The following is a 57671-nucleotide window of genomic DNA, read 5'->3' as shown; positions in this document are numbered from 1 at the left end:
AGCACCGCGCTGACCGCCGCTCAGGTATTTGGGGTTCAGCGTTTGTGCCGCTATTATGCCGCTCGTCTGGCGCCGCTACCCGGCCCTGATGCCTCAAGAGAGAGCAATCAACGGCTGGCGCAAATTACGCAATACGCTCGTCAGCTTGCCGGCTCCCCCTCCGTTATCAATACGCGGGCCCGCGAACAACTTGCAGAGGTGGGATTAACCACCCGGGATACCGTACTCATCAATCAGATCATTGGGTTTATCGGTTTTCAGGCGCGGGTAGCGGCGATATTTCAGGCGTTTTGTCGTCTACCCGTGCGCGAACTGCCCGGCCAGGAGATGCAGCGCTTTGCCAGGGCCGCGCGGTTTCAAAACCCCCAGACGACATGGCAGCCCGCCGCCAGTCTGGTAGAATATCCTCCCGCCCATACCAAAGTTCAGCGGCAATATTCGTCTTCACAATGCCAAATGATGGCACCGGTACTCATCTGCGATCCGTCTTCATTCGCGTTACTCGAACGCATACTGACCAGCACATTACACACTGCGTCGCCCCCCTCTTTACTTCCACTTATCACGCTCCTCACATCACGTATCAACGGCAGCGCCGCCTGCTTTAACGAACAGGCAACCCAACCTGGCGCGTGGCGTCGCGCTGTCATCACGTTACGCCAGGAAGACGACGACATCGCTCGTTGGGAACTTGAGCCTGCGCTGACACAGGCGATACAATGGCTCACCAGAGCGCCCGATCGCTTTAGCGCCGCGCATTTTTTCCCGCTACTCACCAGGGGTGTTTCATCGGAGCAGGCCATTAACATGTTAGGCTGGTGCGGCGTGTGCGGATGGTTAAATCGTTTAAAAATCGCGTTGGGCGAAACCTATTAACTCATCCATTACAGAAAGAGCGCTTGCTGCGCCAGGCAGAATCGCGTAAAACTGTCAGCCGCTCTTTTGGCTACGAAAATAGACGAATATGTTTCAGGACAACCCGCTGCTAGCGCAGCTTAAACAGCAACTGCATTCCCAGACGCCGCGCGCTGAAGGGGTCGTAAAAGCCACGGAAAAAGGCTTTGGCTTCCTTGAGGTTGACGCGCAAAAAAGCTATTTCATTCCTCCGCCGCAGATGAAAAAAGTGATGCATGGCGATCGTATCGTCGCGGTCATCCACACGGAAAAAGAACGGGAGTCTGCCGAGCCGGAAGAACTGATCGAACCGTTCCTGACGCGCTTTGTGGGAAAAGTTCAGGGTAAAAATGACCGCCTGTCCATCGTGCCGGATCATCCGTTGCTGAAAGACGCGATTCCCTGCCGCGCCGCGCGCGGCGTTCAGCATGAGTTCAAAGAAGGTGACTGGGCGGTTGCCGAAATGCGCCGCCATCCGCTTAAAGGCGACCGTTCGTTTTACGCCGATTTAACGCAGTACATCACCTTTGCCGACGATCACTTTGTTCCCTGGTGGGTTACGCTTGCCCGCCACAACCTGGAAAAAGAAGCACCGAACGGCGTAGCGACGGAGATGCTGGACGAAGGGCTGGAGCGCCAGGATCTTACCGCGCTGAATTTCGTCACTATCGATAGCGCCAGCACTGAAGATATGGATGACGCGCTTTATGCTGAGGAATTAGCAGACGGCAGACTCCAGCTTACGGTGGCTATCGCCGATCCTACCGCCTGGATTGCCGAAGGCAGTAAGCTGGATAACGCCGCGAAAATTCGCGCCTTCACCAACTACCTGCCGGGCTTCAATATTCCTATGCTGCCGCGTGAGCTGTCTGACGATCTGTGCTCACTGCGCGCCAACGAAGTGCGTCCGGCGCTCGCCTGTCGCATGATAATCGCCGCAGACGGCACCATTGACGATGATATCGCCTTTTTTGCGGCCATCATCGAATCGAAGGCCAAGCTGGCGTACGACAATGTCTCCGACTGGCTGGAAAATAACGGCACCTGGCAGCCGGATAACGAAGGCATTGCCCAGCAGATTCGTCTGTTGCACCGTATTTGTCTAAGCCGCAGTGAGTGGCGTCATCATCATGCGTTAGTCTTTAAAGACCGCCCGGATTACCGCTTTGTGCTTGGCGAAAAAGGCGAAGTACTGGATATTGTGGCGGAACCGCGCCGTATCGCTAACCGTATCGTAGAAGAGTCGATGATCGCCGCTAACCTTTGCGCCGCGCGCGTACTGCGCGATAAGCTCGGTTTCGGTATTTACAACGTACATACGGGCTTCGATCCCGCGAATGCCGACGCGCTGGCCGCACTGCTGAAAACGCATGGTCTTCATGTCGATGCCGAAGAGGTGCTGACGCTGGAAGGCTTCTGTAAACTGCGTCGCGAACTGGATGCGCAGCCCTCCGGTTTCCTTGACAGCCGCATTCGTCGCTTCCAGTCTTTTGCGGAAATCAGTACCGAGCCGGGGCCGCATTTCGGTCTTGGTCTTGAGGCTTACGCCACCTGGACCTCTCCCATCCGTAAGTATGGCGATATGATTAACCATCGCCTGCTGAAAGCGGTCATCAAGGGGGAAGCTATTGCGCGTCCGCAGGAAGATATCACCCAGCAAATGGCGGAACGCCGTCGCCTGAACCGTATGGCGGAGCGCGATGTCGGCGACTGGTTATATGCACGCTTCCTTAACGATAAGGCGGGGACAAATACCCGTTTCGCGGCAGAAATTATTGACGTCAGCCGCGGTGGTATGCGTGTGCGACTGGTCGATAACGGCGCTATCGCCTTTATCCCTGCCCCGTTCCTGCACGCCGTTCGCGATGAACTGGTATGCAGCCAAGAAAACGGTACGGTACAGATTAAAGGTGAGACGGTTTATAAAGTGACGGATGTCATTGATGTCACTATTGCGGAAGTTCGCATGGAAACCCGCAGCATTATTGCCCGACCGGCAGCGTAACCACGCTTAGCTCGCTCAACGGCCTTTGCTGAGAAGGCAAAGGCCGTTTCTTTTCTTCTTCTCCCTTCCGTCATGCTCTGCGTTTAATCTTATTCAAGCGCCCCATTTCTTGTTATTTTTAGCTGGCGACTATGCTTTTTCCAGAATCTGGATTACATATGAATACATAGATAAAACAATACGTTCAGCCATAATTACCCTTATTTATAACATGGCTAACCTTTCTTTTCGGGCACCTGGCGCTTAAATGGGATGGTATGCATGATGAAACAGATTCAGGAACAAACGGCGCTAAGTCCCCTTCACTCTCACTGGCGTCTGGCTGATAACCGCAACGTGCTGTATCTCTCCCCGACAGGTGAAACGGATACAGAAAAAACGGTCGAGCTATCGCCGGAGCAAGCCGGGCGTATCCGGGAAATAACGGCGATTACGTCCAGTCTGCTGATAACGTTGTTGATAGAAAAACAGGTTACCGTAGTACACCTGGTAGGCCGTAAGATTAATAACCGTGAATGGGCTGGCAGCCTGGCAACCTGGCCTGATACGCCTGCCGTCGCGCCAACGCAGGCGCAGGAGCTCTCTTTTGCCGAGCAAATCGTATCAGAAGCCAACTCAGTCATTGCGATACTGGATAGTCAGGGAAAAATCTGTCGATTTAATCAGTCATGCGAAGAGTACACGGGCTTAAAAGAGCGAGATGTAATTGGTCAAAGCGTCTTTAAATTATTTATGAGTCGCCGGGAGGCGGTTGCCTCCCGGCACTACATTGAGAATTTTTTTCGCAATGGCAATGCCTATGAAATCGAACGCTGGATAAAGACCCGTAAAGGCCAACGCCTGTTCTTATTTCGTAATAAATTCGTCCATAACGGCAGCGGAAAAAACGAAATTTTCCTGATCTGCGCAGGCACGGATATCACCGAAGAAAGGCGGGCTCAGGAGCGTTTACGCATACTGGCGAATACAGACACCGTCACCGGCCTGCCCAATCGCAATGCTATTCATGAATTTATTAATCATGCTATTGCCTCGGCTGGCGAGTCGCAGGTGGGTATCGTTTATCTCGATCTGGATAATTTCAAGAAAATTAATGACGCCTATGGGCATATGTTTGGCGATCAGCTCTTACAGGCCGTTTCGCTGGCGCTGTTGAGTTGTCTGGAGGAAGATCAATTGCTGGCCAGACTGGGGGGAGATGAATTCATTGTTCTCGCTGCCCATACGTCTCAGGCCGCGCTGGAAGCAGTAGCCTCACGAATCCTTACCCGTCTGCGGCAACCGTTTCGTATTGGACTCATTGAAGTTTACACGGGATGCGCTATTGGCATTTCGTTGGCCCCCCGGCACGGACAGGACAGCGAAAGTCTCATTCGCACTGCCGACACCGCAATGTATAACGCCAAAGAAGGCGGCCGCGGTCAGTTCTGCGTTTTTTCGCCGGAAATGAATCAGCGCGTATTTGACTACCACTGGCTGGATACAAACCTGCGAAAAGCGCTGGAAAACGACCAGTTACTTATTCACTATCAGCCCAAAATTACCTGGCGCGGCGAAGTACGTAGCCTGGAAGCACTGGTACGCTGGCAATCGCCGGAACGCGGATTAATTCCGCCGCTGGAGTTCATCTCATACGCCGAAGAGTCAGGACTCATCGTCCCGCTGGGCCGCTGGGTGATTCTGGATGTGGTTCGCCAGATTGCGAAATGGCGCGATAAGGGGATTAACTTGCGCGTAGCCGTTAACTTTTCGGCGCGACAACTGGCCGACCAGACGCTTTTTACTGCGCTTAAACAGGCTTTGTACGATCTGAATTTTGAGTATTGCCCGATCGATGTCGAGCTAACGGAAAGCTGCCTGATCGAAAACGACACGCTGGCGCTATCGGTTATCCAGCAATTTAGTCAGCTCGGCGCTCAGATTCATCTGGATGATTTTGGCACCGGGTATTCTTCGCTTTCTCAACTCGCCCGGTTCCCTATTGATGCCGTTAAACTGGATCAGGCTTTCGTCAGAGATATCCATAAGCAACCGCTGTCGCAATCTCTGGTTCGGGCGATTGTCGCGGTGGCTCAGGCGCTAAATTTACAAGTGATTGCCGAAGGCGTAGAAAATGCTAAAGAAGATGCCTTCCTGACAAAAAACGGCGTCAATGAACGACAGGGCTTTTTATTCGCCAAACCTATGCCCGCCGTTTCTTTTGAACGCTGGTACAAACGTTATCAGACGAAAAAAATGCGTTAATGGCGACGATAATAGGGAGAACAGCCTGTGCAGACAGGCATAGCCCTATTTTTCCCTTCTCTTTTCAGATTAATTTCTGCATCATGAATTGAAACCTTTTCTGACATTAAGGATGACAAACATGTCTGATATCGAAGCACAACGAATTGCCGCACGCATTGATACCGTGCTGGATATCCTTGTTGCTGGCGATTACCACTCGGCCATCAATAACCTTGAAATATTGAGAGCAGAGCTGTTAGATCAGGTTAAAGACGGTATCTCGCCATCCCAGGCTCCCGGGTCGCCCTGGGAAATCTGATAGCGATTATTTGTCCGGGATGGCCGTTAGCCCTTCCCGGCTCTCTGACTGTCTGTTGACTCCTCTTAACGAATAAAATTAATACTATGAACTCCCGACAACAATCAATTTTGCAAATGGTGGTTGATAAAGGCCAGATGAGCGTTGCTGAACTGGCGAAAATTACCGGCGTATCTGAAGTCACGATTCGTCAGGATCTGAATACCCTGGAAAAGCAGAGCTATTTACGCCGTGCGCACGGTTTCGCCGTTTCGCTTGAGAGCGATGACGTAGAGACTCGCATGATGACGAACTACACGCTAAAACGCCGACTGGCGGAGTTCGCCGCCTCGCTGGTCAGTCCAGGGGAATCCGTTTTTATTGAAAATGGCAGCAGCAATGCGCTATTGGCCCGGACGTTGGCGGAACAAAAAGATGTCACGATCATCACCGTGAGCAGTTATATCGCGCACCTGCTCAAAGAAACTCCTTGCGAAGTCATTCTCCTCGGTGGAATCTATCAGAAAAAAAGTGAAAGCATGGTAGGGCCGTTGACGCGACAGTTTATCCATCAAGTGCATTTCAGCAAAGCATTTATCGGTATTGATGGCTGGCAGGCTGATACCGGTTTTACCGGACGCGACATGATGCGATCGGATGTGGTTAACGCTGTTCTGGAAAAAGGCTCAGAAGCGATTGTCCTCACCGACAGCTCCAAATTTGGCTGTGTGCATCCCTATCCCCTGGGCCCGCTCTCTCGCTTTCATCGTGTCATTACGGATTCCAAAATTTCCGCCAGCGATCAAATGCAGTTAGAACATGCGGGGCTGCTAGTCAATGTTATTGGCTCATCCGTTTAAAATATTTCCTGATGGTTTGCCCTATGGCAAATCATCCTCTCTCTAAGACTTTTCTGACATCCCAATTAAGACTATTTACCTGTTGTAACGAGCGTAACGTCGTAAAATTAATATTAGCGAAATAACAGGAAGTGACTATCACCTGCGTGATATACCCCTGCGCAATCAGGTTTTACGGAAAATCTCTTAACAGGTTTTATTTTAACTATAGTTATAGTGAGCTTAATTCCGTGAATCGTTAATTCAGGAGAGAGTATTATGTTTATGACGAGCAAAAAAATGGCCGCTGCTGTGCTGGCAATCACCGTAGCAATGTCTCTGAGCGCCTGCTCAAACTGGTCCAAGCGCGATCGCAACACGGCTATTGGCGCAGGTGCGGGGGCGTTAGGCGGCGCAGTGTTAACGGACGGCAGTACATTAGGCACCCTGGGCGGCGCGGCGGTCGGCGGCGTGATTGGTCACCAGGTTGGAAAATAATCCAGACGTTTAAATATTGAACGGCTCAAAATAATACGTTTATTCTTTTCAGGTCTGGATTACAAAAATAGACAAAGTTGACTTTTACGCCACGGTAATTTACAACCGTGGCGTTTTCATTAGCCGCCAGCTAATTTTACTTTCATTCCTTTAGCTTCCAGCAATGATTTTATCAAGTCGCGTTTATCACCCTGAATTTCAATAATCCCTTCTTTTACTGCCCCGCCACAGCCGCATTTTTTCTTCAGTTCAGCCGCCAGTTTGGTTAATTCCGCATCATTCATCTCGATACCGGTAATCAAACATACGCCTTTACCCTTACGGCCACTGGTTTGACGCTGAATGCGAACGATACCATCCCCTTTGGGACGAACCGGCGCCGTTTTAGGTTCTTCAATGCGCCCCGTCTGTGTTGAATAAACCAGACGACTATTGGAATCGCTCATTATGCCTCCCGTTTCAGTGACGCGTTAATATCCTTCAGCGTTTGCGCCGGATCTACCGATTGCGTAACCGGGCGGCCAATCACCATATAGTCGACGCCGGCGGATAATGCCTGTTCGGGCGTCATAATGCGTCGCTGGTCGCCTGCCTCGCTGCCTGCGGGCCGAATGCCCGGCGTCACCAGCTTAAATGCAGCGCCAAAGGCCTGTTTAAATCTGACCGCTTCCTGAGCGGAACAGACCACGCCATCCAGCCCGCATTGCTGCGTCAGGCGCGCCAGCCGCTCCGCATGTTCCGCCGGTGACAACGTCACGCCCAGATCGCGCAGATCGCAGGTTTCCATACTGGTCAACACGGTCACGGCAATGAGCAACGGCGCATCTTTACCGAATGGCGCCAGCGCGTCGCGCGCTGCGGCCATCATTCTCGCCCCGCCAGACGCGTGAACGTTTACCATCCAGACGCCCAGGTCTGCCGCTGCGGCGACTGCCCGGGCCGTGGTGTTGGGAATATCATGAAATTTTAGATCAAGAAAGACATCAAACCCACGCTGCTGGAGATCCCGAACGAGCTGTGGACCAAACAGCGTGAACATCTCTTTGCCTACTTTTAAGCGACAATCGCGAGGATCGATTTTATCGACAAACGCCAGGGCTTTATCGCGTTCATGGTAATCCAACGCCACAACGACAGGCGATTCAGTAATAGCGCAGGAAGAAGATGAAGCAGTAAACGTCATGACCAGACCTTCTTGATGATGGGCACCGGAAGTGGCGCAAATTGGATAAACGGCGTGCATTCTACCTGCGGCGCAGGGAAATTAACAGGTTCGATTGACAACCTGATAAGCCTTGGTCGCCGATGCCAGCGTTGTTTTTAGTTTTACATCATTAAGTATGTTGTAACTAAAGTGAAGCTTTTTTTATATACTACTGCCCATCAAGTCCGCGAATAGGTTTAATGGTCGACCATGCCCGGCAGGACGGACAGTGCCAGTACAAGGTATAGGCGGTAAAACCGCATTTCTGACAACGATACCGCGGTTTACTGCGCACCTGCTCGCCAACCATATCACGCAGTACCATCAGGCTTTCTTTCGCTCGCCCTTCTTCCGCCTCGTTGAGATGGTAATCCATCAGCTTATGGAACACCCGCATGGTAGGATGTCGCTGTAGCTGACGTGTGATATAGACTTGAGCTGCGTCACTACCTTCACGCGCTTCCAGAATATCGGCAAGCATTAACTCAGCGCCAGCACCGGTATTCTCCTCAACGGCGCGACGTAAAAACTCCGCCCACTCGGCATTTTTACCGAGCTGTTGATAACAGGTTTGCAGCATCTCCAGCGTTTCGCTGACCAGCTCTTTATCCTGAACGATCACACGTTGCAGGCTTTCGACCGCTTTGGCGTAATCCCCTCTCGCCATATAAACGCGCCCCATCATGATAGACACCCGGGCGCTATTTTTATCTGCGGCGGCACCTTTTTTCAGCAACGCCATCGCGCGATCCATGTCGTCGTTGCCCATTTGCTGTAACGCTAACTCACAGTAAAAATGGGCGATTTCGATACGCTGTTTATCTTTGCCCAGTTTCACCAGCCGTTCTGCTACTTCGATCGCCTTTTGCCAGTCGCTGGTTAGCTGATAGATTTGCAAGAGCTGCTGTAACGCGCCTACGCGAAATTCCGTTTCGTCGGTAAGTTGGTTAAACATATCTTCCGCGCGGTCATATAAACCGGCGGCCATATAGTCGCGCCCCAGTTGCTGAACAGCCAGTAAACGCTGTTCATAGGTCAATGAAGCGCTTTCCATGAGCGTTTGATGAATACGAATGGCGCGATCGACTTCGCCTCGTGAGCGAAACAGATTACCGAGAGTGAGATGAGCCTCAACGGTGCCGGTATCCTCTTTAAGCATATCGAGGAACAGATCCACCGCTTTATCTTGTTGGTTACTCAGCAGGAAGTTAACCCCTGCGACATAATCGCGCGACAGGCGGTTAGCTTCATCCTGTTTTGTTTGTTGCGCACTTCTGCGACCCATATACCACCCATAGGCAGCGGCTACAGGCAACAGCAGAAATAACAACTCCAACATAAATGATTATTCCTTTACAACCGACGAATCGGCAGGGACCGCAACGTCGGTTGCTGGCGAAAGCTTGTTTTCCAGTCGTTTAATTTTACGTTCAGCACGGGCAAGGGAAACGCGGACCCGCAGCCAGAACAGGCCGCAAATCAGCCAGCCAATCGCAAAACCGACGGCGAACAACACAGCAAGCAACGTGGAGATACGATACTCCCCTCGCGCCAGCAGGTAGTTAAACGTCACCTGTTGATCATTCTGCGCGCCCAGCGTCACCGAAATAACAAAAATCGCCAATACCAGTAAGAAAATGAGTAAATATTTCACATTACTTCCCGTTATGTGGTTTGCGCGAATAAATCGTGTCCAACTTACCGCATCCAGCCTTCTAAATTACCATTTTCCCGCCTCGCGCGAAATGGAAATGCGCCCGCCATCAGATGATTTAAGGGCAATAGTCAGAAAATCAACCGTTGTCAGCTTTCCTGCTCGCGTTCAGCAATTTCTTGCGCTTCTTCACGAGGCGGCATAAGCGGCCCGCAAATTCGCTGCGCCAGCCAGGTCGCCAGGGTAACTAATAGCCAGGAGATGAGCGTGGCGACCACTAAATCTCGCGGCCAGTGCATTCCCAGAAGTAAACGGCTGCCCATTACGCCGGTCGCCCAGACTAACAAAAACGCGATGGTGAAAGTCCGTCTGCGCGGCCATAACAGACCCACGGCCAAAAGCGCCCAGCTCGCTGCAAACATGGTGTGTCCGGAGGGAAACGCAAAACCCGTCTCTTTTTGCCAGTGCTGACGCAGGAAAACGGGGATGTTCTGTTGCCCGGCCAACTGCTCTTTCACTAAATGTCCGCGTTCTGTACGCTTTAAAGTGTAGAACTCATCGACGGGAATATGGTGCGTTTTTTCAAGCCAGACCACAAATGGCCGCGGCTCCTGTACGCGCTCCTTTACCCATGACTTCACGCCCTGCCCGACGATAATCGCCCCACCGAGAATCGCAAACAGCATAATGGCGGCGCGCAGGCGAAATCGCAGGCACCATAAGAACCATCCACAAAGAATTACATGCGTGATAACGCCCCAGGGTTTGGTCACGGTTTCCGTTATCCAGAATAGCGTTTTTAGCCACCAGACCTGATGTCCTGGCTGCCACTGCCAGCCTGATACCCATACGGCAAGCGGCATGATAAGCAACAGGGCGGCGCCTGCCGCGGTGCGCTTCGCAATTGAAAGCATGGATGCTCCTTTTATAAGTAAGTATCACAATCATAACTGAAAATTCTCGCCGGACTGGAAAATTGACAAATTTGTGCCATTCCTGAGCAATTACGTGGTAGTGATTAGGTGATGACCGCCGCCTTATGGCAAAATAGCGGGATACAATCCAACAGGCGACGACACCGCAGGCGTCAGCATAATCTGGAGAAATACATGCAGCTTAAACGTGTGGCAGAAGCCAAACTGCCAACCCCATTGGGTGACTTTCTGATGGTGGGATTTGAAGAACTGGCAACCGGACACGACCATGCCGCGCTGGTTTTTGGCGATATTTCAGGTAAAACGCCGGTACTGGCTCGCGTTCATTCCGAATGTCTTACCGGGGACGCGCTTTTTAGTCTGCGCTGTGACTGTGGTTTTCAACTGGAAGCCGCGCTGACGCATATTGCGGAAGAAGGACGCGGTATTCTGATTTACCACCGTCAGGAAGGCCGCAATATCGGCCTGCTTAATAAAATTCGCGCTTATGCGTTACAGGATCAAGGCTATGACACGGTGGAGGCCAATCATCAGCTCGGCTTTGCCGCCGATGAGCGTGATTTCACCCTGTGCGCGGATATGTTCAAATTACTCGGCGTGGATGAAGTTCGCCTGCTGACCAATAATCCGAAGAAAGTCGAAATACTGACCGAGGCGGGAATTAATATCGTGGAACGCGTTCCGCTCATTGTGGGTCGTAATCCAAATAATGAGCATTATCTCGATACTAAAGCCGCCAAAATGGGCCACCTGCTAAGCAAGTAAGCCACCGGTATTAAAGCGCGGGCCTGCCTGTTTACGGCAGGCCCGATAAACGGCTTTAGTTCAGCATATTTCTAATGACATAGTGCAATATGCCGTCATTCTGGTAGTAAGTCAGCTCGGTGGCGGTATCAATGCGACAGCGACAAGGTACCGTTTCTTTGCTGCCGTCCGATCTCGTTAACGTCACCGGAATGGTCGCGCCAGGGCGCAGGTTTTGCAGATCCGCGATATCAATCACCTCTTCCCCGGTCAGTCCCAGCGTTTTACGCGTTACGCCCTGTGGAAACTCCAGCGGCAGGATCCCCATCCCAATCAGGTTTGAGCGGTGGATACGTTCGAACGACTCGGCGATCACCACGCGGATACCTAACAGCCGCGGACCTTTTGCCGCCCAGTCACGGCTCGATCCCGACCCATACTCTTTCCCGGCAATCACCGCCAGCGGCGTTTTTTCCTGCTGGTAGAGCATCGCGGCATCATAAATCGACATCGCTTCCGTACCCGGCAAATGCCGCGTCATCCCACCTTCGACGCCGGGCAGCATTTCGTTGCGAATACGAATATTGGCGAACGTACCGCGCATCATCACTTCATGGTTGCCGCGTCGTGATCCATAAGAGTTAAAATCCTTCCGCTCAACGCCGTGGTTTTGCAGATAGCGTCCGGCGGGACTGTCCGGCTTGATACTGCCGGCCGGAGAAATATGGTCGGTCGTTACCGAATCCCCCAGCATCGCCAGGATACGCGCGCCGTGGATATCTTTGACTGGCGCAGGCTGGGCCTGCATTTCATCAAAGAAAGGCGACAGGCGAATATAGGTTGAATCCGACTGCCAGCCGTAGGTATCGGACGATTCAACCTGAATCGATTTCCATTCTTCCGTGCCCTCAAACACTTCCGCATACTCTTTACGGAACATATCCGATGATACCAGTTCAACGGCGCGGGCAATTTCCTGCGCCGAAGGCCAGATATCCTTCAGGTATACCGGATCGCCTTTACGATCATACCCCAGCGGGTCTGTCGCGAGGTTAATATTCATGTTTCCGGCCAGCGCATACGCGACCACCAGCGGCGGCGACGCCAGCCAGTTCGTTTTCACCAGCGGATGGATACGCCCTTCAAAATTTCGGTTACCGGAAAGCACGGCCCCTACCGTCAGATCGCCTTTTTTAATCGCGGTCTCAATAGGCTCCGGCAACGGACCGGAGTTCCCGATACAGGTCGTACAGCCATAACCGACCAGGTTAAAACCGAGTTCATCCAGATAAGGCGTAAGTTTGGCCTGCGCCAGATAGTCAGATACCACTTTTGACCCCGGCGCCAGAGAAGCCTTGACCCACGGTTGACGCTTCAACCCCAGCGTTACTGCTTTTTTCGCCAGTAATCCCGCCGCCATCAGCACGCTGGGATTCGAGGTATTCGTGCAGGAGGTGATGGCGGCAATGACGACAGCGCCATCCGGAAGCTGATATGGCTGTCCGTTCATCGTATAGTCAACCGGCTGGCGATCTCTTTGCGCGGTATTCAGCTCCAGCTCGGCGCTGGCGGCAAAGGCTTTCGGCACATCGCCTAACGCCACGCGATCCTGTGGGCGTTTCGGCCCGGCCAGGCTGGCCTCGACATCGCCCATATCCAGTTCCAGAGTACTGGTAAATACCGGTTCGTCTCCGGGATTGCGCCACATTCCCTGCGCCTTCGCGTAGGCTTCAACCAGCTCGACCAGATCGTCGCTACGCCCGCTTAATCGCATATATTCCAGGGTGATGGCGTCAATGGGGAAAAAACCACAGGTGGCGCCATATTCCGGCGACATATTAGCGATGGTCGCGCGATCCGCCAACGGCAGCGAATCCAGACCATCACCATAAAATTCAACAAACTTACCCACGACGCCATGCTTACGCAGCATTTGCGTGACGGTTAGCACCAGGTCAGTGGCGGTGATCCCCTCCCGAAGTTTACCGGTTAACTTAAAGCCGACGACATCCGGGATAAGCATCGACACGGGCTGACCAAGCATCGCCGCTTCCGCTTCGATACCGCCCACGCCCCACCCCAATACGCCCAGACCATTAATCATGGTCGTATGGGAGTCAGTCCCCACCAGCGAGTCCGGGTAAGCAATCCACTCCCCGTCCTGTAATTCGCTCCAGACGGCTTTACCCAGGTATTCCAGGTTAACCTGATGGCAAATGCCGGTTCCGGGTGGCACCACGCTGAAACGACTGAATGCTTGCTTTCCCCATTTCAGGAACATATAACGCTCATGGTTACGTTCCATTTCCAGCCGCACGTTTTCTTCAAACGCATCGTCATCGCCGAAATGATCGACCGTCACAGAGTGGTCAATAACCAGATCAACCGGCGATAACGGGTTCACTTTCGACGTATCGCCGCCGAGGCGTTTAACGGCTTCACGCATCGCCGCCAGGTCGACAACGGCAGGCACGCCGGTAAAGTCCTGCATCAGGACACGGGCGGGCCGCCAGGCAATTTCACGATCGGCATGGGCATTTTTAAGCCAACCGGCCAGCGCCTGAATATCTTCATCAGTCACAGATTCGCCGTCCTGCCAGCGCAACAGGTTTTCCAGTAACACTTTAAGTGATTTGGGCAAACGGGCGATATCGCCCAGGGATTTGGCAGCCAGCGGCAGACTGTAGTAATGATACGTTTTATCTTTGGCCTGCAATGTATCCTTACTGGCTTCTCGTAGGGTTGACGACATAGCTCCTCCTTAAATGACAGGGTTGCGTTACCCTGATTCTCCACAGGGTTGTATTAAAGATAACACAAACAAAATGTAACGTTTTGATAACAACCCAAATTGCTAAAAGAGGAGAAACCTAACAGGCGAGGAGCGAAGATGAAAAAGCCCGATAAATAGCGCATTATCGGGCTTTGACGAGATTAGACGGCAATCCAGATTAACTCGGCCCAGAACAGTAGCGATAATATAAACGCGCCAGTCCATGACCAATACTTTATATTTGACGTTAACATAGGCGACACCAACTGTGTTTAATCAATACTGAGAGGCGCTCAGCACACGGTTGCTGCGGTGTAATAAGACAGCGTTAATAAAACAGTAACGCCAATAAAAAGACGAATATTATTTTTGTGACACCTCGTCAGCAAAAGCATCAATAAATGCCCGCTGCTGCGGTGTGAGCGTCCAGTGTTGCGGAACAGACCGGAAAACGGTCGTATCCGGGGTGTTATCATCGTCACAAGATTGAATCGGGGGCGCGACCACGCGCTCGCGTTCCGACGTAATGCTCACTTAGCCCCACCAATGCCAGATAACAAGCGCTACCACTACCCAGAACAACGCAGAACCCACAAAAACCGCCAGCCATGCTTTACGTTTGAGCTCAGGGTCGCGGCGCGGTTCCTGGTTTACAGAAGGCATTACTAACCTCATGCTATCGGTATCACTTATCATTTCAGCACCAAACAATCGGTACAATTAATCATCAGATGAGACAAATCCTAAATAAACTTTAGTCAAAAATCCAGTCAATTTACGAATCGTTGCCAGTGAATAAATCAATCTTTTGACTCAAGATAACTATTTGGAAAAAGAAACTGGCGGGACGGGTAATTCAACACTATTTTGCTGATCATTACCCGTAATACTTTGAGGGATATTGCAAAAAGCGGCTTTGTCTGCCATGCCACTACGACACAAACCGACGGTGCTATTACTTTTCAGGCAGCTTTATATCCTGAAACATCGCTTCAATTTCTTCATTAGAACGCAACGCCACCGCCGTATCCACCACATCACGCGTCAGATGCGGCGCAAAACGCTGGATAAAATCGTACATATAGCTGCGTAAAAAAGTACTACGGCGAAAACCAATTTTTGTGGTGCTGTGGCTAAAAATATCGTGCGCGTCAATCCGCACTAAATCAGGATCGGCAAGCGGATCGACCGCCATGCTGGCAATGACGCCAACGCCCAGCCCCAACCTGACATACGTTTTAATCACATCCGCATCGGTTGCTGTAAAGACGATCCGCGGCGTTAACCCTGCGCGATTAAAAGCGGTATCCAGTTCGGAACGCCCGGTAAAGCCGAAGGTATACGTCACCAGCGGATACTTCGCCAGCGCTTCAATCGTTACGGAAGACGTTGCCGCCAATGGATGATCCGGCGTCACCACTATCGAACGGTTCCAGTGATAGCATGGCAACATCACCAGATCGTCATATAAATGCAGCGCTTCCGTGGCAATCGCGAAATCGGCGTTCCCTTTCGATACCGCTTCCGCAATCTGCGTTGGCGACCCTTGGTGCATATGCAGCGAAACGCGCGGGTAACGCTCGATGAAGCCTTTAATCACGCCTGGCAATGCGTAACGCGCCTGAGTATGGGTAGTGGCAATATAGAGCGAGCCTTTATCCGGCCAGGTGTGCTCGCCGGCGACCGACTTAATGGCATCGACTTTGGAAAGCACCTCACGCGCAATACGAATAATCTCCTGTCCTGCGGGCGTCACCTGAGTCAGATGCTTACCGCTGCGGGCGAAAATCTGGATGCCAAGCTCATCTTCCAGCATCCTAACCTGCTTGCTGATCCCCGGCTGGGAAGTATACAACCCCTCAGCGGTAGAGGAGACGTTAAGGTTATGATTAACCACTTCAACAATGTAACGAAGCTGCTGCAATTTCATAATACATCATCCAGATTAGCGCCATCAGGCCATCGTTTATCTGCAGACTTAATCGGGCTGCTAATACGATTTAATAATAAAAAAGGTGTTAACTATAACCACTATATCATTTATATCTGAACTGTATAGCCAGCGCGATAAAATAATAAGGCCGCTATACCCAAAATAATTCGAGTGCTTAAAGGCGGCAAGAGAGTGAGTCCCCAGGAGCATAAGGTGACTGGGATGAGCGACAAATCTGCCGGGAGCAGATTTGAACGTCGCGTGCGACGGCCCGTCAGGACGAGGCCCATGGATGGGCCGAGTAATCCGTAGCCAACACATAAGCCACTTTAAATATGAAGGGTATATAAAAAAGGGCCGCTTACGCGGCCCGCTTGACTATAGTGACGACAGGCAGGGGTTATTTCTTGCCTTCAACCCACTTGCCGTCGACGAAGAACGCTGACCATCCCGTCGCCTTCCCGTCTTTTTCCGCCGCAACGTACTGCTGTTTTGTTTTGCGGCTAAAGCGAACAACGGTTTTATTGCCTTCCGGATCCTGCTGCGGCGCATCCGCCAGATAACGCAGTTTTTCCGGCAGGCGATCGCGGAACCGGCATAGCTCCTCGACTAATGGCGCGCGCGTTTCGCGTGATTTCGGGAACGTATTGGCCGCCAGGAATATCCCTGCGGCACCATCGCGCAGCACAAAGTACGCGTCCGATTTTTCACACGGCAGTTCCGGCAATGGAACAGGATCTTCCTTCGGCGGCGCAACTTCGCCGTTACGCAAGATCTTACGGGTATTTTTACATTCGTCGTTAGTACAGGCCATGTACTTACCAAAACGCCCCATTTTCAGGTGCATTTCGGAACCACATTTCTCACACTCAACGATCGGGCCGTCATACCCTTTGATGCGGAACTCGCCTTCTTCAATCTCGTAGCCGTCACAGGTCGGGTTATTACCACACACATGCAATTTACGCTTCGGATCGATCAGATAGCTGTCCATCGCCGTACCGCACTTCTGACAGCGACGTTTGGCGCGAAGGGCGTTGGTTTCGGCGTCGTCGCCTTCCAGCACGTTCAGAACTTCATTTTCCGGCACCAGGTTAATGGTCGTTTTACAACGCTCTTTCGGCGAAAGCGCATAACCTGAACATCCAAGGAAAACCCCCGTACTGGCAGTACGAATTCCCATTTTACGGCCACAGGTTGGACAGTCGATGCTGGTCAGCACCATCTGGTTAGGACGCATCCCCCCTTCTTCCGGATCTTTCTCGGCTTTATCGAGCTGCTGAGTAAAATCGCTGAAGAAGTTATCCAGCACCGCTTTCCACTCGGCCTGGTGATTTGCAACCTGATCCAGACTATCTTCCATCTGCGCGGTAAAATCGTAGTTCATCAATTCGCGGAAGTTTTCTTCCAGCCGATCGGTGACGATTTCACCCATTTTTTCCGCATAGAAGCGACGGTTTTCAACGCGAACATAGCCGCGATCCTGAATGGTCGAGATAATCGACGCATAGGTAGACGGACGACCAATACCGCGCTTCTCAAGCTCTTTAACCAGAGAAGCCTCGCTAAACCGGGCTGGCGGTTTAGTAAAGTGCTGAGCAGGCGTCAATTCAACTAGCGTCAGCGCATCGCCCTTATTCACGGCAGGCAATGTGCGATCTTCATCGCCTTTACGCAGCGCCGGCATCACTTTTGTCCAGCCGTCAAAGCGCAAAATACGCCCACGCGCTTTCAGACGGAATTCGCCTGCGCCAACGGTAAGCGTAGTAGAGTCATATTGCGCTGGCGTCATCTGACAGGCGACAAACTGACGCCAAATTAGTTGATACAACTTCTGCGCGTCAGCCTCCATGTCTTTCAGCGACTCCGCCATGACAGCAACGTCGGAAGGACGGATCGCTTCGTGCGCTTCCTGAGAGTTTTCTTTGCTGGCGTACTGGTTCGGGTTATCCGGCAGGTATTTCTTGCCGAAATTATCGCCAATATAACCACGCACCATGTTGACCGCATCCTGACTCAGGTTGGTGGAGTCTGTACGCATATAGGTGATGTAGCCCGCCTCATACAGACGCTGCGCCATCATCATGGTTTTCTTCACGCCAAAGCCCAGCCGGGTGCTGGCCGCCTGTTGTAGCGTGGAGGTGATAAACGGCGCGCCAGGTTTGCTGCTGGTCGGTTTGTCTTCACGCTCCAGTACGCTATAGCGCGCTTTTTCCAACAAGCTGACGGCGGCAAGCGTCTGCTCGCGATTTACCGGCCGGAATGGCTTGTCGTTCTGATGCGTGACCTGTAGCGGTAGCGCCTCGCCAGACGGCGTCGTCGTATTAGCGTCAATTTCCCAGAACTCTTCCGGAACAAACGCTTTAATCTCGCGCTCGCGCTCAACGACCAGACGGACCGCGACAGACTGAACGCGACCTGCCGACAAACCACGGGCGATCTTTTTCCACAGCAGCGGCGAGACCATATAGCCTACCACGCGGTCCATAAAGCGGCGCGCTTGCTGGGCGTTGACCCTGTTAATATTCAGCTCGCCCGGCTGTTCAAACGCCTGGCGAATGGCATTTTTGGTTATTTCGTTAAAGACTACGCGACTGTAGCGCGCGTCATCGCCGCCGATCACTTCCCGCAGGTGCCATGCAATGGCTTCCCCTTCGCGGTCAAGGTCGGTTGCGAGATAGATGTGGTCGGCTTTTTCCGCCAACTGTTTCAGTTCAGAGACGACCTTCTCTTTACCGGGCAGCACTTCATAGTGCGCATCCCAGTTGTGCCACGGATCAACCCCCATACGGTTGACGAGAGCGCCACGTTCATCCTTTTTGGGCTTTTTAGCCGTTTTGGTGGAGGTAGAGTCGGCGCTCTTTTTAGCTGCTGAGCCACTGGTCGGCAAATCACGGATATGACCCACGCTGGATTTCACCACGTAGCCATTACCCAGATACTTGTTGATCGTTTTGGCTTTTGCCGGGGACTCAACGATGACAAGAGCTTTACCCATATTCACCTTTACCTAAGTTGATTCTTCCAGGAATGCGTCGCATGTTGATTCACCTTCCACTGGCGACGAGACAACGATATATGGTCTCTGCGTCTGCGGATATCAACCCCTTGTACTGGCTTTGTGTACGAAATGTAACCCTCAGGTGACTGAGTTAACAGGCTTTTTTGCACACACGCGCTATAGCACGACGGAATTTTGGTCGAATGTCAAGCAATTCTGTTGCCAGATTGACGAAAGCGTCACACTGTACCTGATAAAATTCGATACGCAACTTTATTAGCATGCAAAAACAAATCTTGCCAGTGAACGCAACATGACAAATCCATCAATTTCCTGTGAGAATATTTGCCCATCAGAAGTGCTCAGCGTAGACTAATCTCCTTGTTTAAGGAGTAAAAAATGCATAAAGAGACGCAACCTATCGATCGCGAAACACTGTTGCTTGAAGCCAACAAAATTATTCGGGAACATGAAGACACGATGGCAGGTATTGTCGCCACCGGCGTAACGCAGAGAAATGGCGTGCTGGTTTTCAGCGGCGATTACTTTTTAGACGAGCAAGGGTTACCGACCCCTAAAAGCACCGCGGTGTTTAACATGTTTAAACACCTGGCGCATGTGCTGTCTGAGAAGTATCACCTGGTTGATTAATCCATGCCGGATGGCACTGAATGCCATCCGGCAATAGCGGTTTACATCAACGGCTTTTGTCCACGCTGCCACCAGCGCAGCAGCAGCCGATCCGCGCTTTCCGCCGCGCTGCCGGTAACACGATCGATCAGTTTTTTACGCTGCATATAGCGCACATTCAGCACCTCGCGCCCTTCCATCAGGCCGAGAATAACCTCATCGCTGGTGTTAATCTCATCAACCAGCCCCTTCTCCAGCGCCTGCTGACCGTACCAGTGTTCGCCCGTGGCGACCTGTTCAATGTCCAGAGCCGGACGCATCCGTTGCACAAACTCTTTGAACAGATGGTGCGTTTCGTTGAGATCTTCACGAAACTTCTGCCGCCCTTCTTCCGTATTCTCGCCTAACAATGTCAGGGTACGTTTGTACTGCCCTGCGGTATGCAGTTCAATATCAATGTCTTTACTTTTGAGAAAGCGGTTAAAGTTCGGAATTTGCGCGACAACACCAATTGACCCCACAATAGCGAACGGCGCCGCAATAATTTTTTCCGCCACGCAGGCCATCATGTAGCCTCCGCTTGCCGCGACTTTATCCACCGTCACGGTCAGCGGAATATTTTTATCGCGCAGGCGCTGCAATTGCGATGCCGCCAGGCCATAGCCATGCACAACGCCGCCGGGGCTTTCCAGACGCACAACCGCCCGATCGCCGGGTTTCGCCACTGCCAGCACCGCCGTGACCTCTTCGCGTAACGCATTAACTTCGTGAGCGTCCATACTGCCTTTGAAATCTATCACCCATACGCGCGGTTTGTCCGATGTCGCAATGTCCCCCAGCTTCGCTTTCGCTTTGGCGGCTTTCGCCTCCTGCTTATGCTTTTTTTTCTGCGCTTTATGCCACAGTTTTTGCTGATGGCCATCCATCAACGCCGCAGCAAGGTCATCCTTCATCTCCTGATACTGCTCGCTCAAATTGGTCACGCGCAGCTCGCCGCGCTGACGTTTGCGTTGCGTAGCATTCACGATCAGCAACACAATGACGGCAATGGCCACCACAACGGTGACGATTTTTGCCAAAAATAAGCCATATTCAGACAACAATTCCACGACTCCCACCTTGATTAAATAACGCGACTTGCGCTCAGTGTACAACAGGCATCGAAGCCAGTCTCTCTTCATCCGTATGCCTGTTGAGGAAGAAAAAGTATGACAAGACGTTCATTTTACGGCGTTATCGCCCCTGTCTGATTGAAAAAAAAGGCGCTTTCAGGCATAAACCCGAAAAGTTAACGCGAAGATAAGACAACCTGGCAGGACGGTGTACCACGCCGTTGAGGAGTAGCCATGCATTACCAACCGAAACAAGATCTATTGCAAAACCGCATTATTCTGGTCACTGGCGCCAGCGATGGCATTGGGCGGGAAGCCGCGCTCACGTATGCGCGTTACGGCGCAACGGTGATTCTGCTGGGACGCAACGAAGAGAAACTGCGTCGGGTCGCGCAGCACATTGCTAACGAGCAACATGTTCAACCACAGTGGTTTACGCTCGATCTGCTGACCTGCACCGCTGAAGAGTGCCGGCAAGTGGCCGACCGCATCGCCGCGCACTATCCCCGCCTGGATGGCGTCCTGCATAATGCCGGGTTACTGGGAGAAATCGGTCCAATGAGCGAACAAGATCCGCAGATCTGGCAGGATGTCATGCAGGTAAACGTTAACGCTACCTTTATGCTCACCCAGGCGCTGTTACCGTTATTATTGAAGTCCGATGCCGGCTCGCTGGTCTTTACGTCATCAAGCGTTGGCCGTCAGGGGCGCGCCAACTGGGGCGCCTATGCCACCTCGAAGTTTGCTACTGAAGGAATGATGCAGGTGCTGGCGGACGAATACCAGAACCGTTCTCTGCGTGTTAACTGCATTAACCCGGGCGGCACGCGCACCAGTATGCGCGCCAGCGCCTTTCCGACGGAAGATCCACAGAAATTAAAAACGCCTGCCGATATTATGCCGCTTTACCTGTGGCTTATGGGCGACGACAGTCGCCGTAAAACCGGTATGACCTTTGACGCCCAACCGGGCCGTAAACCAGGAATCGCCCAATGAGTGATGAACGTTATCAGCAGCGCCAGCAGAAGGTAAAAGATCGGGTTGACGCCCGCGTCGCCCAGGCACAGGAAGAGCGCGGTATTATTATCGTGTTTACTGGCAATGGTAAGGGCAAAACCACGGCGGCTTTCGGGACTGCCGCCCGCGCCGTAGGACACGGTAAAAGCGTAGGCGTGGTGCAATTTATTAAGGGCACCTGGCCCAACGGCGAGCGTAATCTGCTGGAACCGCATGGCGTCGAATTTCAGGTGATGGCAACGGGATTTACCTGGGAGACGCAAAATCGCGAGGCAGACACCGCAGCATGTATGGCCGTTTGGCAGCATGGGAAACGGATGCTGGCCGATCCGCTGCTTGATATGGTGGTCCTGGATGAGCTGACCTATATGGTGGCGTATGACTATTTGCCGCTGGAAGAGGTCATAAGCGCGCTAAACGCGCGCCCTGGTCACCAGACGGTGATTATTACAGGTCGCGGCTGTCATCGGGATATTCTTGATCTTGCGGATACCGTCAGCGAACTGCGTCCGGTTAAACATGCTTTCGACGCGGGCGTAAAAGCCCAGATGGGAATTGATTATTAACCGTAGGCCGGATTAAGGCGTTTGCGCCGCCATCCGGCACAAACCCTCTTGTCTGATGATTCTCGGCCTATAGACCGTGGTAGAGATTACCCGTTGTTATTACGCCCACCGGAGCGGCGTCCGCCAGCTATCTGGCTGTGGCGTTTTACCGCCCGACGGATCTGGTTCGCTTTCATACGACGACGGTCTTTTTCGACGGCAACCTTCGACGAGGTTTCCGGCGGGAGCTCTACCAGACCACGCAGATAGTTCGTTTGTGCGAGGTCGAGCTCAGTCCAGCCGCCGCGCGGCAGGCCTTTCGGCAGCGGGATATCGCCGTAACGAACGCGGATCAGACGGCTGACCTGAACACCTACCGCTTCCCACAGTCGGCGAACTTCGCGGTTCCGCCCTTCCGTCAGCGTCACGTTATACCACTGGTTAATGCCTTCGCCGCCGCTGAATTTAATGGTCTTAAATGCCGCCGGGCCATCTTCCAACTGTACGCCACGGCTTAAATCACGCAGTTTCGATTCATCCACCTGACCGAACACGCGCACGGCATATTCACGTTCAACTTCACGACTAGGATGCATCAGGCGGTTCGCCAGTTCACCGTCGGTGGTAAACAACAATAGCCCGCAGGTGTTGACATCCAGACGTCCTACCGCAATCCACCGCGCGCCGCGCAGTTTCGGTAAGCGATCAAAAACGGTTGGCCGCCCTTCAGGGTCATTGCGGGTACACAGTTCACCTTCTGGTTTGTAATAGGCCAGAACGCGGCAAATTTGTTCCGCCGACTCTTTCACCGAAATCAGGTGACCGTCGATACGGATTTTCAAACCGGGAGTGACTTCAACACGATCGCCAAGCGTGGCGATTTTACCGTCAACGCTGACACGTCCCGCTTCAATAATGGATTCGATTTCACGGCGAGAGCCGTGGCCAGCGCGCGCCAGCACTTTTTGTAACTTTTCGCTCATAGAGCTTCCTTCAGGTGTCGCCTTCACAGGCGTCGAACAGGAGAATGAACGGCGCGTTGCCGCGCCATTTTAAGGCCGCGTAGTATACAGGCTTACACCCTTATAAGAAAGGTGTAACGTCGCCGACGCCTTCGCGCAGCACCACCGGGGAGTCATTGGTCAAATCGATTACCGTGGTAGGCTGTTGACCGAGGTAACCGCCGTGGATGATCAGATCCACCTGCTTCTCCAGCCGATCTTTAATCTCCTCCGGGTCCGACTCGGTAAAGTCGCTGCCAGGCAGCATCAACGACGTCGAGAGCATCGGTTCGCCCAGCGTATCCAATAACGCCAGCGCAATCGGGTTTGACGGTACGCGCAGGCCGATGGTTTTACGCTTTTCCTGCAACAGACGGCGCGGCACCTCTTTTGTCCCCTTGAGGATAAAGGTGTAATTACCCGGCGTATTGTTTTTCATCAGACGAAACGCCACGTTGTCGACGTAGGAATAGGTCGACAACTCGGACAAATCGCGGCACATCAGCGTGAAGTTGTGGCCGTCCGGCAGATGACGGATGCGGCAAATGCGCTCCATTGCGCCTTTGTCTTCAATTTTACAACCAAGGGCATAGCCGGAATCGGTTGGATAAACAATAACACCGCCTTTACGCACAATGTCGACGGCCTGATTAATCAGCCGTTGCTGTGGGTTATCCGGATGGATATAAAAAAACTGGCTCATACTTCCCTCACTGTGATATTTGCGGCTGTTCCCATGTCTGCCATACGCCTTCAACGCCAGCGGGCAGCCAGAGTTTACGCCCCAACTCAATCCACGGGCAGGGCTGATGGAAATCAGATCCAAGCGATGCCCATAAATGATGCTGACGCGCAAGCGTCGCCAGTTGGGTGCGTTCATTGGGCGATTGTTGGCACTGCGCCACTTCCATCGCGTCGCCGTGATGGTCGGCAAAATGCGCCACTAATCTTTTCAGCCACTTAGCGCTAAGGTCGTAGCGTCCCGGATGGGCCAACACCGCCTTACCGCCAGAATGATGAATGACATCAATAGCTTGTTCTATTGTACACCACTGCGGCGGAACGTAACCGGTTTTCCCACGCGCGAGATATTTTTTAAAAACCTCCGCCATGGTCGCGGCTTTGCCGCACTCCACCAGAAAGCGGGCGAAGTGGCCGCGCGTCACCGCGCCGCCATTGGCCAGTCTCAATGCCCCTTCCCACGCGCCGGGAATATGGGCTTTTTCCAGACGCTCCGCAATGAGCCGACCGCGTGCTTGACGCCGCTGTGTCTGCTGCGCCAGAAAATCGCGCATTGCCGGGTGCGCAATATCAATATTCAGACCCACAATGTGAATCTCATGATTCTCCCAGACCGTTGAAATCTCCACGCCGGGAATAAGATTCAGGGCCAGCCCGGAACGTGAAATTTCTTCTCTTGCCGCAGGAATCGCGGCTGTGGTGTCATGATCGGTAATCGCCAGCGTGCCGACTCGCATCTCTACCGCACGGTGTACTAATGTTTCTGGCGTCAACAGTCCATCGGACGCCGTGGTATGACTGTGCAGATCGTAAATCACTGCGTAATTCGTGTCGCTCAAGGCGGCTCCCATAGAGATAAAGGTATGTCATGTACATCATAACGGTTCCGGCAAATATACTGAAATAGGTGTTGACATTATTCCATCGAACTAGTTAACTAGTACGAAAGTTCACATGAAGAGGGTATCTAAAATGGCAGCGACATTTGCATTACACGGTTGGTGGCGCACTTCCTGATAGCGGGCGGTGTATGAACAGCTGTAATCAGCCAAACGATACCCGGCCCGCCTGTTAAGCGGGCTTTTTTTTGAACAAAATAATGAGAATAACCATGCAAACACCAAAACCCACGCTCGAACTGTTGACCTGCGATGCCGCCTACCGGGAAAACCCAACGGCGCTTTTTCACCAGGTCTGCGGCGATCGCCCGGCAACGCTGCTGCTGGAGTCCGCAGATATCGACAGTAAAGACGATTTAAAAAGCCTGCTGCTGGTAGATAGCGCGCTGCGCATTACCGCTCTGGGTGACACTGTCACTATTCAGGCGTTATCTGATAATGGCGCCTCGTTATTACCGCTACTGGATACCGCCCTGCCCGCTGGCGTGGAGAACGAAGTCCTGCCTGCCGGTCGCATTCTACGCTTTCCGCCCGTCAGCCCATTATTAGATGAAGACGCCCGTTTATGCTCTCTGTCGGTATTTGATGCGTTCCGCCTGTTACAGGGAGTGGTGAACATACCGACGCAAGAGCGGGAGGCTATGTTTTTCGGCGGTCTGTTTGCCTACGACCTGGTCGCTGGCTTTGAAGCGCTGCCACACCTTGAGGCTGGCAATAACTGCCCGGACTACTGCTTTTATTTAGCGGAAACGCTGATGGTGATAGACCATCAGAAAAAAAGCACCCGTATTCAGGCCAGTCTGTTCACCGCCAGCGACCGGGAAAAACAGCGCCTGAACGCCCGCCTGGCCTATCTTAGCCAACAGTTAACCCAGCCTGCGCCGCCGTTGCCGGTGACGCCGGTGCCGGACATGCGCTGCGAATGTAATCAGAGCGATGACGCGTTCGGCGCGGTGGTACGCCAGTTGCAAAAAGCCATCCGCGCGGGGGAGATATTTCAGGTGGTGCCGTCGCGCCGCTTTTCATTGCCCTGCCCGTCGCCGTTGGCTGCCTACTACGTGCTGAAAAAGAGCAACCCCAGCCCGTATATGTTCTTTATGCAGGATAATGATTTCACGCTTTTCGGCGCGTCGCCGGAAAGCTCGCTGAAATATGACGCCACCAGCCGTCAGATTGAAATTTACCCCATCGCGGGTACCCGTCCACGCGGTCGCCGCGCCGATGGTACGCTGGACAGAGATCTCGACAGCCGTATTGAGCTGGACATGCGTACCGACCATAAAGAGCTTTCCGAACATCTGATGCTGGTCGATCTGGCGCGCAATGACCTGGCGCGCATCTGTACGCCGGGCAGTCGCTACGTTGCCGATCTGACAAAAGTTGACCGCTATTCGTACGTGATGCATCTGGTTTCCCGGGTGGTGGGCGAACTGCGTCACGATCTCGACGCGCTGCACGCCTATCGCGCCTGCATGAACATGGGCACCCTGAGCGGCGCGCCGAAAGTACGCGCCATGCAGTTGATTGCCGATGCGGAAGGACAGCGCCGCGGCAGCTATGGCGGCGCTGTCGGTTACTTCACCGCCCACGGCGATCTGGACACCTGTATTGTTATCCGCTCCGCGCTGGTGGAGAACGGTATCGCCACCGTACAGGCGGGCGCCGGAATCGTGCTGGACTCTGTTCCGCAGTCTGAAGCCGATGAAACCCGTAATAAAGCGCGCGCCGTATTGCGTGCTATCGCCACCGCGCATCATGCACAGGAGACCTTCTGATGGCTGATATTCTGCTGCTCGATAACATCGACTCGTTTACATGGAACCTGGCAGATCAGCTACGGACCAACGGTCATAACGTGGTGATTTACCGTAACCATATTCCGGCACAGACGCTTATCGATCGCCTGGCGACAATGAAAAATCCGGTGCTAATGCTCTCCCCCGGTCCGGGCGTTCCCAGCGAGGCAGGCTGTATGCCGGAGCTGCTGACCCGACTACGCGGCAAGTTACCGATCGTCGGCATTTGTCTGGGGCATCAGGCGATTGTCGAAGCTTACGGCGGTTATGTCGGTCAGGCGGGAGAAATCCTGCATGGCAAAGCCTCCAGCATTGAGCATGACGGTCAGGCGATGTTCGCCGGGCTGGCGAATCCGCTACCGGTCGCGCGTTATCATTCGCTGGTCGGCAGTAATGTTCCTGCCGGGCTGACCATTAACGCCCATTTCAACGGCATGGTGATGGCGGTACGTCATGATGCGGATCGCGTTTGCGGTTTTCAATTTCATCCTGAGTCCATCCTGACGACACAGGGCGCGCGTCTGCTGGAGCAAACATTAGCCTGGGCGCAGCAAAAGCTGGAACCGACCAACACCCTACAGCCGATTCTGGAGAAACTCTATCAGGCGCAAACTCTGACGCAACAAGAGAGCCATCAGTTGTTTTCGGCGGTCGTCCGCGGCGAACTTAAGCCTGAACAGCTCGCTGCCGCGCTGGTGAGCATGAAAATTCGCGGCGAGCATCCCAATGAAATTGCCGGCGCCGCCACTGCGTTGCTGGAAAATGCCGCCCCGTTCCCGCGCCCGGAGTATCTGTTTGCGGATATCGTTGGTACCGGCGGCGATGGCAGTAACAGTATCAATATCTCTACCGCCAGCGCCTTTGTCGCGGCGGCCTGTGGACTGAAAGTGGCGAAACACGGCAACCGCAGCGTGTCCAGCAAATCGGGGTCATCCGATCTGCTGGCGGCATTCGGTATTAATCTGGATATGAACGCCGATAAATCACGTCAGGCGTTAGATGAACTGGGCGTCTGTTTCCTGTTCGCGCCGAAATATCACACCGGATTCCGTCACGCGATGCCGGTTCGCCAACAGTTAAAAACGCGAACCCTGTTCAACGTACTCGGCCCGCTGATCAACCCGGCGCATCCGCCGCTGGCATTGATTGGCGTCTATAGTCCGGAACTGGTGCTGCCGATTGCGGAAACCTTAAGGGTACTGGGCTATCAGCGCGCGGCGGTAGTACATAGCGGCGGCATGGATGAGGTTTCGCTCCATGCGCCGACGATTGTCGCGGAGCTGCATGACGGCGAAATTAAAAGCTATCAACTTACGGCGGAGGATTTTGGCCTGACGCCTTACCATCAGGATCAGTTGGCTGGCGGCACGCCGGAAGAAAACCGTGACATTCTGACGCGGTTATTACAAGGTAAAGGCGATGCCGCGCATGAGGCCGCCGTCGCCGCCAACGTGGCGATGCTGATGCGTCTGCATGGTCAGGAAGATCTCAAAGCCAACGCGCAAGCCGTGCTTGATGTTCTGCGCAACGGCACCGCATATGACAGAGTCACCGCACTGGCGGCAAGAGGGTAAATAATGCAAACCGTTTTAGCGAAAATCGTCGCAGACAAGGCGATTTGGGTAGAAGCCCGCAAACAGCAACAGCCGCTGGCCAGTTTTCAAAATGAGATCCAGCCAAGTACACGCCATTTTTATGATGCGCTCCAGGGCGCGCGTACCGCCTTTATTCTGGAGTGTAAGAAAGCATCGCCATCAAAAGGCGTGATTCGCGATGATTTCGATCCGGCGCGTATTGCCAGTATTTATCAACATTACGCCTCGGCAATCTCGGTGCTCACCGACGAAAAATATTTTCAGGGGAGCTTCGATTTTCTGCCGGTCGTTAGCCAAAGCGCGCCGCAGCCGATTCTGTGTAAGGATTTTATTATCGATCCCTATCAGATCTACCTTGCCCGTTACTATCAGGCCGATGCCTGTTTACTGATGCTCTCGGTTCTGGATGACGAACAGTATCGCCAACTCTCCGCCGTCGCGCACAGTCTGAAAATGGGCGTGCTCACGGAGGTCAGTAATGACGAAGAACGGGAGCGCGCGATAGCGTTAGGCGCAAAAGTGGTAGGTATCAACAATCGCGATCTGCGCGATCTGTCGATTGATTTGAATCGCACCCGCCAGCTGGCGCCAAAACTGGGCCACGGCGTGACTGTCATCAGCGAGTCCGGGATTAACACCTATGGTCAGGTACGCGAACTGAGCCACTTCGCCAACGGTTTTTTAATTGGCTCGGCGTTAATGGCGCATGACGATCTTAACGCCGCCGTCCGTCGCGTGCTGCTTGGCGAGAATAAAGTCTGCGGCCTGACCCGCGCCCAGGACGCTAAAGCTGCCTGTGACGCTGGCGCAATATATGGCGGGTTGATTTTTGTACCCTCATCTCCGCGCGCGGTGAGCGTTGAGCAGGCGCAAGAAGTGATAAGCGCCGCGCCATTGCAGTACGTCGGCGTTTTCCAGGACGCTGATATCGCCGATGTTTGCCAGAAAGCTGCCGTCCTGCCGCTTTCTGCCGTACAGCTACATGGCAGCGAAGACCAGGCGTATGTCAACGCGCTGCGCGAGGCGTTGCCCAAACAGGTGCAAATCTGGAAGGCGCTGAGCGTTAGCGATGCCCTTCCCGCACGCGATTACCACCATGTCGATAAATACATTTTCGACAATGGGCAAGGCGGCAGCGGGCAGCGCTTCGACTGGTCACTGCTACAGGGGCAACCGCTGGATAATGTGTTACTGGCGGGCGGGCTGGCGGCCGATAACTGCGTCCAGGCGGCGCAAGTCGGCTGTGCCGGTCTCGATTTTAATTCAGGTGTGGAGTCACAGCCGGGCATCAAAGATGCTCGTCTTCTGGCCTCGGTTTTTCAGACACTGCGCGCATATTAAGGAAAAAACATGACAACACTTCTCAACCCCTACTTTGGTGAATTCGGCGGCATGTATGTGCCGCAGATCCTGATGCCTGCGCTGAACCAGCTTGAAGAGGCCTTCGTCAGCGCGCAAAAAGATCCTGAATTTCAGGCGCAATTCGCCGATCTGCTAAAAAACTACGCGGGACGCCCCACTGCGCTGACGAAATGCCAGAACATTACCGCCGGTACGCGTACCACGTTGTATTTAAAGCGCGAAGATTTACTGCACGGCGGCGCGCACAAAACCAATCAGGTACTGGGTCAGGCGCTGCTGGCCAAACGGATGGGGAAAAGCGAGATTATCGCTGAAACCGGCGCCGGTCAGCACGGCGTCGCCTCTGCGCTCGCCAGCGCCCTGCTGGGTCTGAAATGCCGTATCTATATGGGCGCCAAAGACGTTGAGCGCCAGTCGCCGAACGTCTTCCGTATGCGTCTGATGGGCGCTGAGGTCATCCCGGTTCATAGCGGCTCCGCTACGCTAAAAGATGCCTGTAACGAGGCGCTGCGCGACTGGTCCGGTAGTTACGAAACCGCGCACTATATGCTCGGCACGGCGGCAGGACCGCATCCCTATCCCACCATCGTTCGCGAGTTCCAACGCATGATTGGCGAAGAGACGAAAGCGCAAATCCTCGACAAAGAGGGCCGTCTGCCAGATGCCGTTATCGCTTGCGTCGGTGGCGGCTCAAACGCTATCGGGATGTTTGCGGATTTTATTAATGATACCAGCGTCGGGCTAATAGGCGTTGAACCTGGCGGTCACGGTATTGAAACCGGCGAGCATGGCGCGCCGCTTAAACATGGTCGCGTTGGCATCTATTTCGGGATGAAAGCGCCGATGATGCAAACAGCGGACGGGCAAATTGAAGAGTCCTATTCCATTTCCGCCGGGCTCGATTTCCCGTCCGTTGGGCCGCAACATGCGTACCTGAACAGCATCGGACGCGCGGATTATGTCTCCATTACCGATGATGAGGCGCTGGAAGCCTTCAAAACGTTGTGCCGCCATGAGGGAATTATCCCGGCGCTGGAATCCTCCCACGCGTTGGCGCACGCTCTGAAAATGATGCGCGAGCAGCCGGAAAAAGAGCAACTGCTGGTGGTCAATCTCTCTGGCCGCGGTGATAAAGACATCTTTACCGTACACGATATCCTGAAAGCGCGAGGGGAAATCTGATGGAACGCTACGAAAATTTATTTGCACAGCTCAACGATCGCCGTGAAGGCGCTTTTGTCCCCTTCGTGACCCTGGGCGACCCTGGCATTGAACAGTCACTGAAAATTATCGACACACTGATTGACGCTGGCGCCGACGCTCTGGAGCTGGGGGTTCCCTTCTCCGATCCGCTGGCCGATGGCCCTACTATCCAGAATGCGAACTTACGCGCCTTCGCCGCTGGCGTCACGCCGGCTCAGTGTTTTGAAATGCTGGCGCTGATTCGTGAAAAACACCCGACCATTCCGATTGGCCTGCTAATGTACGCGAATCTGGTGTTCAATAACGGCATAGATGCGTTCTATGCCCGTTGTGAACAGGTTGGCGTAGATTCCGTGCTGGTCGCAGATGTCCCGGTTGAAGAATCGGCCCCCTTCCGCCAGGCGGCGTTACGGCATAATATCGCGCCGATCTTCATCTGCCCGCCAAATGCGGATGACGATCTTCTGCGCCAGGTCGCATCTTACGGCCGCGGTTACACCTACCTGCTTTCGCGTTCGGGCGTCACCGGCGCGGAAAACCGTGGCGCATTGCCGTTGCATCATCTCATTGAGAAGCTTAAAGAGTACCACGCCGCGCCTGCGTTACAGGGCTTCGGTATCTCCTCGCCGGAACAGGTGTCTGCGGCCGTGCGTGCCGGGGCGGCTGGCGCTATCTCCGGCTCAGCCATTGTCAACATTATCGAGAAAAACCACACGTCTCCCGAACAGATGTTGGCGGAGCTCAGGTCCTTTGTCTCAGCGATGAAAGCCGCCAGCCGCGCATAACGGGTTAAGCCGTCAGCATAACGCTGGCGGCTTAATGAGAGGTTGCGCCGAACCAGAATCACGATTCAGGCGTACATCATCAATCTTTTTGGTGTTATTCCCTGTCCAGCTTTCAAAAAGTCTGAAGTCAATTTTTGTTAAGAAAACTCCTAATCACGCCGAAAAATTTAGCGTTTTCACGTCAATTTCCCCCACCTTTATGTAAAGAAATGTCAACAAGCAATGCATTAACGTTTCTATTGCCGCAGATAGTGACACTTGTTATTAATAACAATGCAAAGCATTTTCTGTTAAATCGCTTATTCTAAAAGAAAATATAGAATATATTATCTCTAAACCATTTTTTGTGTGTTATTTACGCGGTAAATCACAACTATTTCCGTCAATTTGACTAATCGGTTTAACCAACTAATTTTAATAGGGTGTCGACACGGTTAAAACCGATTTTTTCAGCAAGCAACGAGACAGGAGAAATAATATGGCCGAACATCGTGGTGGTTCAGGAAATTTCGCCGAGAATCGTGAAAAAGCATCTGAAGCGGGCCGCAAAGGCGGTCAGCATAGCGGCGGGAATTTCAAAAACGATCCGCAACGAGCTTCTGAAGCCGGTAAAAAAGGTGGTCAGAATAGTCACGGCGGACGTAAATCCGATAATTCCTGATTTACTGTAATGTAAATATAACACATGCTTTTATCAAGCAATCTGCGAGTCTTCTGGCTCGCAGTATTTTGCCCAGGAGAATTAGATTTATGAATATTAAAACCGTTGAAGACCTTTTTATCCATCTACTTTCAGATACCTATAGTGCAGAAAAACAATTAACCAAGGCTCTTTCTAAACTAGCCAGAGCCACGTCCAATGAAAAATTAAGCCAGGCCTTTCAATCTCATCTTGAAGAAACCCAGGGTCAGATTGAACGTATTGATCAGATCGTCGAATCTGAATCTGGCATTAAACTGAAAAGAATGAAATGCGTCGCTATGGAAGGGCTGATTGAAGAAGCCAATGAAGTCATCGAAAGTACGGAGAAAAACGAAGTACGCGATGCAGCGCTTATCGCCGCGGCGCAAAAAGTCGAGCATTACGAAATCGCCAGCTACGGCACGCTTGCCACCCTGGCCGAGCAGCTCGGCTATAGCAAAGCATTAAAACTGCTCAAAGAAACCCTCGACGAGGAAAAACAAACTGATTTAAAACTTACCGATTTAGCAGTCAGCAATGTTAATAAAAGTGCTGAACGCAAATCGAAATAATATTTTTAATTATCAGCTTGCATGATTCCGATTTTATTACCGGAGCAGATTATCACGCATTGAGGAATTTAAAATGAATTATACTGAACATTATCATGACTGGCTTCGTGACGCCCATGCCATGGAAAAACAGGCAGAATCGATGCTTGAATCTATGGCCAGCCGTATTGAAAATTATCCTGATATAAAAGCCAGAATTGAACAACATATTAGTGAAACCAAACATCAAATTACCATGCTCGAAGAAGTATTGGACCGTAATGGCATTTCTCGTTCGGTGTTGAAAGACTCCATGAGTAAAATGGCAGCAATGGGGCAATCTATCGGTGGCATGTTCCCTTCCGATGAAATTGTCAAAGGCTCAATTAGCGGTTATGTTTTCGAGCAGTTCGAAATTGCTTGTTATACCTCCCTGCTGGCGGCGGCAAAAAAAGCTGGCGACACTGCCTCAATTCCGACGATTGAAGCCATTCTGAAAGAAGAAATGCAAATGGCTGACTGGCTTATCAAACATATTCCGCAGACAACGGAACAATTTTTACTGCGATCTGAAGCAGATGGCGTTGAAGCCAAAAAATAAATAATAAGCAGGAGGCAATATGTTTCGACACGTAAAACAACTTCAATATACAGTGCGAGTGAGCGAACCTAATCCTGGATTAGCGAACCTGCTGCTGGAACAGTTTGGCGGCCCGCAGGGCGAACTGGCGGCCGCCTGCCGCTACTTCACGCAAGGTTTAAGCGATGATGATGCCGGTCGTAGAGAGATGTTAATGGACATCGCCACCGAGGAGCTGAGTCATCTGGAAATTATCGGCTCACTGGTAGGAATGCTTAATAAAGGCGCTAAAGGCGAGCTGGCGGAAGGCACCGAAAGCGAAGCGGAACTTTATCGCTCGCTGACGCAGAATGGTAATGACAGCCATATCACCTCTCTGCTGTATGGCGGCGGCCCTGCGTTGACAAACTCCGGCGGCGTACCGTGGACCGCGGCTTATATTGATACTATCGGCGAAGTCACAGCCGATCTACGCTCAAACATCGCGGCAGAGGCGCGAGCGAAGATCATTTATGAACGCCTGATTAATCTGACCGACGATCCTGGCGTAAAAGACACGCTCAGTTTCTTAATGACCCGTGAAGTCGCGCACCAGCTCTCTTTTGAAAAGGCGCTGTATTCGATTCGTAACAACTTCCCGCCGGGTAAATTACCGCCAGTAGAACAGTATACCGACGTGTACTACAACATGTCGCAAGGCGACGATCCGCGAGGTAGCTGGAATAGCGATGAGAACTTCAACTATGTCGCAGAACCGATGCCTGCTGTTGATGGCGGCGATGGCCTGGCGACAGTGAAATTGCCGCGCGAGCAGCTGGCGCTGCTCAAAGCGATGGCAGAAAGAACGAAATCGGACCCCACCGTTGATCCTCTCACTGGCGCAGAACTAGGCTGCGGCGAACCGAAAGAAGACAAGTGAGTTCCGACAAGTAAAATCCGTGTGTCATGTCCTTTTTTGACCCCGCCTGGCGGGGTCTTTTTTCGTCACAACATCACGCGATTAGAAACGATAGCCTGCCGAGAACATAAATACCCATGGGTCCAGACGCACGCTGTCATGCTGCTGAACGCCGCCCATTTTATAATTGGCGGTAGTATCAATATCCATGTACCAGACAGAGGCGCCAATTAACCAGTCGCGGTTAATCAGGTAATCTACCCCAACTTGCCCTGCCGCGCCCCAGGAATCCTTAAAGCTCAGATCGGACAGCCCGGCATTTTTACCATTATCGTTAAAGCCGTTATCGAAGAAGGTGGTGTAGTTCACCCCTACGCCGACATAAGGACGCACTTTGCTGCTGGAATCGCCGAAGTACCACTGCGCCATTAACGTTGGCGGTAACAGGTGGACCGTGGCGATATCGCCCGTCGCGCCCGTACCCACCTTATGGCGGAACGGCGTGGCCGCCAGCAATTCAACCCCGATATTGTCCGTCGCCATGTAAGTGAATGTCAGGCCGAGTTGCGTGTTATTACTCACATCAAACCCGTTTAAATGCCCCAGCGTACCACCCGCCCCTTCTGTAGGTCTGACGGTTGCCGGACCTGCACGCATAAAGAATTCTCCGGCTTCGTGCGCGAACGCGCTGCCTGAGAGAAGAGTTGTTAACGCCAGTGCCGCCACTGTAAATTTTTTCATACCCGCTCCATCGTTATGGTTATAAAAGCGTGATGAATATACCCACAATGAAGTAATAAGTGATCTAACACAGATCACATTTGTTCTTATAATTTAACATTTATTGATCCAGATTAATTTAAAACTTGTATTGAAAATCCTGGTTATAGGAATTCAGATCAATTTTGACATATTCACGCTATGCAAATATTTGTCTGCTCTGTTGCCCTGGCGATAAAGGCTGGCTAAGGTAATCAATGTCCCGCAATGGCGCGTGGCGTTAAGATTCGCGAACACTGCGGGACAGATTAATTTCCGTTGTAATCTATTGATACGTGAGTTTTTTGCAGGTGGATCATGAGCGTTCTTAACCCATGCATGACATGCGGTGCCTGTTGTGCCTATTTTCGTGTCTCCTTTTATTGGGCTGAAGGCGACGATGCCAGCGGACGCGTTCCGGCGTCATTAACCGAGCCCGTTACCCCTTTTTTACGTTGTATGGCCGGTACCAACCAAAAACAGCCGCACTGTAAAGCGCTAATTGGCACGCCGGGTGAAAACGTCAGTTGCGCTATTTATGAAAACCGCCCTTCAACCTGTCGCGAATTTTCGATATCGGGCGAAGGAGGCGAAGTGAATGAGGCGTGCAATCGCGCCCGCGCGCGATACGGATTACCGCCGCTTTACAAAGATATGCTTTTCCATACAACTGCTGATGCTGCCACTGTAGAGTTATCCAGGGTACAATTGCCCGCAAATTAACACCTGCAAAACTCAAGGAGAGTGCATGTCTATCACGGCGAAGTCCGTTTACCGTGACGCCGGAAATTTTTTCCGAAATCAATTTATTACTATCTTGCTGGTTTCGTTGCTGTGCGCATTTATCACGGTGGTCTTAGGTCATGCCTTTTCACCCAGCGATGCGCAAATCGCGCAACTCAGTGAAGGAGAACATCTGGCAGGCAGCGCTGGCCTGTTTGAGCTGGTACAAAATATGACGCCGGAGCAGCAGCAGATCCTGTTGCGCGCCTCTGCCGCCTCGACGTTTTCCGGGCTTATCGGCAACGCTATTCTGGCCGGCGGTATCATCCTGATGATTCAGTTAGTTTCAGCGGGACATCGGGTTAGCGCGCTGCGCGCTATCGGCGCCAGCGCCCCTGCATTGCCTAAACTGTTTATTCTCATTTTTCTGACTACCCTGTTAGTGCAAATCGGTATAATGCTGATTGTCGTTCCGGGGATTATTATGGCCATTGTGCTGGCGCTTGCGCCAGTGATGTTGGTTGAAGAGAAAATGGGCGTGTTTGCCGCAATGCGCAGCAGTATGCGTTTAGCCTGGGCTAACATGAGACTGGTCGCGCCCGCGGTGATAGGCTGGTTACTGGCTAAAACATTGCTATTGCTGTTCGCGCCCAGCTTCGCTGTACTGACCCCAAATGTAGGCGCTGTACTGGCGAATACGTTGAGCAATCTGATTTCCGCAGTATTGCTTATCTACTTATTCCGCCTGTATATGTTGATTCGCCAATAATCCGCAATGCGCCGTTACGCGGCGCATTCGACGCTCGTTGATGATGGAATCGAAGAATGAAGCAGTTTCTGGATTTTTTACCGCTGGTTGTCTTTTTTGCGTTTTATAAACTTTATGACATCTATGCGGCGACCTCCGCACTGATTGTCGCGACGGCAATCGTGCTGATTTATAGCTGGGTGCGCTATCGGAAAATAGAGAAGATGGCGCTGATTACCTTTGTTCTGGTTGCCGTCTTCGGCGGTCTGACGCTCTTCTTCCATAACGATGAATTTATTAAATGGAAGGTGACGGTTATTTATGCGCTGTTCGCTGGCGCGCTGTTAATAAGCCAGTGGGTGATGAAAAAACCGTTAATCCAACGTATGTTAGGTAAAGAACTGGCGTTGCCGCAGCAGGTCTGGTCAAAGCTGAACCTGGCGTGGGCGCTGTTTTTTATTGTGTGCGGTCTGGCTAACATTTATATCGCCTTCTGGTTGCCGCAAAATATCTGGGTCAACTTTAAGGTTTTTGGACTCACGGCGCTGACGCTCATTTTTACCCTGCTGAGCGGCGTCTATATCTACCGGCATCTGCCACAGGAAGATAAATCATAACCCTCCCGTGACTTATCATCGCCAGACTGCGAACGCCTGGCGATATTTTCTCCACCTTTACGCCCTGCGCTTTCCCGTCAGTACCTTTATTCCCTCTATTCTCCACACAAAATTCATAGTAGCATCGCGGCTGTAATTTTTTCTGATAGTCGGTTTTACAATGACAACAATGGATAATACTCCTCAGGGCGAGCTGGTTTTACGTACATTGGCCATGCCTGCCGATACCAATGCGAACGGCGATATTTTTGGCGGCTGGCTGATGTCGCAAATGGATATTGGCGGCGCGATACTGGCCAAAGAGATCGCGCACGGTCGGGTTGTAACCGTACGCGTGGAAGGAATGACATTTCTGCGCCCCGTCGCGGTTGGCGATGTCGTATGCTGCTACGCGCGCTGCGTTAAACGCGGCACGACGTCTATTAGCATCAATATTGAAGTCTGGGTGAAAAAAGTCGCGTCAGAACCGATTGGACAGCGCTACAAGGCCACCGAGGCGCTGTTTATTTATGTTGCCGTCGATCCGGACGGTAAACCTCGCCCGCTCCCGGTTCAGGGTTAAGTATACCCGCTTACGCCGCCAGCAGGTGATGGTAATATTCCTACTGGCGGCGCCAGAGATTACTCAATCTGCGCCGTACCGTTCAGACGGAAGATAATATTGACCACCAGCCCGGAACCCGGCTTGCCTGCTTCATAGCGCCATTTGCGCATCGCATTCTTAACTTCACGCTCAAACATATTGGCCGGCTGCGCGGACAGAATCTGTACATTTTCCACTCGCCCAGCAGAGGTCACGTCAAACTTTACCTTTACGCGGCCTTCAATACGTAACGCCTGTGCTCGCGCCGGATACTGCGGCTGGTTACGGCTCAGAGCGCGAGGTCCAGTGGGCACGCTCACCGCCGGCTTGCTGGTCGCCGACGCGGTGCTGCTTGTTGGCCGCGCCGGGGCGCTATTTTCAAACGGTGAGGCAGGACGCGGCTCGGCCGGTTTGACTTCGCGCTTCGGCTGCTCTTCAACCTTTTTCACCGGTTCCGGTTTCGGTTTTGGCTTGGGTTTTGGCTTAGGTTTGGGTTTCTCAATCACCACGGGCGCTTCTTTAGGCGGTTCAGGGATCGGCTCTGGCTCCGGTTCGGGTTCAACCACTGGCTCCGGCGGCGGCTGAACCGCCTGGGGCGGCTCCAGGTCAGCGGGTGAAACCATTGTCACCGTGATAGGCTGCGCTGGCGCAGGCAATTCAATAACCTGATGTACCGAGGTATAGAGCAAACCTGCCACTACAGCACCATGAATGCCTACGGAAAGGAGTGTCGGCCAGGGAAAGCGACGAGGTAAATCAAGGGTCATTGAAGTCATAATCGTTTCAGTTGAAAAACCAGAGCTGAATTTTAAATGCAAATAGCAATCATATTCAATAAGGCATTGCCGATAGCGGCATTTAAAAGATGATATCGCACAAAAACACCACACAAAATGTGCATGTTTAACAAAGTCGGTATCTTTACATTGCAGTTAAATGCCCTTTCCAATAACGTAATCAGCAACTTTTGCCGATTAAGGAGCTCTACCCGTGCTGTATGTTATTTACGCTCAGGATAATGCCAACTCGCTTGAAAAACGCCTCTCGGTACGGCCCGCGCATCTGGCGCGCCTGCAACTTCTACATGATGAAGGGCGATTATTAACTGCCGGGCCGATGCCCGCAGTGGACAGTAACGATCCTGGGGTAGCCGGATTTACCGGGTCAACGGTGATTGCTGAATTTGAATCTTTAGAAGCGGCGCAATCCTGGGCTGATGCGGACCCCTACGTCGCAGCGGGCGTCTATGCGCAGGTTTCGGTCAAACCATATAAGAAGATCTTTTGAAAAGGATGGCCTGTTGGGCACCGCATACGGTGCCCTTTCTGGCTCACACACCGTGAATCGCAAAGAGTAATGAATTACGCTGACGATTAAAGATGCATTTCCTGATGGTATGGATACGCATATTACGGCGTGATTGCCCTTCAAGCCAACGCGCTTTACGGCGGCTCGCCTGACGTAGCATTCGCCAGCGCCCCACTTCCGTTCTACTACGCTTCATGTTTACGACTCTCACTGTAACAGAAGCGCCATTATACCCCCTCGCCGGATGCAGACCAGCGCTTTTCCCGTGTTTTTATTTGCCATGTGAATCCTGACGCGTAAACTCTTAACAACACGCTTTCTAAAGGATTTTTAAAGTTATGACAACCTTCTACACCGTGGTGAGTTGGCTGGTCATTTTGGGATACTGGGTTCTCATTGCCGGCGTCACATTACGTATTCTAATGAAACGGCGCGCAGTTCCCTCCGCAATGGCCTGGTTATTAATCATCTATATCCTTCCGCTGGTCGGGATCATCGCCTATTTGTCCGTGGGCGAATTGCATTTAGGCAAACGTCGCGCCGAGCGTGCCCGCGCCATGTGGCCGTCTACCGCCAAATGGTTGAATGACCTCAAAGCCTGCAAACACATTTTCGCGCAAGAAAACAGTAGCGTCGCATCGTCCTTGTTTAAGCTGTGCGAACGACGTCAGGGGATTGCGGGCGTCAAAGGCAACCAGTTGCAATTGCTTACCGACTCCGATGATGTCATGCAGGCGCTTATTCGCGATATCCAACTGGCGCGGCATAATATCGAAATGGTATTTTACATCTGGCAGCCAGGCGGCATGGCGGATCAGGTCGCTGAATCGTTAATGGCCGCCGCCCGCCGCGGCATCCACTGCCGGCTTATGCTGGATTCCGCGGGTAGCGTCGCTTTCTTCCGCAGCCCCTGGGCGGCCATGATGCGTAACGCTGGCATTGAAGTCGTAGAGGCGCTGAAGGTGAATCTGATGCGCGTCTTTTTACGCCGTATGGATCTTCGCCAGCACCGTAAAATGGTGATGATTGACAATTACATCGCCTATACCGGCAGTATGAATATGGTGGACCCGCGTTTTTTCAAACAGGATGCCGGCGTTGGGCAATGGGTCGATTTAATGGCGCGGATGGAGGGCCCCGTGGCGACAGCAATGGGGATTGTTTACTCCTGCGATTGGGAAATTGAGACGGGTAAACGCATTCTGCCTCCCCCGCCGGACGTGAATATTATGCCGTTTGAGCAGGCCAGCGGGCATACCATTCATACCATTGCTTCCGGTCCTGGTTTTCCGGAAGATCTCATTCACCAGGCACTATTAACCGCCACCTATGCTGCGCGCGAATATTTAATTATGACCACGCCATATTTCGTCCCCAGCGACGATCTGCTGCACGCCATTTGTACCGCTGCGCAGCGCGGCGTGGATGTCAGTATTATCCTGCCCCGTAAAAATGATTCACTGCTCGTCGGCTGGGCCAGTCGCGCCTTTTTTAGCGAGTTACTGGCGGCGGGCGTGAAAATCTATCAGTTCGAAGGCGGGCTGTTACATACCAAAAGCGTGCTGGTCGATGGCGAACTGAGCCTGGTCGGTACCGTGAATCTCGACATGCGTAGCCTGTGGCTTAATTTCGAGATTACGCTGGTCATTGATGATACGGGTTTCGGCGCCGATCTGGCTGCGGTACAGGACGATTATATTTCGCGCTCCCGCCTGTTAGATGCGCGTTTGTGGGTAAAACGTCCGTTATGGCAGCGTATTACCGAGCGATTGTTTTACTTCTTTAGTCCATTGCTGTAAAACGTGACCAACATGAGTAAACAGGTAGTCACTATGGAAATGGATCTGAACAATCGCCTGACTGAAGACGAAACGCTTGAGCAGGCTTACGATATTTTTCTTGAGCTGGCGGCGGATAATCTTGATCCGGCTGATATCATTCTGTTCAATTTGCAATTCGAGGAGCGCGGTGGCGCGGAGTTGTTTGATCCCGCTGAAGACTGGCAAGAGCACGTCGATTTTGACCTGAATCCAGACTTTTTTGCCGAGGTGGTGATTGGCCTGGCGGATACCGAAGACGGCGAAATTAACGACATTTTCGCCCGCGTTCTGCTGTGCCGGGAAAAGGACCACAAGCTGTGCCATATTCTCTGGCGCGAATAAGCGGTTCAGGCCGGATGGCGTTTGATTGCGCCCTCCGGCAAGCCTGTTTAATCCGGTAGCTTACTGCCGCATCGGTTACAATATTGCGCGCTATGTTCATGCTGGCTTTGCTGGCACTGCGGACATTTTCGCTGCCAGTGACGTTTTTGAAACGCGCTGCTCATGTGCGTGGTAATCAGTCCTGTAGGAATCGCAATCACCGAATAGCCAATCAAAATAAGCACCGACGCGACAATACGTCCCAGCGGCGTATGCGGCGTAATATCACCATACCCCACGGTTGTGACTGTCACTATCGCCCAATACACCGAGGCATTAAGCGTCGTGAAGCCATATTTCGGTCCTTCAATAAGATACATCAGGGCACCGAAAATAATCATCACGATCGCAATAAATGAATAGAACAGAATAAGCTGATGACGCGCGCTAATAATGGCGCTCCAGAATACGCGCAGGGATGGCATAAAGCGTAGCAGTTTAAGAATACGCAGCACGCGAATCGCTCGCATAGCACGCCAGGCAAACATATAGTTCAGGCTAATTTCCGGCCACAGCCACATGACGTACAGCGGCAAAATCGTCACCAGATCAATAAATCCCCAGAAACTAAAAACGTATTTTGCCGGTTCGGGCCAGCTAAACAGTCTGAGCAAGTATTCACCGGTAAATATCAGGGTAACGCAGAGCTCCAGCCAGACAAAAATATGCCATTCATCAAATGTCAGGTGATATTCCGTTCCTACGCCTGATTCAACAAAAATGACCAGTACGCTAAGCAGCGCAAACAGCGCGCATAACCCTTCAAAACGGCGACCTGAGCGCGTAGTCAAATCGAACAGATTATGATAAAGACGACGGCGAACCGACGACAAAGAAAGTGACACGGTAACCTCACCTACAAGAAGGGCTGACGAATTGTCAGCCCTTGCGATTATAACGGGTCTACTTTAAGGCAGGAAACGGCATGGCGAAAACTCCCTTCCAGCACCGGTCGCGTTAGCGCGCATTCTGGCCCGGCTAGCGGACAGCGTGTACGGAACACGCAGCCGGAAGGTGGGTTAATGGGCGAAGGTAATTCGCCCTCCAGCAATTGTATCTTCTTATTTCGCTCCAGATCGGGATCGGGAATCGGTACCGCCGACATCAGCGCTTTGGTATAAGGATGCAGTGGGTTATGGTACACCTCATCATAGGTGCCCAATTCTACCGCATGACCGAGATACATCACCAGGACACGATCGGATATGTGCTTTACGACCGCCAGATCGTGCGCAATAAAAATCAACGACAGCCCCATCTCTCGCTGTAACTGCTGGAGCAAATTCACCACCTGCGCCTGAATAGAAACGTCCAGCGCCGACACCGGCTCATCGCAAATAATAAGCTTAGGTTCCAGGATCAACGCCCGGGCGATACCGATGCGCTGGCACTGCCCCCCGGAAAATTCATGGGGATAACGGTTAATGAGATTCGGCAGCAGCCCCACTTTCAGCATCATGGCTTTCACGCGGTCACGCACGTCCTGGCGCGAAAGTTTAGGATGATAAGTGCGCAGCGGTTCAGCGATAATTTCGCCAATCGTCATTCGCGGGTTGAGTGACGCCAGTGGGTCCTGGAAAATCATCTGGATATCGCTGCGCACTTCGCGCCACTCATCCGCTTTCATGCCCAGCAGATCTTTTCCCAGCCAGGCGACTTTACCGTCCGTCGCCTTCACCAGACCAATAATGGCGCGCGCAAACGTCGACTTGCCGCAGCCGGATTCCCCCACCACGCCCAGCGTTTCGCCTTCATACAGGCGTAGCGTAACGCCGTCCACCGCTTTCAGGGTTTTCGGCGGTTGCCAGAACCACTGCTTCCCTTCTTTGATATCAAAATGTACTTTCAGATCGGCGATTTCGAGGAGAACTTTACGTTGTTCAATCACAGCATTCATAGCAGTTCCTCCACCGGTTTAAAACAGGCGCGCAAGCGACCAGGACTGAACGCTTCAAGTGGCGGCGCATTATTGCAGATCTCCATCGCATGAGGACAACGCGGCTGGAACGGACACCCTTTAGGCAAACGCAATAAATTGGGAGGATTGCCCGGAATCGTCAGCATTTCCGCCCCCTCGCTATCCAGACGCGGCACCGCATTAAGCAGGCCTATCGAATACGGATGAACGGGCTGATAAAAGACATCGCGCGCCTTACCGTATTCCATGGTACGCCCGGCATACATTACCAGGACCTTATCGCAAATACCCGCGACCACACCCAGATCGTGGGTAATCATGATAATGGCGGTATTAAATTCGCGCTTTAGCTCATTAAGCAAGGTCATAATCTGCGCCTGTACGGTAACATCAAGCGCGGTGGTAGGCTCATCGGCAATAAGCAGTTTCGGCCTGCACAACAGCGCCATCGCAATCATCACACGTTGACGCATTCCGCCGGAAAATTCGTGCGGGTACATTTTCATCCGTTTGCGCGCTTCCGGCATTTTTACGGCATCCAGCATTCTGACGGACTCTTCAAAAGCTTCCGCTTTGCTCATCCCTTTATGCAGCATCAGGACTTCCATTAACTGCTCCCCAACGCGCATATAAGGATTTAGCGAGGTCATCGGGTCCTGAAAAATCATCGAAATCTGTTCTGCGCGCAGCGTATTCAGTTCGCGCTCAGGTAGATTAAGAATTTCACGTCCGTTAAAGGTCGCGGAACCGCCGATTCGACCATTCGTCGCCAGCAGTCCCATTAATGCGAACGCCGTTTGCGATTTCCCCGATCCAGACTCGCCAACAATACCTAACGTTTCTCCAGCGCGAAGCGTAAAGTTCAGATCGTTGACCGCCGTCACATCGCCATCAGGCGTAGCGAACGTAACACGAAGATCGTTTACCTCCAGCAGTACATTCGCCGGTTGCGGCGCCTGAGTTGCGGTTTCTGATAAGCTCATGGCTGTACTCCTTAACGATCTTTCGGGTCGAGGGCATCACGCAGGCCATCGCCAATAAAGTTAAAACAGAATAACGTCACCACGAGAAAGCCAGCCGGAAACAGCAGCAGCCACGGTGAGACTTCCATTGAATTTGCGCCATCGCTCAACAACGCTCCCCAACTGCTTAACGGTTCCTGCGTCCCAAGCCCCAGGAAACTGAGGAAAGACTCAAACAGAATCATGCTGGGCACCAGCAACGATGCATACACTACTACTACGCCCAGGACGTTAGGCACAATATGGCGGATCACAATGCTGGCGGTCGACACACCACCCACCTGCGCGGCTTCGATGAACTCTTTACGTTTAAGACTTAGGGTTTGACCACGCACGATACGCGCCATATCAAGCCAGGAGACCATGCCGATGGCGACGAAAATCAACAGAATGTTCTGCCCAAAAAACGTCACCAGCAAAATCACAAAGAACATAAACGGGAACGAGTTGAGGATCTCCAACAACCGCATCATCACAGAATCAATTTTGCCGCCCAGATAGCCGGACAGCGAGCCATACAGCGTTCCGACAATGACCGCCACCAGCGCGGCGGCAATCCCGACCATCAATGAGATACGCCCGCCGATGGCAACGCGCACCAACAGATCGCGCCCGGAAGAGTCAGTGCCGAAATAGTGACCGGACGCCATATCCGGCGCGCTGGACATCATGCCCCAGTCGGTATCGAAATAGGTAAATTGCGACAGCATAGGCGCCACTGTCACGAACAGGGCTATCAGAAACAGGACAATAAGACTGGCCACCGCCGCACGGTTATGCATAAAGCGTCGGCGGGCATCTTGCCAAAGGCTGCGACCTTCCACCTCCAGCTTTTCACTGAAATTTTCCAGCGTCTCGCTGTTTTTCTTACTTAACATCATCGCGAGCTCCAGTATCAATAGCGAATTTTCGGGTCGATAACGGCATAGAGCACATCGACAATGGCGTTAAACAATATGGTCAGCGCCCCGACTAAAATGGTCAAACTTAACACCAGCGAGTAATCGCGGTTGAGCGCGCCATTAACGAAAAGCTGCCCAATGCCCGGTAAGCCATAAATAGTTTCAATCACCATTGAGCCGGTAATAATGCCGACAAAGGCTGGCCCCATATAGGATAAAACCGGCAGCAGCGCAGGTTTTAACGCATGGCGGAAGATGATTCTGCGCATCGGTAATCCTTTTGCCCGCGCGGTACGAATAAAGTTCGAATGCAGAACTTCAATCATTGAGCCGCGCGTAATACGAGCGATGCTGGCAATATAGGCCAGTGAAAGCGCGACCATCGGCAGGATCATAAATTTTAACGCCCCGCCGTTCCAGCCGCCGCCAGGCAGCCATTGCAAGGTTATCGCAAAGACCATCACCAGTAGCGGCGCTACCACAAAACTGGGGATAACGACGCCGGTCATGGCAAATCCCATCACCGTATAATCCCATCGCGTATTTTGCTTTAGCGCGGCAATCACGCCAGCGCTGACACCAATAATGACCGCCAGCAAAAAAGCGGCGGCGCCAAGTTTCGCCGAAACGGGGAAGCTGGCGGCAACCAGATCGTTGACCGTGTAATCTTTGTATTTAAACGATGGTCCAAAATCGCCATGCGCCAGCTGCTTCAGGTAGCTGAAGTACTGCGTCATGATAGGATCGTTCAGATGATATTTTGCTTCAATATTGGCCAGCACTTCCGGCGGCAATGCGCGCTCGCCGGTAAAAGGACTCCCCGGCGCGAGGCGCATCATAAAGAAAGAGATGGTAATAAGAATAAACAGCGTCGGAATCGCTTCCAGACAGCGGCGTAAAATAAATTTCAACATTGCCCGTACCTTCTGGCCTGTGCCTTTACTTCCCGGACGTGACAAACAGATCCGCCAGGGAACGTTATAGTGCGATGAAAAAAGACACCATGGGACAACCGCAGTTGTCCCATGTCTTGCCATTAATGTTTGATAATATATAAGTTTTTCACATAAATATTATCCAGCGGGTCTTTACCGGTATACCCGCCCACCCAGGGTTTCACCAGGCGCGCGTTAACGTAGTAATACACCGGCACAATAGCCGAGTCTTTATCTAACTGCTGCTCCGCTTTAGCGTAGAGTTCGCTGCGCTGCGTATCGTCCGCCACTTTCAGCGTGTCGGCAATCAGCTTATCAAACGCCGGGCTCTTATAATGCGCGGTGTTATTTGAACTGTCGGACAACATGGTATTCAGGAACGAGGTCGGTTCATTATAATCTGCGCACCACCCGGCTCTGGCGACATCAAAGGTGCCCTGATGACGGGTATCCAGGAAGGTTTTCCATTCCTGATTCTCCAGATTCACATTGACACCCAGATTTTTCTTCCAGATAGACGCCACGGCAATGGCCAGTTTTTTATGCAGATCGGAGGTGTTATACAGCAGGTCGAATGTTAAGGGCTTATCCGCCGTAAAGCCGGCTTCAGCCAACAATTTCTTCGCTTCTTCATTACGCTTTTGCTGGGACCATTTGAACCACTCAGGCTCTACCAGTTTTGCGCCATCGGTATACGGCGGCGTGTAGCTATAAGCGGGTAAATCGCCCTGATTTTTAACCTTATTAACAATAATGTCGCGATCTAACGCCAGTTTCAGCGCGGTACGCACGCGGACATCGTTAAACGGCGCTTTTTGATTATTAATTTCGTAATAATAGGTACACAAATAAGGGTCTACGCGGACTTCATTCGGGATCTCTTTTTTCAGTTTCTGGAATAATTCGATCGGCATATTGTTATAAGTCATATCGATCTCGCCGCTGCGGTAGCGGTTCACATCCGTCACCTCAGAAGAGATAGGCAAATAAGTTACCTGATTGATGACGGTTTTGGCGTTATCCCAGTATTGCGGGTTACGCTCCAGCACGATACGTTCGTTCACCACCCAGTTTTTTAACTTATAAGCGCCGTTAGTGACAATATTGGCTGGTTGCGTCCATTTATCGCCAAATTTTTCGACCGCTGATTTCGGTACAGGAGACACTGAAGGGTGGACCAACAATTTGTAGAAATAAGGCACCGGCTCACTTAAGGTCACTTCAAAGGTGTGATCATCAAGCGCTTTTACCCCCAGATCGGTGGCGGGTTTTTTACCGGCGATAATGTCATCGATATTAGCGATATGACCGTATTGCAGATAGCTGGCGTACGGCGATGCCGTATTAGGATCGGCCAGGCGTTGCCAACTATAAACGAAATCATGGGCGGTAACGGGCGTACCATCTGACCATTTCGCATTTTCACGTAGATGGAATGTCCAGACTTTAAAATCTTTATTTTCCCATTTTTCCGCGACGCCCGGTGAAGGATGCCCCTCGACATCACTAATTAATAAGCCTTCAAAGAGATCACGGCTGACGTTCGATTCCGGCACGCCTTCAATTTTATGCGGGTCGAGAGACTGCACTTCTGATCCATTATTACGTACCAACGTTTGCTTGTCGGCTAACTGAACACCGGCGGGCACGTCTGCCGCAGTCGCGGCGCTGGCGGCGATGAGCGCAGTGAGTATTCCCGCTGCAATCAAACTTTTTTTCGTGATGTTAGACATTGTGTTTGTACTCCACTCATTATAATTACTGGTTTTTACCAGCCTGTTTAATCCCGTCAGGGCTCCTGTACAGCACTGGTGGTGTACTGCCAGGTCTGTCACTGCTTTTGCTATCACCGACTTTATTTATTCTGACGATTCGTTCGATCGCCTTTCGTCGATTCGGTATACGACGTACCTGCCCACGTCGCACGTTATTTCTGACAACCATGTAAATGAAAATAGTTATCAACAATGTGAAATCTTCTGCAAAATGTTTGGCCGAAAAGTATCAAATGCGTTTCTGAACCGCCAATTCATTTTACAATTTTGTTAACCAATTCTCTTTTATGGAAAATTTCCTGCCCAGAAAAACAGTTAAAGAATGTTAAAAAATTTTAATTTATTATTTATAATCAACCAGTTGAAAGAAAATCATCTCGCTGTCACATCGTAGGATATACTTGCGCCAGAAAACACACACAAATTCAACAAATGCTCATTATTTAGCACATTCATCTACGATGGAGCTGAAACAACTAATAACATTTCAATAATCCTTCATCAAGCCCCAGAGTATGGTGTGAATAAAATAACAGACCTACCGCTTCTCACGGACTCAGTAATGTTCATAATAGTTTGATTAATAAAAATAAATAGCGTTAGATTATATTAGTATTTTTTATCATTAAAACGCTGAATGCTTATCAAAGTAAGAAGTGTTACGTGGGAATGTCACAAGGCGGCCCCCTTAGGGCACCGCCTGTAAATCAACAGGTGGGAGTTTAGTTGAGCAAGCCGGGGAAAATGCCTTTTATTCCTGTGACAATAAATTCGATGCCGAGCGCCATTAACAACAACCCCATGATTCGGGTAATAACGTTGATACCGGTTTGCCCCAGCAAACGAACCAGCCACGGCGCCATACGGAACACGCCCCAGCAGCAAAGCGCAAAAAGCGCAATGGCAACTGAAAAACCAAGCAAATGCGCGATACTGTGATAACGCGTCCCCCAGACGATAGTGGAGCTAATCGCCCCTGGCCCCGCCATTAACGGCAGCGCTAACGGCACAACGCCAATGCTCTCGCGTATGGCCGTCTCTGACTTTTCTTGCTTGTTTTGTTTATCTTCCCCCAGCTTCCCGCTGATCATCGACATTGCAATGGTGACAACCAGGATACCGCCCGCAATTCTGAACGAATCAATAGAAATACCAAACAGCTGCAGGATGCCATCGCCGAGGAATAAGGAACTCCACAAGATAATCGCGACCGACAGATTCGCGGTGAGGTTAGTTTTATTACGCGCCGTGGCCGTCTGGTAGCTGGTCATGCTGATGAAAACGGGGATAATCCCCACCGGGTTAACCAGCGCAAAGAGCCCGATAAAGAACTTAAAGTAAACAGGAAAATCAAAAAGCGGTTGAATCACGGTTAGCTCCGAAGCGTTAGCCGGATGAAGTCAATGTTCGTTAATGATCAAAACGCGCAGAAGATACGCCTTTTATTCGCATAGTTCACCTCTTATCTACACCTAATTTCATCCATTCATCGCTGTTATTTATATGTACTCGTTATGCTAATCCACTTACTCTTCATGACAACGATTTCTTAACAATTTACATAAAAGGCTAAAATGGCCTGCTGAAAGGTGTCAGCTTTGCGTAATCTTGATTTAGATCACACAATCGCTACTCAGAAGTGAGTAATCTTGCTTACGCCACCTGGACGTAACGCGTTAGAGTTAAATGATACTAACGCAGAAGCTCTTTTAGTAAATCAGAGCGAAACGGACGTTAAGTAACCACCTGAATTTCAGGCATTTATACAAAGTATCGTCGATCTGTCTATACTCACGTATCGCGCAGATGATTTACTAAAAAAGTTTAACATTATCAGGAGAGCATTATGGCTGTTACTAATGTCGCTGAACTTAACGCACTCGTAGAGCGTGTAAAAAAAGCCCAGCGTGAATATGCCAGTTTCACTCAAGAACAGGTCGACAAAATCTTCCGCGCCGCCGCTCTGGCAGCCGCTGATGCCCGCATTCCGCTGGCCAAAATGGCCGTCGCCGAATCCGGTATGGGTATCGTGGAAGACAAAGTGATTAAAAACCACTTCGCTTCTGAATATATTTATAACGCTTATAAAGATGAAAAAACCTGCGGCGTGCTGTCTGAAGACGACACCTTCGGGACCATCACCATTGCTGAACCTATCGGCATTATTTGCGGTATCGTTCCAACCACTAACCCGACCTCTACCGCGATCTTCAAATCGCTGATTAGCCTGAAGACCCGTAACGCCATCATCTTTTCTCCGCATCCACGCGCTAAAGAAGCAACCAACAAAGCGGCAGACATCGTTCTGCAAGCGGCTATCGCTGCCGGCGCGCCGAAAGATCTGATTGGCTGGATCGATCAACCTTCCGTAGAACTGTCTAATGCGCTGATGCACCACCCGGATATTAACCTGATCCTTGCGACGGGCGGTCCAGGCATGGTTAAAGCAGCATACAGCTCCGGTAAACCTGCTATCGGCGTAGGCGCAGGCAACACCCCGGTTGTCATTGATGAAACCGCTGATATCAAACGCGCTGTGGCGTCTGTTCTGATGTCTAAAACCTTCGATAACGGCGTAATCTGTGCTTCTGAACAGTCTGTTGTCGTTGTTGATTCCGTCTATGATGCCGTTCGCGAACGTTTCGCCAGCCACGGCGGCTACATGCTGCAGGGCCAGGAACTGAAAGCGGTTCAAAATGTTATCCTGAAAAATGGCGCTCTGAACGCCGCTATCGTTGGTCAGCCAGCCTACAAAATCGCTGAACTGGCAGGCTTCTCCGTACCAGAAACCACCAAGATTCTGATCGGTGAAGTTACGGTCGTTGATGAAAGCGAACCGTTCGCACACGAAAAACTGTCTCCGACTCTGGCGATGTATCGTGCGAAAGATTTCGAAGAAGCGGTAGAAAAAGCAGAAAAACTGGTCGCTATGGGCGGTATCGGTCACACCTCCTGCCTGTACACTGACCAGGATAACCAGCCAGAACGCGTTGCTTACTTCGGTCAGATGATGAAAACCGCGCGTATCCTGATCAACACCCCGGCCTCTCAGGGTGGTATCGGTGATCTGTACAACTTCAAACTCGCACCTTCCCTGACGTTGGGTTGTGGTTCCTGGGGTGGTAACTCCATCTCTGAAAACGTTGGTCCGAAACACCTGATCAACAAGAAAACCGTTGCTAAGCGAGCTGAAAACATGTTGTGGCACAAACTTCCGAAATCTATCTACTTCCGCCGTGGCTCTCTGCCCATCGCGCTGGATGAAGTGATTACTGATGGCCACAAACGTGCGCTCATCGTGACTGACCGCTTCCTGTTCAACAACGGCTACGCAGACCAGATCACCTCTGTGCTGAAAGCGGCTGGCGTTGAAACCGAAGTCTTCTTCGAAGTTGAAGCCGACCCGACGCTTTCCGTTGTTCGCAAAGGCGCTGAGCTGGCGAACTCCTTCAAACCGGACGTAATCATCGCGCTGGGCGGCGGTTCCCCGATGGACGCCGCGAAAATCATGTGGGTCATGTACGAACACCCGGAAACTCACTTCGAAGAACTGGCGCTGCGCTTTATGGACATCCGTAAACGTATCTACAAGTTCCCGAAAATGGGCGTGAAAGCGAAAATGATCGCCGTCACCACCACTTCCGGTACCGGTTCTGAAGTCACACCGTTTGCGGTTGTGACCGACGATGCAACCGGTCAGAAATATCCGCTGGCTGACTACGCCCTGACCCCGGATATGGCGATTGTCGATGCCAACCTGGTGATGGATATGCCGAAGTCCCTGTGTGCGTTCGGTGGTCTGGATGCGGTAACTCACGCCCTGGAAGCTTACGTTTCCGTACTGGCTTCTGAGTTCTCTGACGGTCAGGCTCTGCAGGCTCTGAAACTGCTGAAAGAAAACCTGCCGGCGTCTTACCACGAAGGGTCTAAAAACCCGGTTGCGCGTGAACGTGTTCACAGTGCAGCGACTATCGCCGGTATCGCGTTTGCCAACGCCTTCCTCGGTGTATGTCACTCCATGGCGCACAAACTGGGCTCTCAGTTCCACATTCCGCACGGTCTGGCGAACGCCCTGCTGATTTGTAACGTTATCCGCTACAACGCGAATGACAACCCGACCAAGCAGACCGCTTTCAGCCAGTACGATCGTCCGCAGGCACGCCGCCGTTACGCTGAAATTGCTGACCACCTGGGCCTGAGCGCGCCGGGCGACCGTACCGCCGCTAAGATTGAAAAACTGCTGGCATGGCTGGAAAGCATTAAAGCTGAGCTGGGTATTCCTAAGTCTATCCGTGAAGCAGGCGTACAGGAAGCTGACTTCCTGGCACACGTTGACAAACTGTCTGAAGATGCCTTCGATGACCAGTGCACCGGCGCTAACCCGCGTTATCCGCTGATCTCCGAACTGAAACAGATTCTGCTGGATACCTACTACGGTCGTGATTTCACCGAAGGTGAAGTTGCAGCGAAGAAAGACGTCGTTGCAGCACCGAAAGCAGAGAAGAAAGCGAAAAAATCCGCTTAATTCGTTATCTGCTTTAGCATGACAATAACGGCCTCAATTGAGGCCGTTTTTTGTTTTACCGGTTTATCTGATGCCTGAAGGCGCTATGCTTATCATCTGGCCTACGCGCTCACGGCACGCCCTTCGTCAGGAGGCCTGAATAATGACGTCCAAAGCGCTACAGGGCGTTTTATAAGCCATCGCTACCTCGGGTATCATATGTGCCGATGACGCTCCTGAATCGCCGTCAGTGAGCCCTCCTCCAGCGCGTCCTTATAATGCTTACGGCAAACTGAAACGTAGCGTTCATTCCCGCCAATAACCACCTGTTCGCCTTCGTTATAAGGCCTGCCGTCCTGATCAAGTCGCAGAACCATACTGGCTTTACGACCGCAGAAACAGATAGTTTTTAATTCCACCAGCTTATCTGACCATGCCAGCAAGTATTGGCTGCCGACAAAGAGCTCCCCACGAAAGTCTGTTCGTAGCCCATAGCAAAGTACGGGAATATCTAATTTGTCGACAACCTCGGATAATTGATAAACCTGCTGGCGAGTCAAAAACTGGCTTTCGTCGACTAACACGCAATGTATTGTCTGCCGCGCGCTCTCGGCACGAATCTCTTCAAACAAGGATGTATTTTGGTTAAACAATTTTGCCGGCGACGACAAACCGATACGAGAGCTGACTTTGCCTGCGCCGAAACGATCGTCGATTTCCGCCGTATATACGACGGTACGCATCCCGCGTTCCTGATAATTGTATGAAGATTGCAGCAGTGCAGTCGACTTACCCGCATTCATTGCCGAATAGTAGAAATATAGCTGTGCCATTGGTCGCAGGACCTCACCTGAGTGAAATAAAGATTGGCGGGATTGTACCATAATTTACCGACGCGACGGCGCGGCTCGCGCTCCGGTGAGTATTAAGAATTGTACAAACATCGCTCACTATACCCAAAATAATTTGAGTTGCTTAAAGGCGGCAAGGGAGTGAGTCCCCAGGAGCATAGATAACTATGTGACTGGGGTGAGCGAGCGTAGCCAACACATAAGCAACTTGAAGTATGAAGGGCATATACACATTCCTTCACAAATTATGCCGTTAAAATTCATCAACAATGCTTATCATCACCCGCCAATATGAAAACCTTGTACTTATTGTTACCGTTACTCATACCCGGTGCAAAGTAATAGGGTTTTCTTGTAAGGAAAGCTAATACAAGAGATTGATATCTCTGCAATGAGATCGTATTTCATCATGATAAAATGTGACCTGACTCCTAAATTTTTAGCGACAGACGATGAGTATCCCCCCTGCCAATAAGCTCTTTTTTGTGCGTCGCCTCAAGGAAAATTTAAGTTGAGATAATTAAAACGTGTGCTTAATAAAGCGTAATTTTGAATTCCTTACATTCCTGGCTATTGCACAACTGAATTTATCGCTCTATTATTAGCTCAACAAACCACCCCAATATAAGTTTGAGATTACTACAATGAGCGAAGCACTTAAAATTCTGAACAACATCCGTACTCTTCGTGCGCAGGCAAGAGAATGTACTCTGGAAACGCTTGAAGAAATGCTGGAAAAATTAGAAGTTGTCGTTAATGAGCGTCGTGAAGAAGAAAGCGCTGCTGCTGCTGAAGTGGAAGAACGCACTCGTAAACTGCAACAGTATCGTGAAATGTTAATTGCCGACGGCATTGACCCGAATGAACTGCTGAATAGCATGGCTGCCGCTAAATCCGGCACCAAAGCTAAACGCGCAGCTCGTCCGGCTAAATATAGCTATGTTGACGAAAACGGTGAAACTAAAACCTGGACTGGCCAGGGTCGTACACCGGCTGTAATCAAAAAAGCAATGGAAGAACAAGGTAAGCAACTGGAAGATTTCCTGATCAAGGAATAATTTACTTCCTGGATGCTTAAAATCCCGCCGCTGGCGGGATTTTTTTTGCCTGAGTTCTCCGCTGACAACCCCAGGCATAAAAAAAGCGCCGGATTTACCAGCGCTTCTGTTAAAAAATTTATAACGTATCGTTACTTCTTAATACCCATTTCTTCTTCAAGCCAGGCTTTAAATTCAGCACCCAGCGAATTATGACGGATGCCATATTCAACGAATGCCTGCATATATCCTAACTTATTACCACAGTCATGGCTTTTACCCTTCATGTGGTAGGCTTCAACCGTTTCTTTTTCGATCAGCATATCGATAGCATCGGTCAACTGAATTTCATCCCCGGCGCCCGGAGGGGTTTTCGCCAGCAACGCCCAGATATCCGCGCTCAACACATAACGCCCAACAATCGCAAGGTTAGACGGCGCGACATCCGCTTTTGGTTTTTCAACCACGCCAACCATCGGCACACTTTCGCCCGGCGCCAGCTCAACGCCTTTGCAATCTACCACGCCGTATGCAGTCACATCTTCTACCGGCTCAACCATAATCTGGCTATTGCCGGTTTCGTCGAAACGGCGGATCATTTCAGCCAGGTTATCCTGAGACAGGTCGGACTCATATTCGTCAAGAATAACGTCTGGTAGAATAACAGCGACAGGTTCGTTTCCGACAACGGGATGCGCGCACAATACGGCATGGCCCAGGCCTTTTGCCAGCCCTTGACGTACCTGCATAATAGTGACATGCGGAGGGCAAATAGACTGAACCTCCTCCAGAAGCTGACGCTTAACGCGTTTTTCCAGCATCGCTTCCAGCTCAAAACTGGTATCAAAGTGGTTTTCAATAGAGTTTTTAGACGAGTGCGTCACAAGCACGATTTCAGTAATGCCAGCAGCGATACATTCGTTCACGACGTACTGAATTAATGGCTTATCAACCAGCGGCAGCATCTCTTTCGGGATAGCTTTGGTCGCTGGCAGCATCCTGGTTCCCAATCCCGCGACCGGGATAACGGCTTTTTTGACTTTCGAATTAAGGGCAGCCATTTAAAATTCTCCTGGACTGTTCATGTATTGAACGTGTTCATTAATCTGTATCGTGTTCCAGTATATCAGTACCAGAACAAGCCTCAGGTCCAAAAAGGACTTATATTGGTATAATTAAGACAAATACTTATAAATCTGCCGCAGATAGTAACACTCGTCGGGAAAGGCCGGTAAAGCAATTTCCGCTCACTCTTCCGTTTGGTCATTCCGCAGACAACATCAATCGCAGACGCCCTCCTGCGCCCCATATTTGACACTGCCATGAGTCGCAACGCTGGCTTAATTGGTTAAGGTAGGCGTTACCCAATGTTCCTAGCGGCACGCCGCTGCTAATTTGAACCTGATGAGCGCCCGTATTTAAGGTGGCGTTCAATCCGGCGGAGACGAGAATCAAATTTTTGAGCTCACTGTGATAGTAGCCGACAAATAGCGGGAATTGCCCAGGTAAATTGGCTTGTCTGAGCAGATGATTTACCTGTTTTAATAGCGCGCCTAACTCCGGTAAACGGTGCTTTTGTTGGCCGAGCTGATCCTGCAATAAGCCGTTAAATAGCGCTCGCAGCAACAATGCGGCTAACACGCCGTTATCGCCCGCCCGGGTGACATCCAGGCAATAAAATGCCAGTTCGTTATCAGATAGCGGCGCAATATCCAGCACCAGTCCAGGCTGATCGGCGGAAACGAGCTGCCGGTAATTAATGCGGCAATGAGAAATCACCTGCTGTACCGGGGGCTGCAATTCCTGCAACAATTGCGCTGCGGCGGTTGGATTACTCACCATTGCATCCCAGTCACGAAACAGGCGTTCTTCTTCTTCAACCCGCGAGTTAAACATATTAGGGTATAAGCAAGCGAATACGGTTTCCCGCAAGCGGTTGAGATCTTTTACCGGCTTCAGCAAGACATCTTCAACCCCAAGGCGTAACGCTTTGGCGATATCCGCCATATTTTCTGTTGCGGAAATAACCAGAATAGGCGTCTGGTCTCCGCGATTACGTAAGTTTTCTACCAGTTTGAGACCGTTCATTCTCGGCATAGCGATATCACATATCATGAGATCAGGGGTAAAACGCCCCATCAACTCCAGGGCATCCACCCCGTCGCCTGCCAATGCCGTTGTCGCTCCCAAAGAGGAAAACCACGAATCCAGAAGCGAGCGAAATACAGGCTCGTCTTCAACAATAAGAATCTGTTTTCCGACCAATGGCTGCGTCATGTTCTCTCCCCTGACTGGCTTTAATCAATAGTGGCATGGTATTGCCGCTTGCGCCTGTCAGAATTTGCTTAAGTGATCGTAAAAGGTACATTAAACGTCGGTACGCACCAAGGGTATAAGTTCGTCCATCTTTTTCTCTACGGCTAAATGACCCGCCGCAATAGCGGCATGGGCGCGATGAAAATCCAGCGTAGAGATTTGCGGACAGAATGGTTGAATGAGAATATCAGGCGGATCGCCAGCCATACGGTTACGTTTAAGACGATTTTCCAACACCTGAATGGAGGTTGTCATGATTTCCATTGCCCCAGGCGAACTCACGCCACGGCGTGAAGTCAGGCTACTGAAACGTTCTTTTAAACGCTTATGCCAGGGCAGCGCATCATCGCTCTCTTCATTGATATTCCCGACATTTACAGAGAGTAAATCTTGCTGCATGAGGTGGGCATCATGTTGCAGATCTACCGCAATAACGATATCAGCCCCCAGCGCCCTGGTTAACGAAACAGGTACCGGATTAACGACTGCGCCATCTACCAGCCAGTAACCGTTATGTTCAACCGGAGACATCAGCCCTGGCATACTGCACGACGCGCGTACGGCAAGGTGTAGATCGCCTTCAGTAAACCATAGCTCTCGTCCCGTGCTAAGATTCGTCGCGACCGCGCCAAAACGTCTTGAACAGTGGTCAAAATCCGTGACGGGCATAATATCCCGATAGTGATTAAATACGCGTTCGCCGCGAAGCAACCCTCCTCTGCCCCAGGATACATCCATCAGGCGTAAAACATCCCAGTAGCGGAATGAACATACCCACTGTTCAAGCGCCGATAATTTATTACAGGCATACGCGGCGCCGACCAGTGAACCTATTGAGCATCCCGCAACGATATCAATATCAATGCCTGTTTGCTTGAGGGCTTTGATGACCCCAATATGAGACCATCCTCTCGCTGCGCCAGATCCCAGCGCCAGCCCTATTTTCATTTTTCTCATCGTACTTAACGACTTCCCCTGGCTTCAAGACGTAGCAACATCGCCACTGCTCAGTTAACATAATGCCACCCTGGCGTTCAACGCCGTTTTTTATATTCAGGGAGATTATTGTGT

58 protein-coding genes, 1 pseudogene and 1 other annotated feature (2 of these 60 only partly in view) are annotated in these 57671 nt (G+C 51.6%); of the genes and pseudogenes, 30 read left to right on the top strand and 29 right to left on the bottom strand.

The window, feature by feature from the left end; all coding sequences use genetic code 11:
- From LCS67_RS10665 to osmB, 6 genes and pseudogenes are all read left to right on the top strand, one after another.
- A pseudogene (locus LCS67_RS10665) lies at positions 1–720 on the top strand (CMD domain-containing protein) (its annotated part extends 258 nt beyond the left edge of the window); the annotation flags it as partial.
- 244 nt (positions 721–964) lie between these two features.
- Positions 965–2899: an exoribonuclease II gene (locus LCS67_RS10660; protein WP_023220538.1), complete on the top strand. Its 1935-nt coding sequence runs from the start codon at positions 965–967 to the stop codon at positions 2897–2899.
- A 261-nt stretch (positions 2900–3160) separates the two neighbouring features.
- A complete protein-coding gene (gene pdeR / locus LCS67_RS10655) occupies positions 3161–5143 on the top strand; it encodes a cyclic di-GMP phosphodiesterase (RefSeq protein ID WP_000977609.1) in 1983 nt (660 codons plus the stop codon).
- A 121-nt stretch (positions 5144–5264) separates the two neighbouring features.
- Positions 5265–5444, top strand: coding sequence for a hypothetical protein (locus LCS67_RS10650; RefSeq protein ID WP_001279854.1), 180 nt, complete (start codon positions 5265–5267; stop codon positions 5442–5444).
- 86 nt (positions 5445–5530) lie between these two features.
- Entirely contained in the window at positions 5531–6283 is a 753-nt protein-coding gene (locus LCS67_RS10645) for a DNA-binding transcriptional regulator YciT (protein WP_001088593.1), read from the top strand.
- Positions 6284–6541: 258 nt separating this feature from the next.
- On the top strand, positions 6542–6760 hold the full coding sequence (gene osmB / locus LCS67_RS10640) for an osmotically-inducible lipoprotein OsmB (protein ID WP_000481166.1): 219 nt from the start codon (positions 6542–6544) through the stop codon (positions 6758–6760).
- Between the two features lie 119 nt (positions 6761–6879).
- On the opposite strand, the gene yciH is transcribed toward osmB, so the two are convergent.
- The 5 genes from yciH to pgpB form a co-directional block, all read right to left on the bottom strand.
- Complete coding sequence (gene yciH / locus LCS67_RS10635; RefSeq protein WP_001285199.1) at positions 6880–7206, bottom strand: stress response translation initiation inhibitor YciH; 327 nt, start codon at positions 7204–7206, stop codon at positions 6880–6882.
- Positions 7206–7943 carry an orotidine-5'-phosphate decarboxylase gene (gene pyrF, locus LCS67_RS10630; protein WP_001551811.1) on the bottom strand — a complete coding sequence of 246 codons (738 nt, stop codon included), beginning with the start codon at positions 7941–7943 and terminating at the stop codon, positions 7206–7208. Before pyrF ends, yciH begins: the two co-directional genes overlap by 1 nt.
- Positions 7944–8133: 190 nt before the next feature.
- Entirely contained in the window at positions 8134–9303 is a 1170-nt protein-coding gene (gene lapB / locus LCS67_RS10625) for a lipopolysaccharide assembly protein LapB (RefSeq protein ID WP_000891378.1), read from the bottom strand.
- A 6-nt stretch (positions 9304–9309) separates the two neighbouring features.
- Positions 9310–9618: a LapA family protein gene (locus tag LCS67_RS10620; RefSeq protein WP_000876305.1), complete on the bottom strand. Its 309-nt coding sequence runs from the start codon at positions 9616–9618 to the stop codon at positions 9310–9312.
- A 149-nt stretch (positions 9619–9767) separates the two neighbouring features.
- Complete coding sequence (pgpB, locus tag LCS67_RS10615) at positions 9768–10532, bottom strand: phosphatidylglycerophosphatase B (protein WP_000948636.1); 765 nt, start codon at positions 10530–10532, stop codon at positions 9768–9770.
- 195 nt (positions 10533–10727) lie between these two features.
- Between pgpB and ribA the strand changes: the two genes are divergently transcribed.
- Positions 10728–11318, top strand: a complete 591-nt coding sequence (gene ribA / locus LCS67_RS10610; protein ID WP_001176284.1) for a GTP cyclohydrolase II — start codon at positions 10728–10730, stop codon at positions 11316–11318.
- Between the two features lie 55 nt (positions 11319–11373).
- On the opposite strand, the gene acnA is transcribed toward ribA, so the two are convergent.
- The 6 genes from acnA to topA all read right to left on the bottom strand — a co-directional run bounded on the left by acnA (position 11374) and on the right by topA (position 19001).
- Entirely contained in the window at positions 11374–14049 is a 2676-nt protein-coding gene (acnA, locus tag LCS67_RS10605) for an aconitate hydratase AcnA (protein WP_000099470.1), read from the bottom strand.
- Positions 14050–14231: 182 nt separating this feature from the next.
- Positions 14232–14324: a small membrane protein YmiC gene (gene ymiC / locus LCS67_RS10600; RefSeq protein WP_223148964.1), complete on the bottom strand. Its 93-nt coding sequence runs from the start codon at positions 14322–14324 to the stop codon at positions 14232–14234.
- 109 nt (positions 14325–14433) lie between these two features.
- Positions 14434–14604, bottom strand: coding sequence for a hypothetical protein (locus LCS67_RS10595; RefSeq protein WP_000029025.1), 171 nt, complete (start codon positions 14602–14604; stop codon positions 14434–14436).
- Complete coding sequence (locus LCS67_RS10590; RefSeq protein WP_225090914.1) at positions 14605–14745, bottom strand: YmiA family putative membrane protein; 141 nt, start codon at positions 14743–14745, stop codon at positions 14605–14607.
- A gap of 280 nt (positions 14746–15025) precedes the next feature.
- Positions 15026–16000 carry an HTH-type transcriptional regulator CysB gene (gene cysB, locus LCS67_RS10585; protein ID WP_000776232.1) on the bottom strand — a complete coding sequence of 325 codons (975 nt, stop codon included), beginning with the start codon at positions 15998–16000 and terminating at the stop codon, positions 15026–15028.
- A 403-nt stretch (positions 16001–16403) separates the two neighbouring features.
- The gene (gene topA / locus LCS67_RS10580) at positions 16404–19001 is read right to left on the bottom strand and encodes a type I DNA topoisomerase (protein ID WP_100521864.1); all 2598 of its coding nucleotides are present in this window, start codon (positions 18999–19001) and stop codon (positions 16404–16406) included.
- Positions 19002–19403: 402 nt separating this feature from the next.
- Here topA and LCS67_RS10575 point away from each other — a divergent pair, with 402 nt between their 5' ends.
- Entirely contained in the window at positions 19404–19655 is a 252-nt protein-coding gene (locus tag LCS67_RS10575; RefSeq protein ID WP_000548616.1) for a YciN family protein, read from the top strand.
- A 41-nt stretch (positions 19656–19696) separates the two neighbouring features.
- On the opposite strand, the gene sohB is transcribed toward LCS67_RS10575, so the two are convergent.
- On the bottom strand, positions 19697–20743 hold the full coding sequence (sohB, locus tag LCS67_RS10570) for a protease SohB (protein ID WP_000422082.1): 1047 nt from the start codon (positions 20741–20743) through the stop codon (positions 19697–19699).
- A 237-nt stretch (positions 20744–20980) separates the two neighbouring features.
- On the opposite strand from sohB, the gene LCS67_RS10565 reads away from it, so the two are divergent.
- Positions 20981–21742 (top strand): YciK family oxidoreductase, encoded by a 762-nt coding sequence (locus LCS67_RS10565; RefSeq protein ID WP_000559313.1) that lies wholly within the window; start codon positions 20981–20983, stop codon positions 21740–21742.
- Positions 21739–22329: a cob(I)yrinic acid a,c-diamide adenosyltransferase gene (gene cobO / locus LCS67_RS10560; protein ID WP_001278865.1), complete on the top strand. Its 591-nt coding sequence runs from the start codon at positions 21739–21741 to the stop codon at positions 22327–22329. The genes LCS67_RS10565 and cobO overlap by 4 nt, the downstream gene beginning before the upstream one ends.
- 86 nt (positions 22330–22415) lie before the next feature.
- On the opposite strand, the gene rluB is transcribed toward cobO, so the two are convergent.
- From rluB to rnm, 3 genes are all read right to left on the bottom strand, one after another.
- Positions 22416–23291 carry a 23S rRNA pseudouridine(2605) synthase RluB gene (gene rluB / locus LCS67_RS10555; protein WP_001291233.1) on the bottom strand — a complete coding sequence of 292 codons (876 nt, stop codon included), beginning with the start codon at positions 23289–23291 and terminating at the stop codon, positions 22416–22418.
- Positions 23292–23391: 100 nt separating this feature from the next.
- The gene (locus LCS67_RS10550; protein WP_000077250.1) at positions 23392–24012 is read right to left on the bottom strand and encodes an L-threonylcarbamoyladenylate synthase; all 621 of its coding nucleotides are present in this window, start codon (positions 24010–24012) and stop codon (positions 23392–23394) included.
- 7 nt (positions 24013–24019) lie between these two features.
- Complete coding sequence (gene rnm, locus LCS67_RS10545) at positions 24020–24901, bottom strand: RNase RNM (protein WP_000500452.1); 882 nt, start codon at positions 24899–24901, stop codon at positions 24020–24022.
- A gap of 121 nt (positions 24902–25022) precedes the next feature.
- Here rnm and trpL point away from each other — a divergent pair, with 121 nt between their 5' ends.
- The 10 genes from trpL to LCS67_RS10495 all read left to right on the top strand — a co-directional run bounded on the left by trpL (position 25023) and on the right by LCS67_RS10495 (position 34422).
- A complete protein-coding gene (gene trpL / locus LCS67_RS10540; protein WP_010989026.1) occupies positions 25023–25067 on the top strand; it encodes a trp operon leader peptide in 45 nt (14 codons plus the stop codon).
- Positions 25044–25139 (top strand) — a sequence feature (Trp leader region). It overlaps the preceding gene by 24 nt.
- Positions 25140–25161: 22 nt before the next feature.
- The gene (gene trpE, locus LCS67_RS10535; protein ID WP_001194377.1) at positions 25162–26724 is read left to right on the top strand and encodes an anthranilate synthase component I; all 1563 of its coding nucleotides are present in this window, start codon (positions 25162–25164) and stop codon (positions 26722–26724) included.
- Complete coding sequence (trpD, locus tag LCS67_RS10530; RefSeq protein ID WP_000763497.1) at positions 26724–28319, top strand: bifunctional anthranilate synthase glutamate amidotransferase component TrpG/anthranilate phosphoribosyltransferase TrpD; 1596 nt, start codon at positions 26724–26726, stop codon at positions 28317–28319. The genes trpE and trpD overlap by 1 nt, the downstream gene beginning before the upstream one ends.
- Positions 28320–28322: 3 nt before the next feature.
- Positions 28323–29681, top strand: coding sequence for a bifunctional indole-3-glycerol-phosphate synthase TrpC/phosphoribosylanthranilate isomerase TrpF (trpCF, locus tag LCS67_RS10525; protein ID WP_001195292.1), 1359 nt, complete (start codon positions 28323–28325; stop codon positions 29679–29681).
- Positions 29682–29690: 9 nt separating this feature from the next.
- Positions 29691–30884, top strand: a complete 1194-nt coding sequence (gene trpB / locus LCS67_RS10520; RefSeq protein WP_000209485.1) for a tryptophan synthase subunit beta — start codon at positions 29691–29693, stop codon at positions 30882–30884.
- Positions 30884–31690: a tryptophan synthase subunit alpha gene (gene trpA / locus LCS67_RS10515; protein ID WP_000443032.1), complete on the top strand. Its 807-nt coding sequence runs from the start codon at positions 30884–30886 to the stop codon at positions 31688–31690. Before trpB ends, trpA begins: the two co-directional genes overlap by 1 nt.
- Positions 31691–32168: 478 nt before the next feature.
- On the top strand, positions 32169–32351 hold the full coding sequence (locus tag LCS67_RS10510; RefSeq protein ID WP_000807657.1) for a general stress protein: 183 nt from the start codon (positions 32169–32171) through the stop codon (positions 32349–32351).
- Between the two features lie 89 nt (positions 32352–32440).
- Positions 32441–32944, top strand: coding sequence for a ferritin-like domain-containing protein (locus LCS67_RS10505; RefSeq protein WP_001022826.1), 504 nt, complete (start codon positions 32441–32443; stop codon positions 32942–32944).
- Positions 32945–33017: 73 nt separating this feature from the next.
- A complete protein-coding gene (locus LCS67_RS10500) occupies positions 33018–33524 on the top strand; it encodes a ferritin-like domain-containing protein (protein WP_001109977.1) in 507 nt (168 codons plus the stop codon).
- Positions 33525–33543: 19 nt separating this feature from the next.
- Positions 33544–34422, top strand: coding sequence for a manganese catalase family protein (locus LCS67_RS10495; protein ID WP_000488353.1), 879 nt, complete (start codon positions 33544–33546; stop codon positions 34420–34422).
- Between the two features lie 81 nt (positions 34423–34503).
- On the opposite strand, the gene ompW is transcribed toward LCS67_RS10495, so the two are convergent.
- Positions 34504–35142, bottom strand: coding sequence for an outer membrane protein OmpW (gene ompW / locus LCS67_RS10490; protein WP_000714802.1), 639 nt, complete (start codon positions 35140–35142; stop codon positions 34504–34506).
- 336 nt (positions 35143–35478) lie between these two features.
- Here ompW and LCS67_RS10485 point away from each other — a divergent pair, with 336 nt between their 5' ends.
- The 4 genes from LCS67_RS10485 to yciA all read left to right on the top strand — a co-directional run bounded on the left by LCS67_RS10485 (position 35479) and on the right by yciA (position 37810).
- Positions 35479–35883 carry a YkgJ family cysteine cluster protein gene (locus LCS67_RS10485; protein WP_000114955.1) on the top strand — a complete coding sequence of 135 codons (405 nt, stop codon included), beginning with the start codon at positions 35479–35481 and terminating at the stop codon, positions 35881–35883.
- Positions 35884–35908: 25 nt separating this feature from the next.
- Positions 35909–36652 carry a YciC family protein gene (locus LCS67_RS10480; protein ID WP_000028507.1) on the top strand — a complete coding sequence of 248 codons (744 nt, stop codon included), beginning with the start codon at positions 35909–35911 and terminating at the stop codon, positions 36650–36652.
- A gap of 56 nt (positions 36653–36708) precedes the next feature.
- Positions 36709–37248: a septation protein A gene (locus tag LCS67_RS10475; protein WP_000808683.1), complete on the top strand. Its 540-nt coding sequence runs from the start codon at positions 36709–36711 to the stop codon at positions 37246–37248.
- Between the two features lie 160 nt (positions 37249–37408).
- The gene (gene yciA, locus LCS67_RS10470; protein WP_000210317.1) at positions 37409–37810 is read left to right on the top strand and encodes an acyl-CoA thioester hydrolase YciA; all 402 of its coding nucleotides are present in this window, start codon (positions 37409–37411) and stop codon (positions 37808–37810) included.
- Between the two features lie 59 nt (positions 37811–37869).
- Here the strand turns inward: yciA and tonB are convergent, their stop codons facing one another.
- The gene (gene tonB, locus LCS67_RS10465; RefSeq protein ID WP_001530767.1) at positions 37870–38598 is read right to left on the bottom strand and encodes a TonB system transport protein TonB; all 729 of its coding nucleotides are present in this window, start codon (positions 38596–38598) and stop codon (positions 37870–37872) included.
- A 223-nt stretch (positions 38599–38821) separates the two neighbouring features.
- Between tonB and LCS67_RS10460 the strand changes: the two genes are divergently transcribed.
- A complete protein-coding gene (locus LCS67_RS10460) occupies positions 38822–39118 on the top strand; it encodes a YciI family protein (protein ID WP_000967605.1) in 297 nt (98 codons plus the stop codon).
- A gap of 43 nt (positions 39119–39161) precedes the next feature.
- Here LCS67_RS10460 and LCS67_RS10455 read toward each other — a convergent pair whose 3' ends face one another.
- Positions 39162–39335: a YciY family protein gene (locus LCS67_RS10455; protein WP_001531561.1), complete on the bottom strand. Its 174-nt coding sequence runs from the start codon at positions 39333–39335 to the stop codon at positions 39162–39164.
- Positions 39336–39477: 142 nt separating this feature from the next.
- Between LCS67_RS10455 and cls the strand changes: the two genes are divergently transcribed.
- On the top strand, positions 39478–40938 hold the full coding sequence (gene cls / locus LCS67_RS10450; protein WP_000206886.1) for a cardiolipin synthase: 1461 nt from the start codon (positions 39478–39480) through the stop codon (positions 40936–40938).
- A gap of 33 nt (positions 40939–40971) precedes the next feature.
- The gene (locus LCS67_RS10445) at positions 40972–41301 is read left to right on the top strand and encodes an HI1450 family dsDNA-mimic protein (protein ID WP_000425070.1); all 330 of its coding nucleotides are present in this window, start codon (positions 40972–40974) and stop codon (positions 41299–41301) included.
- Between the two features lie 47 nt (positions 41302–41348).
- On the opposite strand, the gene LCS67_RS10440 is transcribed toward LCS67_RS10445, so the two are convergent.
- The 7 genes from LCS67_RS10440 to LCS67_RS10410 all read right to left on the bottom strand — a co-directional run bounded on the left by LCS67_RS10440 (position 41349) and on the right by LCS67_RS10410 (position 49262).
- Positions 41349–42185: an ion transporter gene (locus LCS67_RS10440; protein WP_000059074.1), complete on the bottom strand. Its 837-nt coding sequence runs from the start codon at positions 42183–42185 to the stop codon at positions 41349–41351.
- Between the two features lie 47 nt (positions 42186–42232).
- A complete protein-coding gene (oppF, locus tag LCS67_RS10435; RefSeq protein WP_000994697.1) occupies positions 42233–43237 on the bottom strand; it encodes a murein tripeptide/oligopeptide ABC transporter ATP-binding protein OppF in 1005 nt (334 codons plus the stop codon).
- Positions 43234–44241 (bottom strand): ABC transporter ATP-binding protein, encoded by a 1008-nt coding sequence (locus LCS67_RS10430; protein ID WP_000058857.1) that lies wholly within the window; start codon positions 44239–44241, stop codon positions 43234–43236. The genes oppF and LCS67_RS10430 overlap by 4 nt, the downstream gene beginning before the upstream one ends.
- A gap of 11 nt (positions 44242–44252) precedes the next feature.
- Positions 44253–45161, bottom strand: a complete 909-nt coding sequence (gene oppC / locus LCS67_RS10425) for an oligopeptide ABC transporter permease OppC (protein WP_000979653.1) — start codon at positions 45159–45161, stop codon at positions 44253–44255.
- 14 nt (positions 45162–45175) lie between these two features.
- Positions 45176–46096, bottom strand: coding sequence for an oligopeptide ABC transporter permease OppB (gene oppB, locus LCS67_RS10420; protein ID WP_000911097.1), 921 nt, complete (start codon positions 46094–46096; stop codon positions 45176–45178).
- A gap of 122 nt (positions 46097–46218) precedes the next feature.
- Entirely contained in the window at positions 46219–47850 is a 1632-nt protein-coding gene (gene oppA, locus LCS67_RS10415; protein ID WP_001521098.1) for an oligopeptide ABC transporter substrate-binding protein OppA, read from the bottom strand.
- A 764-nt stretch (positions 47851–48614) separates the two neighbouring features.
- Entirely contained in the window at positions 48615–49262 is a 648-nt protein-coding gene (locus LCS67_RS10410; RefSeq protein ID WP_000615840.1) for a YchE family NAAT transporter, read from the bottom strand.
- A 476-nt stretch (positions 49263–49738) separates the two neighbouring features.
- Between LCS67_RS10410 and adhE the strand changes: the two genes are divergently transcribed.
- Complete coding sequence (adhE, locus tag LCS67_RS10405) at positions 49739–52417, top strand: bifunctional acetaldehyde-CoA/alcohol dehydrogenase (protein WP_000301678.1); 2679 nt, start codon at positions 49739–49741, stop codon at positions 52415–52417.
- A gap of 194 nt (positions 52418–52611) precedes the next feature.
- On the opposite strand, the gene tdk is transcribed toward adhE, so the two are convergent.
- Entirely contained in the window at positions 52612–53229 is a 618-nt protein-coding gene (gene tdk, locus LCS67_RS10400; RefSeq protein ID WP_000068097.1) for a thymidine kinase, read from the bottom strand.
- Between the two features lie 662 nt (positions 53230–53891).
- Here tdk and hns point away from each other — a divergent pair.
- Entirely contained in the window at positions 53892–54305 is a 414-nt protein-coding gene (gene hns / locus LCS67_RS10395) for a histone-like nucleoid-structuring protein H-NS (protein ID WP_001287383.1), read from the top strand.
- Between the two features lie 131 nt (positions 54306–54436).
- Here the strand turns inward: hns and galU are convergent, their stop codons facing one another.
- From galU to rssA, 3 genes are all read right to left on the bottom strand, one after another.
- A complete protein-coding gene (galU, locus tag LCS67_RS10390; protein ID WP_000729450.1) occupies positions 54437–55345 on the bottom strand; it encodes a UTP--glucose-1-phosphate uridylyltransferase GalU in 909 nt (302 codons plus the stop codon).
- 202 nt (positions 55346–55547) lie between these two features.
- Positions 55548–56561 (bottom strand): two-component system response regulator RssB, encoded by a 1014-nt coding sequence (gene rssB / locus LCS67_RS10385; RefSeq protein WP_000193432.1) that lies wholly within the window; start codon positions 56559–56561, stop codon positions 55548–55550.
- A 90-nt stretch (positions 56562–56651) separates the two neighbouring features.
- Positions 56652–57557, bottom strand: coding sequence for a patatin-like phospholipase RssA (rssA, locus tag LCS67_RS10380; RefSeq protein ID WP_001230574.1), 906 nt, complete (start codon positions 57555–57557; stop codon positions 56652–56654).
- 110 nt (positions 57558–57667) lie between these two features.
- Here rssA and LCS67_RS10375 point away from each other — a divergent pair, with 110 nt between their 5' ends.
- Positions 57668–57671, top strand: partial view of a YchJ family protein gene (locus LCS67_RS10375; protein ID WP_024151597.1) — the beginning only. 455 nt of this gene lie beyond the right edge of the window; the window shows 4 of its 459 coding nt (coding positions 1–4); the start codon lies at positions 57668–57670; its stop codon lies beyond the right edge, outside the window.

It is taken from the genome of Salmonella sp. A7 (assembly GCF_020181675.1).
Lineage (GTDB): Bacteria > Pseudomonadota > Gammaproteobacteria > Enterobacterales > Enterobacteriaceae > Salmonella > Salmonella enterica.
The sequence above is the reverse complement of the archived record's forward strand: the minus strand, read 5'-3'. Positions and strand labels throughout refer to the sequence as shown.

What these genes read in the sequence shown, in the direction of transcription:
- LCS67_RS10660 (WP_023220538.1), top strand. Translation starts at nt 965, where the DNA reads ATGTTTCAGGACAACCCGCTGCTAGCGCAGCTTAAACAGCAACTGCAT.
- pdeR (WP_000977609.1), top strand. Translation starts at nt 3,161, where the DNA reads ATGATGAAACAGATTCAGGAACAAACGGCGCTAAGTCCCCTTCACTCT.
- LCS67_RS10650 (WP_001279854.1), top strand. Translation starts at nt 5,265, where the DNA reads ATGTCTGATATCGAAGCACAACGAATTGCCGCACGCATTGATACCGTG.
- LCS67_RS10645 (WP_001088593.1), top strand. Translation starts at nt 5,531, where the DNA reads ATGAACTCCCGACAACAATCAATTTTGCAAATGGTGGTTGATAAAGGC.
- osmB (WP_000481166.1), top strand. Translation starts at nt 6,542, where the DNA reads ATGTTTATGACGAGCAAAAAAATGGCCGCTGCTGTGCTGGCAATCACC.
- yciH (WP_001285199.1), bottom strand. Translation starts at nt 7,206, where the DNA reads ATGAGCGATTCCAATAGTCGTCTGGTTTATTCAACACAGACGGGGCGC.
- pyrF (WP_001551811.1), bottom strand. Translation starts at nt 7,943, where the DNA reads ATGACGTTTACTGCTTCATCTTCTTCCTGCGCTATTACTGAATCGCCT.
- lapB (WP_000891378.1), bottom strand. Translation starts at nt 9,303, where the DNA reads ATGTTGGAGTTGTTATTTCTGCTGTTGCCTGTAGCCGCTGCCTATGGG.
- pgpB (WP_000948636.1), bottom strand. Translation starts at nt 10,532, where the DNA reads ATGCTTTCAATTGCGAAGCGCACCGCGGCAGGCGCCGCCCTGTTGCTT.
- ribA (WP_001176284.1), top strand. Translation starts at nt 10,728, where the DNA reads ATGCAGCTTAAACGTGTGGCAGAAGCCAAACTGCCAACCCCATTGGGT.
- acnA (WP_000099470.1), bottom strand. Translation starts at nt 14,049, where the DNA reads ATGTCGTCAACCCTACGAGAAGCCAGTAAGGATACATTGCAGGCCAAA.
- ymiC (WP_223148964.1), bottom strand. Translation starts at nt 14,324, where the DNA reads ATGTTAACGTCAAATATAAAGTATTGGTCATGGACTGGCGCGTTTATA.
- LCS67_RS10590 (WP_225090914.1), bottom strand. Translation starts at nt 14,745, where the DNA reads ATGAGGTTAGTAATGCCTTCTGTAAACCAGGAACCGCGCCGCGACCCT.
- cysB (WP_000776232.1), bottom strand. Translation starts at nt 16,000, where the DNA reads ATGAAATTGCAGCAGCTTCGTTACATTGTTGAAGTGGTTAATCATAAC.
- topA (WP_100521864.1), bottom strand. Translation starts at nt 19,001, where the DNA reads ATGGGTAAAGCTCTTGTCATCGTTGAGTCCCCGGCAAAAGCCAAAACG.
- LCS67_RS10575 (WP_000548616.1), top strand. Translation starts at nt 19,404, where the DNA reads ATGCATAAAGAGACGCAACCTATCGATCGCGAAACACTGTTGCTTGAA.
- LCS67_RS10565 (WP_000559313.1), top strand. Translation starts at nt 20,981, where the DNA reads ATGCATTACCAACCGAAACAAGATCTATTGCAAAACCGCATTATTCTG.
- cobO (WP_001278865.1), top strand. Translation starts at nt 21,739, where the DNA reads ATGAGTGATGAACGTTATCAGCAGCGCCAGCAGAAGGTAAAAGATCGG.
- rluB (WP_001291233.1), bottom strand. Translation starts at nt 23,291, where the DNA reads ATGAGCGAAAAGTTACAAAAAGTGCTGGCGCGCGCTGGCCACGGCTCT.
- LCS67_RS10550 (WP_000077250.1), bottom strand. Translation starts at nt 24,012, where the DNA reads ATGAGCCAGTTTTTTTATATCCATCCGGATAACCCACAGCAACGGCTG.
- rnm (WP_000500452.1), bottom strand. Translation starts at nt 24,901, where the DNA reads ATGGGAGCCGCCTTGAGCGACACGAATTACGCAGTGATTTACGATCTG.
- trpE (WP_001194377.1), top strand. Translation starts at nt 25,162, where the DNA reads ATGCAAACACCAAAACCCACGCTCGAACTGTTGACCTGCGATGCCGCC.
- trpD (WP_000763497.1), top strand. Translation starts at nt 26,724, where the DNA reads ATGGCTGATATTCTGCTGCTCGATAACATCGACTCGTTTACATGGAAC.
- trpCF (WP_001195292.1), top strand. Translation starts at nt 28,323, where the DNA reads ATGCAAACCGTTTTAGCGAAAATCGTCGCAGACAAGGCGATTTGGGTA.
- trpB (WP_000209485.1), top strand. Translation starts at nt 29,691, where the DNA reads ATGACAACACTTCTCAACCCCTACTTTGGTGAATTCGGCGGCATGTAT.
- trpA (WP_000443032.1), top strand. Translation starts at nt 30,884, where the DNA reads ATGGAACGCTACGAAAATTTATTTGCACAGCTCAACGATCGCCGTGAA.
- LCS67_RS10510 (WP_000807657.1), top strand. Translation starts at nt 32,169, where the DNA reads ATGGCCGAACATCGTGGTGGTTCAGGAAATTTCGCCGAGAATCGTGAA.
- LCS67_RS10505 (WP_001022826.1), top strand. Translation starts at nt 32,441, where the DNA reads ATGAATATTAAAACCGTTGAAGACCTTTTTATCCATCTACTTTCAGAT.
- LCS67_RS10500 (WP_001109977.1), top strand. Translation starts at nt 33,018, where the DNA reads ATGAATTATACTGAACATTATCATGACTGGCTTCGTGACGCCCATGCC.
- LCS67_RS10495 (WP_000488353.1), top strand. Translation starts at nt 33,544, where the DNA reads ATGTTTCGACACGTAAAACAACTTCAATATACAGTGCGAGTGAGCGAA.
- ompW (WP_000714802.1), bottom strand. Translation starts at nt 35,142, where the DNA reads ATGAAAAAATTTACAGTGGCGGCACTGGCGTTAACAACTCTTCTCTCA.
- LCS67_RS10485 (WP_000114955.1), top strand. Translation starts at nt 35,479, where the DNA reads ATGAGCGTTCTTAACCCATGCATGACATGCGGTGCCTGTTGTGCCTAT.
- LCS67_RS10480 (WP_000028507.1), top strand. Translation starts at nt 35,909, where the DNA reads ATGTCTATCACGGCGAAGTCCGTTTACCGTGACGCCGGAAATTTTTTC.
- LCS67_RS10475 (WP_000808683.1), top strand. Translation starts at nt 36,709, where the DNA reads ATGAAGCAGTTTCTGGATTTTTTACCGCTGGTTGTCTTTTTTGCGTTT.
- yciA (WP_000210317.1), top strand. Translation starts at nt 37,409, where the DNA reads ATGACAACAATGGATAATACTCCTCAGGGCGAGCTGGTTTTACGTACA.
- tonB (WP_001530767.1), bottom strand. Translation starts at nt 38,598, where the DNA reads ATGACCCTTGATTTACCTCGTCGCTTTCCCTGGCCGACACTCCTTTCC.
- LCS67_RS10455 (WP_001531561.1), bottom strand. Translation starts at nt 39,335, where the DNA reads ATGAAGCGTAGTAGAACGGAAGTGGGGCGCTGGCGAATGCTACGTCAG.
- cls (WP_000206886.1), top strand. Translation starts at nt 39,478, where the DNA reads ATGACAACCTTCTACACCGTGGTGAGTTGGCTGGTCATTTTGGGATAC.
- LCS67_RS10445 (WP_000425070.1), top strand. Translation starts at nt 40,972, where the DNA reads ATGGAAATGGATCTGAACAATCGCCTGACTGAAGACGAAACGCTTGAG.
- oppF (WP_000994697.1), bottom strand. Translation starts at nt 43,237, where the DNA reads ATGAATGCTGTGATTGAACAACGTAAAGTTCTCCTCGAAATCGCCGAT.
- LCS67_RS10430 (WP_000058857.1), bottom strand. Translation starts at nt 44,241, where the DNA reads ATGAGCTTATCAGAAACCGCAACTCAGGCGCCGCAACCGGCGAATGTA.
- oppC (WP_000979653.1), bottom strand. Translation starts at nt 45,161, where the DNA reads ATGATGTTAAGTAAGAAAAACAGCGAGACGCTGGAAAATTTCAGTGAA.
- oppB (WP_000911097.1), bottom strand. Translation starts at nt 46,096, where the DNA reads ATGTTGAAATTTATTTTACGCCGCTGTCTGGAAGCGATTCCGACGCTG.
- oppA (WP_001521098.1), bottom strand. Translation starts at nt 47,850, where the DNA reads ATGTCTAACATCACGAAAAAAAGTTTGATTGCAGCGGGAATACTCACT.
- adhE (WP_000301678.1), top strand. Translation starts at nt 49,739, where the DNA reads ATGGCTGTTACTAATGTCGCTGAACTTAACGCACTCGTAGAGCGTGTA.
- tdk (WP_000068097.1), bottom strand. Translation starts at nt 53,229, where the DNA reads ATGGCACAGCTATATTTCTACTATTCGGCAATGAATGCGGGTAAGTCG.
- hns (WP_001287383.1), top strand. Translation starts at nt 53,892, where the DNA reads ATGAGCGAAGCACTTAAAATTCTGAACAACATCCGTACTCTTCGTGCG.
- galU (WP_000729450.1), bottom strand. Translation starts at nt 55,345, where the DNA reads ATGGCTGCCCTTAATTCGAAAGTCAAAAAAGCCGTTATCCCGGTCGCG.
- rssB (WP_000193432.1), bottom strand. Translation starts at nt 56,561, where the DNA reads ATGACGCAGCCATTGGTCGGAAAACAGATTCTTATTGTTGAAGACGAG.
- rssA (WP_001230574.1), bottom strand. Translation starts at nt 57,557, where the DNA reads ATGAGAAAAATGAAAATAGGGCTGGCGCTGGGATCTGGCGCAGCGAGA.